This is a genomic window from Chryseobacterium sp. FR048, assembly GCF_056844665.1.
The window spans coordinates 318,704-376,374 of sequence record NZ_JBXDSE010000006.1; the positions used below are offsets into that span (position 1 = coordinate 318,704).

At 36.2% G+C, this 57,671-nt stretch carries 54 protein-coding genes and 1 tRNA gene (2 of these 55 running past the window's edge); 39 read left to right on the forward strand and 16 right to left on the reverse strand.

The window, feature by feature from the left end:
• The 4 genes from AC106K_RS18225 to AC106K_RS18240 form a co-directional block, all read right to left on the reverse strand.
• Positions 1-474: the 5' portion of a hypothetical protein gene (locus AC106K_RS18225; RefSeq protein ID WP_482446872.1), read on the reverse strand. It extends 219 nt beyond the left edge of the window; only the first 474 of its 693 coding nucleotides appear in the window; its start codon is at positions 472-474; its stop codon lies beyond the left edge, outside the window.
• A 99-nt stretch (positions 475-573) separates the two neighbouring features.
• A complete protein-coding gene (locus tag AC106K_RS18230; RefSeq protein ID WP_482446873.1) occupies positions 574-2,325 on the reverse strand; it encodes an alkaline phosphatase D family protein in 1,752 nt (583 codons plus the stop codon).
• 214 nt (positions 2,326-2,539) lie between these two features.
• Positions 2,540-3,304 (reverse strand): hypothetical protein, encoded by a 765-nt coding sequence (locus tag AC106K_RS18235; protein WP_482446874.1) that lies wholly within the window; start codon positions 3,302-3,304, stop codon positions 2,540-2,542.
• Positions 3,305-3,805: 501 nt separating this feature from the next.
• The gene (locus AC106K_RS18240) at positions 3,806-4,588 is read right to left on the reverse strand and encodes a DUF5694 domain-containing protein (RefSeq protein WP_482446875.1); all 783 of its coding nucleotides are present in this window, start codon (positions 4,586-4,588) and stop codon (positions 3,806-3,808) included.
• Between the two features lie 277 nt (positions 4,589-4,865).
• Between AC106K_RS18240 and AC106K_RS18245 the strand changes: the two genes are divergently transcribed.
• The gene (locus AC106K_RS18245; RefSeq protein ID WP_482446876.1) at positions 4,866-5,492 is read left to right on the forward strand and encodes a hypothetical protein; all 627 of its coding nucleotides are present in this window, start codon (positions 4,866-4,868) and stop codon (positions 5,490-5,492) included.
• Positions 5,493-5,570: 78 nt separating this feature from the next.
• Here AC106K_RS18245 and AC106K_RS18250 read toward each other — a convergent pair whose 3' ends face one another.
• The 5 genes from AC106K_RS18250 to mce form a co-directional block, all read right to left on the reverse strand.
• Positions 5,571-5,924: a DUF4280 domain-containing protein gene (locus tag AC106K_RS18250; protein WP_482446877.1), complete on the reverse strand. Its 354-nt coding sequence runs from the start codon at positions 5,922-5,924 to the stop codon at positions 5,571-5,573.
• A gap of 5 nt (positions 5,925-5,929) precedes the next feature.
• On the reverse strand, positions 5,930-6,637 hold the full coding sequence (locus tag AC106K_RS18255; protein ID WP_482446878.1) for a hypothetical protein: 708 nt from the start codon (positions 6,635-6,637) through the stop codon (positions 5,930-5,932).
• Positions 6,638-6,701: 64 nt separating this feature from the next.
• Positions 6,702-9,953, reverse strand: a complete 3,252-nt coding sequence (locus AC106K_RS18260) for a phage baseplate assembly protein V (RefSeq protein WP_482446879.1) — start codon at positions 9,951-9,953, stop codon at positions 6,702-6,704.
• A gap of 520 nt (positions 9,954-10,473) precedes the next feature.
• A tRNA-Ile gene (locus AC106K_RS18265) sits at positions 10,474-10,547 on the reverse strand.
• A 62-nt stretch (positions 10,548-10,609) separates the two neighbouring features.
• Positions 10,610-11,008: a methylmalonyl-CoA epimerase gene (gene mce, locus AC106K_RS18270; RefSeq protein ID WP_047095995.1), complete on the reverse strand. Its 399-nt coding sequence runs from the start codon at positions 11,006-11,008 to the stop codon at positions 10,610-10,612.
• Positions 11,009-11,103: 95 nt separating this feature from the next.
• Here mce and rbfA point away from each other — a divergent pair, with 95 nt between their 5' ends.
• The 9 genes from rbfA (at position 11,104) to AC106K_RS18315 (ending at position 19,480) form a co-directional block, all read left to right on the forward strand.
• Positions 11,104-11,463: a 30S ribosome-binding factor RbfA gene (gene rbfA / locus AC106K_RS18275; protein ID WP_047096027.1), complete on the forward strand. Its 360-nt coding sequence runs from the start codon at positions 11,104-11,106 to the stop codon at positions 11,461-11,463.
• A 3-nt stretch (positions 11,464-11,466) separates the two neighbouring features.
• Positions 11,467-12,672: an ABC transporter permease gene (locus AC106K_RS18280; protein WP_482446880.1), complete on the forward strand. Its 1,206-nt coding sequence runs from the start codon at positions 11,467-11,469 to the stop codon at positions 12,670-12,672.
• Positions 12,673-12,754: 82 nt separating this feature from the next.
• On the forward strand, positions 12,755-14,536 hold the full coding sequence (locus tag AC106K_RS18285) for an endonuclease (RefSeq protein ID WP_482446881.1): 1,782 nt from the start codon (positions 12,755-12,757) through the stop codon (positions 14,534-14,536).
• 63 nt (positions 14,537-14,599) lie between these two features.
• Positions 14,600-15,337 (forward strand): shikimate dehydrogenase family protein, encoded by a 738-nt coding sequence (locus AC106K_RS18290; protein ID WP_482446882.1) that lies wholly within the window; start codon positions 14,600-14,602, stop codon positions 15,335-15,337.
• 74 nt (positions 15,338-15,411) lie between these two features.
• Complete coding sequence (locus AC106K_RS18295) at positions 15,412-17,214, forward strand: DUF349 domain-containing protein (protein ID WP_482446883.1); 1,803 nt, start codon at positions 15,412-15,414, stop codon at positions 17,212-17,214.
• Positions 17,215-17,277: 63 nt separating this feature from the next.
• On the forward strand, positions 17,278-18,303 hold the full coding sequence (ribD, locus tag AC106K_RS18300; protein WP_482446884.1) for a bifunctional diaminohydroxyphosphoribosylaminopyrimidine deaminase/5-amino-6-(5-phosphoribosylamino)uracil reductase RibD: 1,026 nt from the start codon (positions 17,278-17,280) through the stop codon (positions 18,301-18,303).
• Positions 18,304-18,365: 62 nt separating this feature from the next.
• Positions 18,366-18,530, forward strand: coding sequence for a bacteriocin-like protein (locus AC106K_RS18305; RefSeq protein ID WP_185290417.1), 165 nt, complete (start codon positions 18,366-18,368; stop codon positions 18,528-18,530).
• Positions 18,531-18,577: 47 nt separating this feature from the next.
• Positions 18,578-18,760, forward strand: coding sequence for a bacteriocin-like protein (locus AC106K_RS18310; protein WP_482446885.1), 183 nt, complete (start codon positions 18,578-18,580; stop codon positions 18,758-18,760).
• A 114-nt stretch (positions 18,761-18,874) separates the two neighbouring features.
• Entirely contained in the window at positions 18,875-19,480 is a 606-nt protein-coding gene (locus tag AC106K_RS18315) for an IMPACT family protein (protein ID WP_482446886.1), read from the forward strand.
• Here AC106K_RS18315 and AC106K_RS18320 read toward each other — a convergent pair.
• Positions 19,477-20,187, reverse strand: coding sequence for a zinc metallopeptidase (locus tag AC106K_RS18320; RefSeq protein WP_047096003.1), 711 nt, complete (start codon positions 20,185-20,187; stop codon positions 19,477-19,479). The two genes, AC106K_RS18315 and AC106K_RS18320, sit on opposite strands and share 4 nt — an antisense overlap.
• A gap of 105 nt (positions 20,188-20,292) precedes the next feature.
• Between AC106K_RS18320 and AC106K_RS18325 the strand changes: the two genes are divergently transcribed.
• The 26 genes from AC106K_RS18325 (at position 20,293) to AC106K_RS18450 (ending at position 47,495) form a co-directional block, all read left to right on the forward strand.
• Positions 20,293-21,426 carry a GNAT family N-acetyltransferase gene (locus AC106K_RS18325; protein ID WP_482446887.1) on the forward strand — a complete coding sequence of 378 codons (1,134 nt, stop codon included), beginning with the start codon at positions 20,293-20,295 and terminating at the stop codon, positions 21,424-21,426.
• Positions 21,427-21,535: 109 nt separating this feature from the next.
• Complete coding sequence (locus tag AC106K_RS18330; protein ID WP_482446888.1) at positions 21,536-21,712, forward strand: hypothetical protein; 177 nt, start codon at positions 21,536-21,538, stop codon at positions 21,710-21,712.
• 122 nt (positions 21,713-21,834) lie between these two features.
• Positions 21,835-22,206 (forward strand): NADH-quinone oxidoreductase subunit A, encoded by a 372-nt coding sequence (locus tag AC106K_RS18335; RefSeq protein WP_047096005.1) that lies wholly within the window; start codon positions 21,835-21,837, stop codon positions 22,204-22,206.
• A gap of 79 nt (positions 22,207-22,285) precedes the next feature.
• Positions 22,286-22,846 (forward strand): NADH-quinone oxidoreductase subunit B, encoded by a 561-nt coding sequence (locus AC106K_RS18340; protein WP_002983540.1) that lies wholly within the window; start codon positions 22,286-22,288, stop codon positions 22,844-22,846.
• Positions 22,847-22,852: 6 nt separating this feature from the next.
• The gene (locus AC106K_RS18345) at positions 22,853-23,347 is read left to right on the forward strand and encodes an NADH-quinone oxidoreductase subunit C (protein ID WP_482446889.1); all 495 of its coding nucleotides are present in this window, start codon (positions 22,853-22,855) and stop codon (positions 23,345-23,347) included.
• A gap of 76 nt (positions 23,348-23,423) precedes the next feature.
• Complete coding sequence (nuoD, locus tag AC106K_RS18350) at positions 23,424-24,647, forward strand: NADH dehydrogenase (quinone) subunit D (RefSeq protein ID WP_047096007.1); 1,224 nt, start codon at positions 23,424-23,426, stop codon at positions 24,645-24,647.
• Positions 24,648-24,749: 102 nt separating this feature from the next.
• Entirely contained in the window at positions 24,750-25,259 is a 510-nt protein-coding gene (locus AC106K_RS18355) for an NADH-quinone oxidoreductase subunit NuoE family protein (protein ID WP_047096008.1), read from the forward strand.
• A 110-nt stretch (positions 25,260-25,369) separates the two neighbouring features.
• On the forward strand, positions 25,370-26,728 hold the full coding sequence (gene nuoF, locus AC106K_RS18360; protein ID WP_482446890.1) for an NADH-quinone oxidoreductase subunit NuoF: 1,359 nt from the start codon (positions 25,370-25,372) through the stop codon (positions 26,726-26,728).
• Positions 26,729-26,733: 5 nt separating this feature from the next.
• Positions 26,734-27,645, forward strand: coding sequence for a hypothetical protein (locus tag AC106K_RS18365; protein ID WP_482446892.1), 912 nt, complete (start codon positions 26,734-26,736; stop codon positions 27,643-27,645).
• A gap of 41 nt (positions 27,646-27,686) precedes the next feature.
• A complete protein-coding gene (locus AC106K_RS18370; protein WP_482446893.1) occupies positions 27,687-28,685 on the forward strand; it encodes an NADH-quinone oxidoreductase subunit G in 999 nt (332 codons plus the stop codon).
• 179 nt (positions 28,686-28,864) lie between these two features.
• The gene (gene nuoH / locus AC106K_RS18375) at positions 28,865-29,929 is read left to right on the forward strand and encodes an NADH-quinone oxidoreductase subunit NuoH (protein WP_482446894.1); all 1,065 of its coding nucleotides are present in this window, start codon (positions 28,865-28,867) and stop codon (positions 29,927-29,929) included.
• A gap of 123 nt (positions 29,930-30,052) precedes the next feature.
• Positions 30,053-30,610, forward strand: a complete 558-nt coding sequence (locus AC106K_RS18380) for a NuoI/complex I 23 kDa subunit family protein (protein ID WP_047096012.1) — start codon at positions 30,053-30,055, stop codon at positions 30,608-30,610.
• Positions 30,610-31,107 carry an NADH-quinone oxidoreductase subunit J family protein gene (locus AC106K_RS18385; protein WP_047096013.1) on the forward strand — a complete coding sequence of 166 codons (498 nt, stop codon included), beginning with the start codon at positions 30,610-30,612 and terminating at the stop codon, positions 31,105-31,107. The genes AC106K_RS18380 and AC106K_RS18385 overlap by 1 nt, the downstream gene beginning before the upstream one ends.
• A 4-nt stretch (positions 31,108-31,111) precedes the next feature.
• Positions 31,112-31,441, forward strand: a complete 330-nt coding sequence (gene nuoK, locus AC106K_RS18390) for an NADH-quinone oxidoreductase subunit NuoK (RefSeq protein WP_047096014.1) — start codon at positions 31,112-31,114, stop codon at positions 31,439-31,441.
• A 2-nt stretch (positions 31,442-31,443) separates the two neighbouring features.
• Entirely contained in the window at positions 31,444-33,357 is a 1,914-nt protein-coding gene (gene nuoL, locus AC106K_RS18395) for an NADH-quinone oxidoreductase subunit L (protein ID WP_482446896.1), read from the forward strand.
• 2 nt (positions 33,358-33,359) lie between these two features.
• A complete protein-coding gene (locus AC106K_RS18400) occupies positions 33,360-34,853 on the forward strand; it encodes a complex I subunit 4 family protein (protein ID WP_482446897.1) in 1,494 nt (497 codons plus the stop codon).
• A 16-nt stretch (positions 34,854-34,869) separates the two neighbouring features.
• Positions 34,870-36,249, forward strand: coding sequence for an NADH-quinone oxidoreductase subunit N (locus tag AC106K_RS18405; protein WP_482446898.1), 1,380 nt, complete (start codon positions 34,870-34,872; stop codon positions 36,247-36,249).
• 146 nt (positions 36,250-36,395) lie between these two features.
• Positions 36,396-37,475, forward strand: a complete 1,080-nt coding sequence (locus AC106K_RS18410) for a hypothetical protein (RefSeq protein WP_482446899.1) — start codon at positions 36,396-36,398, stop codon at positions 37,473-37,475.
• A gap of 39 nt (positions 37,476-37,514) precedes the next feature.
• Entirely contained in the window at positions 37,515-38,018 is a 504-nt protein-coding gene (locus tag AC106K_RS18415) for a DUF4280 domain-containing protein (protein ID WP_482446900.1), read from the forward strand.
• Positions 38,019-38,035: 17 nt separating this feature from the next.
• On the forward strand, positions 38,036-41,053 hold the full coding sequence (locus AC106K_RS18420; protein ID WP_482446901.1) for a peptidoglycan DD-metalloendopeptidase family protein: 3,018 nt from the start codon (positions 38,036-38,038) through the stop codon (positions 41,051-41,053).
• A complete protein-coding gene (locus tag AC106K_RS18425) occupies positions 41,053-42,081 on the forward strand; it encodes a hypothetical protein (protein ID WP_482446902.1) in 1,029 nt (342 codons plus the stop codon). The genes AC106K_RS18420 and AC106K_RS18425 overlap by 1 nt, the downstream gene beginning before the upstream one ends.
• Before the next feature lie 35 nt (positions 42,082-42,116).
• Positions 42,117-42,749, forward strand: a complete 633-nt coding sequence (locus AC106K_RS18430; protein WP_482446903.1) for a hypothetical protein — start codon at positions 42,117-42,119, stop codon at positions 42,747-42,749.
• Between the two features lie 106 nt (positions 42,750-42,855).
• Positions 42,856-43,761, forward strand: a complete 906-nt coding sequence (locus AC106K_RS18435) for a hypothetical protein (RefSeq protein WP_482446904.1) — start codon at positions 42,856-42,858, stop codon at positions 43,759-43,761.
• Between the two features lie 71 nt (positions 43,762-43,832).
• Positions 43,833-44,402, forward strand: coding sequence for a hypothetical protein (locus AC106K_RS18440; protein WP_482446905.1), 570 nt, complete (start codon positions 43,833-43,835; stop codon positions 44,400-44,402).
• A 311-nt stretch (positions 44,403-44,713) separates the two neighbouring features.
• A complete protein-coding gene (locus AC106K_RS18445) occupies positions 44,714-44,950 on the forward strand; it encodes a hypothetical protein (RefSeq protein ID WP_482446906.1) in 237 nt (78 codons plus the stop codon).
• 229 nt (positions 44,951-45,179) lie between these two features.
• Entirely contained in the window at positions 45,180-47,495 is a 2,316-nt protein-coding gene (locus AC106K_RS18450; RefSeq protein ID WP_482446907.1) for a GAF domain-containing protein, read from the forward strand.
• Between the two features lie 57 nt (positions 47,496-47,552).
• Here AC106K_RS18450 and AC106K_RS18455 read toward each other — a convergent pair whose 3' ends face one another.
• Positions 47,553-48,728: a Pycsar system effector family protein gene (locus AC106K_RS18455; protein ID WP_047098895.1), complete on the reverse strand. Its 1,176-nt coding sequence runs from the start codon at positions 48,726-48,728 to the stop codon at positions 47,553-47,555.
• A gap of 26 nt (positions 48,729-48,754) precedes the next feature.
• Here AC106K_RS18455 and AC106K_RS18460 point away from each other — a divergent pair, with 26 nt between their 5' ends.
• The 3 genes from AC106K_RS18460 to AC106K_RS18470 all read left to right on the forward strand — a co-directional run bounded on the left by AC106K_RS18460 (position 48,755) and on the right by AC106K_RS18470 (position 53,523).
• Positions 48,755-48,958, forward strand: a complete 204-nt coding sequence (locus AC106K_RS18460) for a hypothetical protein (protein ID WP_482446908.1) — start codon at positions 48,755-48,757, stop codon at positions 48,956-48,958.
• Positions 48,959-48,991: 33 nt separating this feature from the next.
• Positions 48,992-52,471 carry a metallophosphoesterase gene (locus AC106K_RS18465; RefSeq protein WP_482446978.1) on the forward strand — a complete coding sequence of 1,160 codons (3,480 nt, stop codon included), beginning with the start codon at positions 48,992-48,994 and terminating at the stop codon, positions 52,469-52,471.
• Positions 52,472-52,803: 332 nt separating this feature from the next.
• Positions 52,804-53,523, forward strand: a complete 720-nt coding sequence (locus AC106K_RS18470) for a hypothetical protein (RefSeq protein WP_482446909.1) — start codon at positions 52,804-52,806, stop codon at positions 53,521-53,523.
• Positions 53,524-53,598: 75 nt separating this feature from the next.
• Here the strand turns inward: AC106K_RS18470 and AC106K_RS18475 are convergent, their stop codons facing one another.
• The 5 genes from AC106K_RS18475 to def form a co-directional block, all read right to left on the reverse strand.
• A complete protein-coding gene (locus tag AC106K_RS18475; protein ID WP_482446910.1) occupies positions 53,599-54,414 on the reverse strand; it encodes a hypothetical protein in 816 nt (271 codons plus the stop codon).
• A 37-nt stretch (positions 54,415-54,451) separates the two neighbouring features.
• Positions 54,452-55,324: a hypothetical protein gene (locus AC106K_RS18480; RefSeq protein WP_482446912.1), complete on the reverse strand. Its 873-nt coding sequence runs from the start codon at positions 55,322-55,324 to the stop codon at positions 54,452-54,454.
• 53 nt (positions 55,325-55,377) lie between these two features.
• Positions 55,378-56,145, reverse strand: coding sequence for a nucleoside triphosphate pyrophosphohydrolase (gene mazG, locus AC106K_RS18485; protein ID WP_482446913.1), 768 nt, complete (start codon positions 56,143-56,145; stop codon positions 55,378-55,380).
• 356 nt (positions 56,146-56,501) lie between these two features.
• Positions 56,502-57,059 (reverse strand): DUF5606 family protein, encoded by a 558-nt coding sequence (locus AC106K_RS18490; protein ID WP_482446915.1) that lies wholly within the window; start codon positions 57,057-57,059, stop codon positions 56,502-56,504.
• A gap of 75 nt (positions 57,060-57,134) precedes the next feature.
• A protein-coding gene (gene def / locus AC106K_RS18495; protein ID WP_482446916.1) for a peptide deformylase crosses the window boundary here: on the reverse strand, positions 57,135-57,671 show its 3' portion. Its footprint extends 36 nt past the window's final position; 537 of the gene's 573 nt are visible here — the last part of the coding sequence; its start codon lies off the right edge, out of view; the stop codon is at positions 57,135-57,137.

The following is a 57,671-nucleotide window of genomic DNA, read 5'->3' on the forward strand; positions in this document are numbered from 1 at the left end:
ATTTTTTGTGTAATAGGAATATCCCGGATCTGTTTCGTTAAACAGAACTTTGTTTACCTGGCCATCTACTCCTACAGTGAGTACCCATGTCTTTCTTATTTGTGAGAGATGCACTTCATAATTGTCTGAAAGATATGACTTCCCTAACTGACTGTAAAGAATCTCCTTTCTATTTCCATCTAATTTGTCATAATGGAGACCTTGATCATCTACCGTAATTTTTATAATAGTTTCTTTTCTGCCCTTTTTCATAAAACGAAAAAAGTGATACATCGCGATAGCCCAAACGGGATAATACAGAATGCCAACTACTACCAATACTCTAAAATTTTCACTAACTAAGAAGGGAAAGACCGCAAGTATGATAAACATCAACAACAAAATTCCTATTCCGAAAACTCTGATCAGCCAGGTCATAATCCAGCCCGGTTGGGAAACCAATGGTAAAAACTCCTTTCTTATATTCTCTTGCATCTGTTCAAGATACGAAAAAAAAAGAATAATAAAAAAGAGCCGCAATGGCACCTGCAGCTCTTCATTCACAAAATTGAAAATAAGATATGTTAATTGAAACTATGAGATCGTATGTATTTTCTCAGTAGCAGTAGTATAGGTTTCGGAGATGACATTGTCTACAAACCTCCATTCTGCCACCGAATTTCCGGAAGTAAATTTCACATGCAGATAGCCTCTTTTGTAAAGATTAGCATAATCCAGATCATCGATCAAAGTTGAAAATGCCTGAGCAAGTTCTATTGCCTTGGCTGGATCTGATGTAATTCCCAGATAGCCTTCAAGTCCCGGTGAGGAAACTGAGCTACAAGCCAGTTCGGTTCCTATAAAATTTCCCTGAGCATTGGTAAGTTTTCCTAGCCAGGCATTGTGAGTATCACCCGCCAATACCACTACGTTTTTCCCAGCCAGCATTGCATACAGCTGTTCTCTTTCCATGAAATATCCGTCCCAGGCATCCAGATTATAAGGAAGCGTGGTGGTAATTCTTCCAATTTCCTGAGGGGTAAGCGTAGGGTCCTGCTGCTGATGTCTTTTTTTCAGAATGACCAACTGGATAAGTGTATTCTGGAGAGCCTGCATGGTTGCCGGCTGTGCGCTTCCAAGTTGTTTGATTTCTGCTAAAATCTGGTTCAGCAACATCAGTAATTCTGCCGGCACCATCATTTTGGTCATCAGAATCTGCTGGCCCAGTACTTTCCATTTTGCAGTATCTGCATTGATCTGTGAGCCCAACCATGACATCTGCTCGCTTCCGATCAGTTTTCTGTTTGTACTCAAAAAATCTGTTTTAAATTTCACCTGATTGAAGTTTCCACCGGCGTCCAGATAATCTGAATATTCCATCTGCTTATCTCTGGCGATCACTCGTGTATCCATCATATACAGAGAGACGATATTTCCGAAACTGAAGCTTCTATAGATTCTCAGATCTTTCCCGGTCTTCAGGGGAATATATTCGCTGTACGCCTGGAAAGCCGCCATTTTTCTTGCCTGGAAATCTCCTTCGTCAGACTGATGATTTTCAGCACCGGATTTATAGGTATCGTTGGCAAATTCATGATCATCCCACACACAGATAAAAGGTTTTTTCTGATGCAGAAGCTGAAGGTTTTTGTCACTTCTATACTGTCTGTATCTTTCTCTGTAATCGCTGAGGTTAAGAATTTCCTTAGCCGGCTTATGAGCTCTTCCCAACTGATTGGTGTAAGGATTGGTTCCATATTGCCCCGGAGCATATTCGTAGATATAGTCTCCCAGGTGTACCACTACATCTGCTTCTGATTTTGCAATAGCTCCATATACGTTAAAAAGACCTGCCGGAAAATTAGAACATGAGACCACCGCCATTTTCACTTCACTTACAGAATCTGTCTTGGAAGGTAATGTAAGCGTCTCTCCTGTTACGCTGACTTCTTTTGTTTTAACGTTGTAAAATCGGTAATAATATCTGGTATTGGAAGAAATATTCTGTACATCCACCGCTACTGTAAAATCATTGACTGCTGTAGCATTGGCCTGCCCCCTTCTTACAATTTCCGAAAAAGTATTGTTTTTGCTAATTTCCCAGGTAATTTCGGCATCGATACCTCCTGAATACCTTGTCCATAAAATCACTCCTCCTGCTGTAGGATCAAAACTCGCCACTCCGGATTCGAAACCTCCGTTTTTAAGGTCATCAGGGGCATTTCCGCTCTCGGTAAAGTCATCGCTGCAGCTTTCAATCAAAGGGGCAATGAAGATCCCTCCGGCTGCTAATAGTGTATTTTTAAGAAATCTTCTTCTGTTGAGTGGGTTGTTGTTTTCCATCATTACTTTTTTTGCAAAGCAACGGTATATGAAGAAGAAGGCTGTTAACTGTGTTTTAATTATTCTTTATGAATTAAACATATGTTTAACATAATATTTTGACTGATTTCAAATCTCTGAAAAAAAAAAAATTAATCATTACGCCGACCTAATCTGTGCGTTAGTAAATCCTGCATTGGTCAGCTTTAAAATCTCACAAATTTTAATTATATCAGCATTAAGAACTGAGATCAAATTCAAATCCTGTTTTATCTTTATAATTCTTAGAAACAAAAAAGCGTATCGTCTCTTTATCTTTTTCAGGAAAACGACCCACTTCTAATGTATTGGCTTTCACCAATCCGACTTTATACTTTTTAGAATTCTGATTATAAAATATAAAAACAAAATCCTGTTTAAATTTTGATTTTTTTATATCGAAATTCCATAGCTCATTAGATTCAGATATTTTTGAAAAAGTAAGTTGGGATGTTTTTAAATTGAGTTTCGCGGCAACTTCATTTTTTATTTTACCCATCAGCCTAGATGCAATAATTTCTTCAATAGCTTCATTTTCATTTTCCTCCAAATTTGTCAATTCTTCTTCGGTATAAGAATCCTCATCTATCGGTAACACGATTGGATATTCTTTTGCAATCCCATGCTTATTGTCATAAGCCAGATGATGTTCCTTACACAAGGGAATAATCACTTCATTTATCGGCGTATGAGCTTCAATAAACCTGGTTTTGAAATCTTCAAGATCCACTTTATAACGATTGGTATCCTCTGGTAACTGATATTCTGATAAAATATCTGCAATCAGAACAGTTCTTTCTTTTCCCTTTATGTGAGCGGCTTCCAGATTGGTTCTCTTGTTACAGCCATCATGTCTGCAGCTGGTATTCTTTTTTAATCTCCGTGATAGATTGCATACTATATTTCTGGTTAACGGACCAATGAAATCGGTAAATTCCCTGACAGTTCCTTCGAATATGGCCATAATTAATAGTTTTTTAATTTCTATAAAAATACAGAATCTAAGTTATCACGGCTTAATTATTTTTCTTTTGTTTGTGAGGTTAAATCATCAATGATTACTACTGTCATAACATTTATATACTTTTCATGATTTTAAAAGCCTTTTTTATTAATTCTATTCAATTTCTGAGACAAAAGCAGAGTATGCTTCGGAGAACGAATATTTTTTCAAGAAAATGGGGATTTTTAAAAGAGAGATTTCGTTAGATTAGCTTTAAAAACAAACCCATGAATAAACTAATACTTATTCTGTTACTGATAGTGGGATGGGGGGGAAAAATTCTTCCAAGCAACATTTTGAGTATTCCATATCTATCGGAGAACCTGCTTTCTTTCACTTTATGAAAAAAAATAAATTACAGAGAATTCTAAGAAATTAGTTATGGCTGTAAATAAAAAATCCGGAGGAAAGAAGCTAAAAATTCAGAAACTTTCCTACGGATTTTCTTTTCAGTGTAGAGATTTATTTCAAATAATCAAAAACATTTACCAGCTGATATTTTGGGCTTCGCTTCAAAAACTCACTGAAAAATGCAGCATGAGTTCCACCGGAAATAATAAGCACCTTATCATTTTCTGAAAGCGGAATCTGATTAAGATTAGAATACATTCTCAGGTTTCTTCTGTAATATTTAGCCGCTTCATCTGCTCCTTCAAAATTCTTAGCTGTGCTTACATAGGTCAAAATATCAGCATTACCAGCAATCAGATCCTGCAAAGTAGATTCTTTATTAAAGTCCATCAGTTTTTCTTTTACAGACATGCTTTCCTGCTTTTTAAACTTTTCCATAAGAGAAGGCATAAAGCGTTTATAGGTAACATTATCGACCTGGTTTTGCAGCTGCTCTCCAATTCTGTAATTGTAGTAACCTGTTTCCTGCTCATCAATCCCATATATTTTTTTCACATGAACTATTTTAGCGATCTGATAAGCCAGCAGACTTACTTCACCTTCATAAGACGTTTTATAATTCTTATCCTTTAAAAAATTCTGATAATCGTTCTGAATCTTCTCATTGTCTGCAGGAAGGAGCTCTACACAAATAACTGTTGGCTTAAATTCTGCCAGCAGTTTTGCAATTTCAAAAACTTCATTCTGGCTTTTCGCGCTCTTCGGATCAAAACTTACTTTCGCCGCATCCGATGTTTTTCCCATATGAAAGGTTGCAAAATTAAGCACTTCAATCTTTTGCGCTGAGAGCCACATACTCATCAGCATCCCACAAATAATACCTGTTCTTTTCATGATTTTAATTTACGGGCAAAAATAGGAAATGAAGGACATAAAATCATTTTTAATAAATGAAATTTTAAAGCATTCTTATCTCCTATCAACGCTTTTAGGGATATTTAATAATTCTGTACAATATGCTTTTCAGACTTGAAGAGAAATAATTCTTTTGTATAATCCTTTACACCTGCATTTTTACTGTTTTTATATATTTTCTTCAAAAAAATAAAGTACGCAAGAAGACTGCGTAATAATATTTTTACTTTGCTTCATAATCATATAATTAAAAAAAATGAAACCCATTGAAGCACATAATAATTTTCTCCCTGATCTTTATGATTTAGATAAATTCTGGGAACACGTTCACTATAAAGTTATTGATAAAGACTTTAATTTCATCACTTTGCTGAAAAAGAGTATTGGTGGACTTCTTTTCTTTAAAGGATTCCAATTTGAAGAAAATGATTTATTTGACTGGTATTTTGGAAGAGGTTTACTTCGTGATATAAATTTTACTGATTATTTTTTACTCTCAGAAACTGTTTTAAATGAATTTAGAACATGTAGTGTTTTTCCAGGTGAAATGATAGAAGTCGGTAAAGCTTCTCCTATTGATAAAAAGCCTGATTTCACTTATATTAATGGGCTCTGTCTTGATGGTTCTCTGGCTTCTTTTCTTTGCTATGGAGGTGCTTACCGATCAAAGTTTGAAAGTTCTGTCCTGGAAAGTAAAAGGCTTGCCCGTGAATTCTGTAAAGAACTTTTTGACGAAGAGTATGATCAGCAATCTTTGTTGTGTTGGAGTTCCAATACAGCCTGGAACAGCTGGTTCATAGATTTTATTATGGACGAAACCTTTCTGATCTTATGTAAGAAAACAAGAACCTTATGGATATTGGCGCATACAGACCAGCCCTGAAAAAAAACAAAGAGGCTGTCTCAAAAGGTAAACTAATGCTCTTGTAAGCTACCCAATTTTGTTACCATTCTAAATGATTCATCGTAAATCATGTTCTTCTTTATGCCCTTTGTTTTCTATACTTATTTTTCCTCCTGTACTACACATACAAAATGAATCTTCTGTAAGGATTTTGTAGCTGTTAATAGCATCTTTTTCTGCTGTTTTCTGCCAAGCCGTTGGTGCAGGAATACATGGTAAATATCCACCTGAAGTAGGTTTTAATTTACATTGCCCAAAGGGTTTAATATTGATACTCGCCTGCTTATCCTGTTCAGTAGCAATATATTTTCCTTCAGCTTTAGAAAAATTCTGACTGGTAACACTTAGATTACTTGGTGTTGTTCCTTGGTTACAAGATAATTGGGCGGTATCGGTGATTTTTTGTGCCATAATGATTATTTTTTCTCATACAACACTTCCGCAGAATCATTATGTTTTCCATTTATTGAGGTAACTTTTAATACGTTCCCACTATTACCATCTATAACAATTATTATTCTTGCCCCAAATTTTCCCTCATATTTTCCTCTATAATTAATTAGATAAAGTTTTTGAGAACCTTCATCGTAATTCTTATCTATATGAGTATAATCTGAGAATAGATCAATTTCATGTTTTTTACAATAATCAATAATATCATCTGCCGTTATAGTATATCCTTTATCCATATCAGTTTTCTTGATAAGTTTTCCAGAATCATCATATTCATATTTGATTCCTACTGGCCCACCACCATTTCTAAAATTCACCCATTTTTTAAGTATAATACCTTTATCATTAAATTCCTTATATATGGAAAATATTGAATTTTTAGGAGTAGAATTAGTTATAAACCAACCTCCTCCTTCACCTGAACTTTCTTCAATTTGAGCGCCTTTATCTTCGTAAGTTTTCCCTAAACCATCTGGATTATTTTCATAGTATTTTTTTATGTTAAAATGTTCAATTTTATCATTAATGAGATTGGCATAATTATTTTTTTGATTCATTGTATTATGTTTTATTGAGGTTGGGGTTTGGGTTGCTTTTGTGTCTTCCTTTTTATCCTGAGAATTACAGGATGACATAAATAATGCAAAGCAGATGTACATAAGTTTTTTCACTGTTTAATAATTTTTTCAGTTCAATATTTTCATTATCTAATTTATAAAAATACGAGATAGTATTCTATTCTTTTTCTGACCTGCTTTGTAAGATTGCCCACTGCCAATGATAGGTACTGACAACAGGTAATCCTTGTAAATCAGAATAATCCATTATATTATCAGTAATAAATTGTTCAAAAGTGAACTTGGAATCATTATCAAAACTATGATATAGTCCCATGGAATGAAATACTTCATGAGCAACAGTACTATCATTAAATCCAGCTTTAAAAACAAGTATAGTTTTTGCAGCAGGATCATTCATGGTTCTACCGATTCCTGCTATGTGCGGGTTCTCTTCATTTATGAAATATACTTTGTAGATATTCTGATATTTTTTCTTTCCATATTGTTTATAAAGTTCATCATTTAGGTAGTCAGATAAATTATCTCCTATTGAATTTTCAATCCATTTATCACTTCCCCCCTGTGGGTCATTAATTATATTGGCTATCCTATTAAAATTTTTCTTTTTATTATGTTTTCTTTTAGTTTTTGGATCAGTATCAGAACTTACATCCAGCGATAGTGTTTTTTCAAAATAAGGGGTAATTAACGCTTGATTCATATATTTTTTCAATTCGTTTTCTCTGCCTTTCGGTTGTCCTGTTCTTTTTCCATTTCCTATATCAGTTGAAACTTGTATAAATACTACCTTTGCTTTAAATCTTTTTTTGTTTTGAGCAACCCTAAGTTTTCCCGCTAGTGATTTTTCTTCTGTTCCTTTAGAGTCCTTATAAGTAGCTATAACTTTAATAGGCTGTTCGCTTTTAAGTTCTTTTAAACAAGTTACTGTTATTTCGATTTCATGTTTACCAACCGTAAGAGGTAGAGGTTTATTAACTACGTTGAGCAATTTATCATCATACTCAAACTCTAATTTTTCAGGTTTTTTTTGAATATTTATGATAGTTCTTAAAGTAGCTGTAGTGTTACTATAGGTTGATGTTAATCTTGTTGGAACAATTTTTCCATTAGGTTGTTTAATGTTCTTAACGATGGTTTTAGGGTAAAGAGTTATCCAGGGTACACAATAGTTTACCATCACTTTTTTCCCTTTTTTGTTTTTAACACTATATGCATGCGGATTAAAATTGGACATTAAAGAGATAAAGTCATTTTTATCATTGATGAAAAAACTTACAGGTGGTTTACCATCTTCATTTTCATAAACCTGAAATAATGCTCCACTTGAATCTCTATATTTTCCGACTTCTTTTCCATAATAAACATCTCCAGGAATCTTTGTATCACCGACTCTTACCCAGTCAAAACCGTATCCTTTTCCTCCCCAATCATTTTTTGGTCTAAAACTTACGAGACATCTTTCATCCACATAAACAGGAACGTATTTATAGTTTTGAGGTTTGTTAGTTTGATTATTTCCCTGTTTACCATGCATATCTACAATTCCCTTACTGTTTACAATTGTATTTTGATCAGAATGCATAAACAGTTTTTGGGTTCCGGCTACGTTGGTTTCCTTTGCTTCAATTTTGATCTCATTTTCAGAATTAAATACAGCTTTACCTGCTTGTGTATGGAAAAATTCTGTTATATTTTGCAATAAGGTCGGAGAGTTAACCATCATTTTTTGAAAAATGTTGAGCATTGCATTATTCACAACATTGAATGTCATATTGTTTCCAATATTCATATCCAAATTATTTCCAGCCTCAAGTATGATATTGTTAGGAGCATTTATTCTAATATTCCCTTCACCATCTAAATAAATAAAGTTGGTACTTCCATCCTCTGTTCGTATACTTCCCTGTCCTTCAGTATCATTAAAAAGAATCTTATTTCCGCTACGTGTCTGTATGGATTTAAGATGATTATCAGCACCTCCGCCTAAACCCACTTTACCATGAAACATACCACCCATCGCAAAAGGAAAATCTGGATTATGATATTCAAAACCTACCATTACCTGATCTCCAATTTCTGGAATAGCGACAAAACCTCTGTTTTGACTTACTCCATCTGTTCCACCTGCATCAGGACTCATCATTCGGATAAAATGAGTAGTATCATTTAGTTGCCAGTCAAACCTCACTTGTATTCGTCCCTGATTTAATGGATCAACATTAGATATAACCGTTGCAACTTGAGGCTCGGCTTTCGGCATTACAAAATCAGGCTTAGGCATGAAGCCCGTTCCTTCAGCTATTGCTTGAAAACTTCCTGTATAGTACCCTCTTGCATCAACTTCATAATGTACTTCAGTTATCATCAAAGTCGTAAAATGTGAAGTTTGATTACTCTCTGGCTTTCTCATCGCTAAATCAGCAACACAACCAATATACAAAAATGGAACTGTTGTTTTCCCTGAAACCGTAAAAACTTCTACTGCTTTACTTCCTCTTGCGCTTCTTTGAGAATCATCTATATCAAGGAACATATTAGGATGTAAAGGAGCAGGGGTAAGCGAGCGAGTTTTAAATATATTGTCGTTACGCTCATAAGTTTCTGATGACAGCTCTCCTAAATGTTTAATACGATTATCAATACCAAGCATTTTTGCATGACTACTGCTATTATAGCCAAAGTATTCAGTTTTGGTATGTACTGCATTAAGTTCTATCTGTACATCACTAACGTTACTTCCGTTAATAAGGTTAATAGATGTTTCATGAAACGGTAATTTACCAAAATGAAGTACTTCTCCATCATAATAAAACTGCTCTCCATAAGCTTCTGCAATTCTGGTAAGATAATTATAATGAGTTTCACAATATTGTGAACTGTAATTAATGTAACTATTGTTTTGCGAATCTATTCTAATATCAAAATCATTGGTACCCAATGCCTCTTTAATTACTCTATCAGCAATAATGGAAGTATTTACAGGTTGATTGCCTCCAAAGCTTTGAGTATGCGGTGCTGAATCCATTAGAATGGTAGGACTATTTCCTTTCAATACTATATTTCCCAGACTCATTTCTTCCTGACTAAATGCCACTTTCATAATAACCCCCACAAATGTTCTCTCAGGACTTTCGTTTTCAGGATCTTTGTATTTGAAAGTTACCGTCAGTCGTTTTCCAAAAAATTGTTTAGCTTGTTCTAAGTTATGATTTTGTGTTTTACCTAAAGAATCGTGCGCTAAGGTAAGTTCAAAGTAGTGGTGGGTTTTAGCGCTTTGTTGTAATCGGAAGTGCTTAAAGTGGCTGATAGGTTTTCCATCAATCACAATGTCAAGCTTCACAACACGGTTAATACCTGCAATATGGTTCTCTGAAATCTTTTCAGAATTGGAAACATTCTTTCTCATTAATATTGTGTCACTTGTGTTTATATCATCAAATATAGATAAATAGATACTACCACATTTACAAATTTTGAAAAACTTCAAAAAGTGTAGTAAAACTACGATTCAAATGAAGCTTATTTATACTTGTAGCTATGTATTATTAAAGAAAGTTCACGTTTAAAAGAGAACTTTTCCCTAAATATAAAATTTCATTTAATTTATTCAAAAGATAGCTTATGATTGCTAAAATTCAATCTCCCTTTTGTAGGAATTGTTGAATAGCACACATTATTCTCCCTAAATTTTTTTGGTAGGGCTAAGTAAAAATATTTGATGAAAACTAGAAAGATAATAAAGATTAACGAAAATGAAAATTTTCTCAATCTCTTTAGGCAAAGGCAACACAGATATAAAATAGAACCACATTCTTGCGAAATCAATCCAGCAAGGCTTTTCCAAGGAAGTTTAAGCGTATATTTCAGCGTTGTGATTTTTGGAAATAAAAAAGCCCCATAAATAGGGGCTTGTCGAGTTTTTGTAGTGGTCCCACCTGGGCTCGAACCAGGGACCACCTGATTATGAGTCAGGTGCTCTAACCAACTGAGCTATAGGACCTCAAAACTTGGTTAAATTTTGTGTTTGCAAAAATAGTAAAATTTCTTTCACTACAAAATTTTTTATTGCTTTTCTTGGCAAAGTTCTACCAGCACACCGTTTGTAGACTTCGGATGTAAGAAGACAACTAATTTATTATCAGCACCTTCTTTCGGTTCTTCGGAGATAAATTGAAATCCTTCTTTTTTCAGTCTTTTCACTTCCTCCAGGATATTTTCAACGCCAAATGCCAAGTGATGGATGCCTTCGCCCTTTTTTTCTATGAATTTGGAGATCGGACTTTCAGGATTGCTGGCTTCCAAAAGTTCGATTTTACTTTCTCCGGTTTCATAGAAAGAAGTGACTACCCCTTCCCTTTCTACAGTTTCCTGTTTATAGGATTCTTTTCCTAATAATTTGGCAAAAAGTTCATCAGAAACACCCAAAGACTTTACCGCAATACCGATATGTTCTAGCTTCATATAATAGTAATAAGTATAATTAATTCGTAAATTTGATACTGGAGCAGAATTTTCAAAGTATCAATTCAAACAAAAGTACTAAATTTGCAGAAATTATGGAAAGTAACAGACAAAGAAAAGTAGCACAGATCATTCAGGAGGACTTCGCAGAACTTTTCCGCAAGCAGGCTGCTGACAGCAAACAAAGTATATTGGTATCCGTTTCTGATGTAAAGGTAACGGCAGATTTGGGTATTGCTAAAATTTATTTAAGCATCTTCCCTCAGGAACACCGTGCCGCTGTGATGAAGGAGATTGAAGAAAACAAACCTCAATACAGAAACTTTATCGGTCAGAAGATGGCAAAGCAGGTGCGCATTATTCCACAACTGAACTTTTACTTAGATACAGCGCTAGATGATGTGGAAAAACTGGAAAGAGAATTAAGAGGCGAAGGCGACAATCCTGTACTATAGATCTTGAAGAATATTGCATTTTACATAGCATCCAGATACCTTTTGGCAAAAAAAGGCAGTACTGCCGTTACGTTTATCACGTGGCTGGCGGTAGGTGCCATGACGGTTGCTGTGGCTGCAATGTTCGTTATTATCTCCGTTTTTTCAGGACTTGAGAATCTGAACAAAGACCTTATTTCCAATCTTCATGCAGATCTGACACTGAAAAGTGCTTCAGGAAAAACCATTAAGGATCTGGACAAGGTCACTACTGTTTTAAGCAATAATAAAGACATCAACAGTTTCTCCCGTGTTATTGAAGAAAAGGTATACGTAAGCTTCAACGGGAAAGGAGATATTGCCTATTTAAGAGGTGTTGATTCCGCATATACTAAGGTTAATCCAATCAACAAAGAAGTATTTTATGGAACTTACCCTAGTTTCAGATACTCCAATGAAGTCTTGATGGAAAATAGTCTGGACAACAGATTATCCGTTCCTATAGACTCTTCCAATCATTATGCAACGGTCTTTATGCCCAAGCCGGGGACAGGGATCATCAATAAGGAAGAAGATATTTATAATAAAAGGGATATTCTTGTAACAGGTGTTTTTCCTGGAAAGGACCAACTGGACAATTATATCATCTCCCCTATTGAACTTACAGAAGAATTGCTAAGCCTTCCTAAAAAATCGGCTTACCAGATCGTTATTAAATTAAAAAATCCGGAAAATGCAGATGCTGTAAAACAAAATCTGCTTACTTCCCTTGGAAAAAATATTGAAATCAAAACCAAAGAAGAAGAAAATGCTGCCTTCTGGAAAATGATCAATACAGAAAAATTATTTATTTATCTGATTTTTGCACTCGTGATCTTTATTACGACCTTTAATCTTGCGGGAGCGATTATTATCCTACAGCTTGACAAAAAGGAACAGGCAAAATCTCTTATCTCACTAGGCTTTCCTATAAGCCATCTGAGAATGACCTATTTCTACACCGGAATTCTCATTGTCGTTTCGGGAGTCATTACCGGTTTGATCTTTGGAACGGCTCTTTGCTATTTCCAGCTCTATACGGAATTCTTCAGAGCCAACGAAGCACTTCCTTTCCCTGTAAAAATTGTAGGGAAAAATTATCTCATTGTGGCCCTTACTGCCTCTATATTCGGAATTGCCATTTCCTGGTTCTTTTCAAAAATCAGCAAAGAGTATATTACTAAAAGTTAATATATTAAGTTTACACATTTAACGAAAAAAAACTTTTTCGGATTCATTTTTTTGTACCTTTACGCCCCAATTTTTTTTAAAAATGAAACGAATTCTATCTTTTTTTCTATTAGGTGTAGCGATCATCAGTGCTTCCGCACAAGCTCCCGCCAATTATTACAATGGTACAGCTGGTTTGACAGGTGCTGCATTGAAAACCAAATTAAGCCAAATCATCACTACCCCAACGGTTCTTGGATATTCTGGTTTATGGTCAGCTTATTACACTACAGACAGAGATACTTACTATGAAGGAGACAATACTGTTCTGGACATTTACACTGAAGTACCTAACGGCCCGGATCATTATACCTTTATCATGGGAACCAATCAATGTGGACAAAATGGTCCGGAAGGAACTTGTTACAATAGAGAACACATTGTTCCTCAAAGTTTGTTCGGTTCACAAAATCCTATGTATTCTGATGTTCATTTTATAAGACCTACTGACAGTAAAGTAAATGGAATGAGATCAAATTATCCGTTCGGAAAAGTAGGAACTGCAACTTATACTTCATCTAACGGTTCTAAACTTGGAGCAAGTGTATCACCCGGTTATTCATCTACAGTATTTGAACCTATTGATGAGTTTAAAGGAGATATAGCAAGAATGATTTTTTATTTTGTAACAAGATATGAAGATAAACTTTCTGGCTTCCAAACCGGAAACATGCTTGGTACCAATACGTTTCCAGGCCTTCAGACATGGGAAAGAGACCAACTGTTAGAATGGCATTTACAAGATCCTGTATCCCCTACTGAAGTGGCAAGAAATAATGCAAGTTACACCCTACAGGGAAACAGAAATCCATACATTGATCACCCGGAATATGTAAATCTTGTTTGGGGAAATTCTGTTCCTGATACAGAAGCTCCAACAGTTCCTACGAACCTAGTGGCCAACAGCCCTACTTCCAACTCTATTGCTGTAAGCTGGACGGCTTCTACTGACAATGTTGGTGTAGCATCTTATCTTGTTTATGCAAACGGAACTTTAAAAGCTACAGTGAACGGAACGACTACTTCAACGGTAGTAACAGGATTATCTCCCCTTACATCATATACTTTCTATGTAATTGCTAAAGATGCTGCCGGAAACGCTTCTCAACAAAGTACAACTGCTACAGAAACTACTCTTGACGGACCTACAGGAAGCGGAAGCTGTGGTACTGAAGACTTCAGCACCATGCAGGATGGTTCAAGCCAGGCGACTTCATATGCTACCAGAACATGGACTAATAATAATATTACATGGACAGCAACCCTTGCAAGAACTGATGAAACAATTAATGGTAAAGCAGTTTGTACCCAAAAAGGTACTTTAACAAGTTCTGTGATTGCAGGAGGAGTTCAGTCTTTAACATTAACAACGCAACGTAAATATGGAGGAAACAATGGAAACTTAAATGTTTATGTGAATGATGCTCTTGTAGGTACAATTCCATACAATACTTCAGTCACTACTACAACGATTAATCCTGGAGTAAGCGGAGATGTTGTCATTAAAATTGTAAATCCAAACACCGACAGAGTGGCAATGGATGACCTAAGCTGGACATGTGCAACATTGGGAACTTCTGAAGTAAAGAAAGACAAATCAGAGTTTACCATCTACCCTAACCCGGTAAGAAACAACGAATTGTTTGTAAAAGGAGAAAACCTTAGCAAAATTTCAAAAGCTGACATTTATGATCTTTCCGGAAAATTAATTGAAACGATCACTAATCCTTTCAAGCATTCAAATAAGATCAACCTTAAAGGGATAACAAAAGGAACTTATATTCTGAAAACAGATAATTTCTCTACTAAATTTATCGTAGATTAATTATTAAAAAATAATTCAAATGAAAGGCCGGATTTTTCCGGTCTTTTTTTTATTTTTGATCATATGGATTCCAAAAAAAAATTAGGGCTGATAGGACGAAATATTTCCTATTCTTTCTCTAAAAAATTCTTCGAAAACAAGTTTCAAAAGCTTATGCTTAAAGACTTTTCTTACGATATATTTGACCTGAGCGAAATTGATGAAGTAGAAAACCTATTTTCTTCTCCCGAACTTTTAGGATTCAACGTTACGATTCCTTATAAAGAAAAAATCATTAGCTATCTTGATGAATTGAGTGATGAAGCAGAAAAAATAGGGGCTGTAAACTGCGTACTAATCAAAGAAGGTAAAAAAACAGGATACAACACCGATGCCTTTGGTTTTGAACAGACGCTTCTTTTACACAAAAAACCATCACAGGACAAAGCCTTGATTTTAGGAAACGGAGGTGCTGCCAAAGCAGTAAAATATGTTCTGGATAAACATAATATCCCATCACAAACCATTTCCAGAAGCACTGAAATCAACTTTGAAAATCTTGGAAAAGAAACCGTTGAGGAGCACAGAATCATTATTCAATGTACCCCGGTAGGCACCTTCCCAAATGTGGATGACTGCCTGGACTTCCCATTTGATGCACTGTCTTCAGAACACCTCGTGATCGATTTGATATACAACCCCAACTATACCCGGTTTATCATCAACGCCTCTGAAAAAGGAGCAAAAACAGTAAACGGTTATTATATGCTTGAGCAGCAAGCAGAAAAAGCTTGGGAAATTTGGAATTTTCAAAAAAAATAACATAAATTAGTACTTTAATTGGCCTTACAGCTATATTTGAAGGATATTAACGCCACTCACATAAAAGATTTGCTATGATTACAGAAAACAATCTTTCTGAAAACGAAGAAAATAAAATTCCTAACGAAGGATCTCAGGAGACATCGGAAAACACAGTTTCTCATGATGCATCCCCGCATGAAGATGACGCAGAGCATGTAGAGGAGCATGAAGAAGTAGAAATCTCTCTCGCTGATGCTTTAAAGGAGATGGAAAAAATCATCAACACGCCCAACGCAGGTGAGAATTTTAAAAGATTCAGCCAGCTGAAGGAAAAAGCAAGTCATTACATCCATGATGAAGTGGAAGATAAAAAGCACGAGTATGTAGAAGCTGGAAATCCTGCTGAAAATTTCAGCTATGAACATCCTTCACAAGCAAAATACTCTGCCCTGGTTAATATTTTCAAGGAAAAACATGACAACTTCCAGAAAGGACAGGAAGAAGAACAGAAAAAGAATCTGGAGCACCGTCAAAGTATCATTGAAAGACTTAAACATCTTTACACCAATTCTGAACCGGGAACCAATCTATTCAAATCTATCCGTGAGATCAAGGAAGAATGGTCCAAAGCAGGACAGGTTGCCAAATCTGAATTTAAAATTCTTAACAATAATTATTTCCATCACCTGAATCAGTTCTACCAGATGCTAGATCTGAACAAAGAATTTTTGGAGCAGGAATACAGCCACAATCTGGAAAAAAGAGAACATATCATCGCCCGTGCCAAAGAACTGGAAAATGAGCCGGTGATTCAGAAAGCATTGAATGAGCTTCAATATCTTCACAAATTATGGAAAGAAGAAGCTGAGCCTGTAGCTGAAGAGTTCCGTGAAAAAACATGGGAAGAATTCAAAGAGATCTCCAATAAAATTCACGAAAGAAAATCTGAACTTTCTGCTTCTATTGAAAAAGAGCAGGCAGCCAATCTTGAAAAGAAAAACCAGATTATCGCAGAAATCAAGAAACTTTCTGAACCTTCAGAAACACCTAACCACAATTACTGGCAAAACGCTATCAAAAGAGTGGAAGATCTGCGCTCTGATTTTTTAAAAACAGGAAGTGTACCGAGAAAACTTTCCAACCAAAACTGGAATGATTTCAAAACTACCCTTAGAGGTTTCAATACAACGAAAAATAATTATTATAAATCATTAAAAGGTTCCCAGCAGGCTAACCTGGAAGAAAAATTAAAGCTTATCCAGACTGCTCAGGACAATATGAACAACGAAGAATGGGATATTTCCGTTCCGTTATTCAAAAAACTGCAGGAAGACTGGAAAAAAGTTGGACACGTTCCAAAGAGCATGACCAATAAAATATGGGATGACTTCCGTGATGCGTGTAACGCTTTCTTTAACAATTACAGAGAAAAAAGCAATACTTCTACCGACAACTGGAAAGAAAACTACAAGAATAAAAAAGCAATTCTTGACGAGTTGAAAATGGTTTCTAATGAAGAAGGAAGCATTGAGAAAATTGAAGCGATCAAAACCGCATGGAATAATATCGGAAAAGTTCCAAGAGATAAAATTTCTATCAATACTGAATTCAACAAGACTTTAAGAGAGAAATTAAAGATCAACAAGATCAATGAGCTCGAACTGAAAGAAGAAGGATTGTCTGAAAACCAGCTTACCGATAAAGCCAGAAAGATCAAAAACCAAATCTCTGATCTTGAAGCAGAAATCGTTAAACTTGAAAACAACCTTTCTTTCTTCAACAAACCATCAAGAGAAAATCCTCTATTGAGAGATACCTACAATACCATTGATGAAAAGAAAGCCCATTTGGAAACATTAAAGCAGAATCTCCACAGCATCATTAGCGGAGAATAATTCTTAAAACAATAAATAAAGGCGGAGCAAAGCAATTTGTCTTCGCTTTTTCTTTTTACAGATATGAACAACGACGAATTTTATATTAAAAGATGTATTGAGCTGGCTCAGAAAGCATTGGGAAAAACATACCCCAACCCTCTTGTTGGAAGCGTAATTGTACACAACGGAAAGATCATTGGCGAAGGATACCATCATAAGGCAGGAGAAAACCATGCAGAGATCAATGCCATCAATTCCGTTGAAAACAAAGAACTGATCCCGGAATCAACGATTTATGTTTCTCTGGAACCATGTGCCCATTATGGAAAAACACCTCCCTGTGCTTTAAAAATTAAAGAACTGGGATTCAAAAAAGTAGTAATTGGTGCGATGGATTCCCATGATAAGGTGAATGGAAAAGGAAAAAAGATCATTCAGGATGCCGGAATTGAAGCGGTTTCCGGAATTCTGGAAAAGGAATGCATTGAATTGAATAAAAGGTTTTTCACCTATCATGAGAAGAAAAGACCCTACATTATTCTGAAATGGGCAGAATCCGGAGACGGATTTTTAGATAAAGATTTTAAGCCTACTGCTATCTCCAATACATTGGTCAATCAGCGGGTACATCAGCTAAGGGCTGACGAACATGCCATTTTAGTAGGAACGCAAACTGCTTTACATGACAATCCCAGCTTAACTGTAAGAAATATAGAAGGAAGCAATCCTGTCAGAATACTCATTGATTTTGACCTTAAAGTTCCTGAACATTTCAAAATCTATAATGATGAAGCAAAAACTTTAGTGATCAATTCTACAAAAGAAGAAACTGAAGGACACCTCCGATTCATTAAGATTAAAAAAGAAAATTTCCTTCCTGAATTAATGGAAGCCTTATATAAAGAACAGATACAATCCGTGATTATTGAAGGAGGCAGATTCACATTACAGCAATTCATTGATGCCGGTCTTTGGGATGAAGCAATGGTTATAAAAAATGAGGGATTATTGCTGAAAAACGGAACAAAAGCACCCGATTTTAATCACACAGCTACAAAAACAGAAACTTACAGAGACAACTTCATTTCATATTTTGAATCAAAATAGTCTCTTTTTGTCACTTGTAAATGAAATAATATATCTACATTAGTAATTACAAAAAAATTACTATGAAAAATTTAAAGAAAATCTCCAGACCAAAATTAAAAGAAGTAAAAGGAGGAATTGCTCCGGAATGCTGTTCTTTTTATCCGTCATCACTACAGCACTGCTGTGCCACCCCTTCAAGCATGAGCTGTCCACCACCATGGGCAGACGGATCATTCCCATGCTAATATTTCTAAATTCACATTTGTTATTAACCCAATAAAAAAATTGAATTATGAAAAATTTGAAAAAAGTATCCAGAAGCGGATTAAGAACGATCCAGGGAGGTGTTTTCGTAACATGCACGTTACCAAACGGAGAACCTACCAGATGCAGAGACAAGTGTCCTCAGGATTTTTGCGGGCCTACAAGCTATATGTGTCTGATTCCAATGGACCTTTGTGGATCAGGAATCTAAGAATTTATTTAAAAAACAATACAAAGCCGTCAAATTTTGACGGCTTAATTTATGATCATGATGCAGATTAATAAAGCATTTAATACTTTTGCATAAATAAAGCCGGAATACAGAATGACGTTTGAGTACAAAACCATAGAAAAACCCATAGAAAACACTTTATTAAAAGAAAAAGGAAGCAAGTTTATCGGATTTGCTTATCCCGTGAATAATGAAAGTGAACTGAAAAATGCACTGGAAAAAGTAAGGGAAGAGCACCCTAAAGCTACTCACCACTGCTATGCTTTCAGAATGGGACTGAATGGGGAAAACTATCGTGCCAATGACGACGGAGAACCTTCAGGCAGTGCCGGCTTACCCATCTATAATCAATTATTAGCCAACGAAATTACCAATGTCTTGGTTATCTCGGTACGTTATTACGGAGGAACTAAGCTCGGCGTATCAGGTCTTGTAAAAGCCTACAAAGAATCTGCAAAGATTACATTGGAAGAAGCTAATATCATCACAAGAGAACTGGAAACTGAAATTGAGATCCAATTTAATTTTAATCAACAGAATACGATTTTTACCTTACTTTCAAAATTCGATGCCAAAGTACTGAATTTTGACGCCAACGAGAACTGCGTTCTAACCGCTTCTTTAAAGCTCGTACAAAAAGAAAACATCTCGGAAAAACTCTCCGAGATGCAATATGTTTCATTTGAATTTAAAGATTAATCTCTTCTGCTGCCAAGCAGTAAAGATGCCCAGTAAAGCAACTGTGCCAGAGAACCTAACGCAGCTACCACATAAGTTCTAGCCGCCCAGGTAAGACTGTCTTTTACTCCAACAAATTCTTCTGCTGTCACCGTTCCTGTATCTTTCAGCCATTTCATTGCTCTGTTACTTGCATCATACTCTACAGGCAGCGTTACAAAAGCAAAAAGTGTTGTTACCGCAAACATGGCTACCCCAATCGCCAGAACCGTTGTATTTCCATTCGGATTTTCAATACTTCTGGAAGCTGCCATGATAGCAATACCTGCTATAAGGACAAACTGCATCAGATTAGAACTTATATTAACAATAGGAACCAGTTTTGAACGTAAATTCAACATTGAATATCCTACTGCATGTTGTACGGCATGCCCGCATTCATGAGCTGCTACAGCCGCTGCTGCGGCATTTCTCTGCATGTAAACCCCTTCTGAAAGGTTTACTGTTTTATCAGCCGGATTATAGTGGTCCGTCAGCTGCCCGGGAACAGATATTACCTGAACATCATTAATCCCGTTATCTCTCAACATTTTTTCCGCCACTTCTTTTCCCGAAAGACCATTTCGGAGGTGTACATTGGAATAATATTCAAATTTCGATTTTAACCTTGATGAAACCCACCAGCTCACCAGCATCGAAACAATAATTATAATATAATAAACCGCCATTTTATATAGATTTTGTGTTCATTTTTCACCCATAATCATATAAAAACTGTGCCAAAGTATACGATTTTATTATTTATATTTGTCATCAAATTACTCTCAAATCCCATGTCAACAGTTTCAATAATTGAAGTAAAAACAGCCAGTCAGCTCAAGCAATTCGTAAAGTTTCCGATGGAACTGTACAAAAATAATCCGTACTACGTCCCATCCTTTATCAATGACGAAATCAACATTTGGAATGCTGATGAAAATCCTGCGCTGCAATATTCTGAAGCAAAACAGTATCTGGCCTATAAAAATGACAGTATTGTAGGGAGAATTGCCGTGCTTATCAACCATAAAGAAGAAAAAGAATTAGGCATCAAAAAAGTACGTTTCGGGTGGATAGATTTTATTGATGACGAAGAAGTTTCCAAAGCATTGGTTCAAAAGGCTATCGACTATGCCCGGGAGAAAAACATTGATAAAATAGAAGGGCCAATGGGCTTCACCAACCTAGACAAGGCAGGAATGCTGGTAAAAGGTTTTGATCAGCTGGCTACCATGATTGGGATATACAACCATTCTTACTACCCTCAACATCTTGAAAAACTGGGACTGGTAAAAGAAAAAGAATGGGTTGAATTCGAAATTATTTTCCCTGAAGTTTTACCGGATAAAATTCACAAATTCAATGAACTTATTTCTCAGAAATATAAACTGAGAGTTTTAAAATTTAATACCAAAGAAGAAATCATTCAGTATGTAGATCCTATGTTTGATCTTTTGGATGAAACCTATAAACACCTTTCCACTTACACGCCTATTTCCGACGAACAGCGTAAAACATACAAGGAGAAATACTTCAAACTTATTGATAAAGACTTTATTGTTTGTATTGTTGATGAGAACAATCACCTTATTTCCTTTGCCATTACAATGCCTTCTTATTCCAAAGCTTTACAAAAATCAGGAGGAAAACTACTTCCATTCGGTTGGTGGCATTTTTTAAAGGCAGGCAGAAAAAATGACAGAGCTAATTTTTATCTGATTGGTATTCATCCTGATTATCAAAGAAGAGGAGTAACTTCCATTATCTTCAAAGAGATTTGGAAAATATTCAGAAAAAAAGGAGTTAAATATCTGGAGACCAACCCGGAACTAGAAGAAAACAAAAGTATTCAGCTTTTATGGCAGGATTACAATCCGGTAAATCATAAAAGAAGAAGAACTTATTCGATGACGATAAATGAGCAATAATGAGTAATGAGCAACGAATGGAATTACACTCCTTCCCCCTACTCTAAAACACTCTCACACTCAAACCCTCTAACTCCGAAATCCTCCCACCCTCAAACACTTTCACCTCATGAAACCACAGCTTATTATTTTTGCTATTTTAATCGCAGGATTTATCGCTTACAATCTGTTTTTTCCTTCTCAGGATGATAAGACCAATACAGCAGTGAACATTGTTTATGCCAGTATTCTTTTTGGATATATTTCATTTATGGCCTATTCTCTCCTTAAAAAAATAAAGAAATAATTCGTTATTTTTATTGATTCTAAATTGTAAGTTTTCCCTATTTTCATCCGACTTTTAAGCTGATAAATTTCATGCTTTCTTGTTTATTCGCTAAATTTGCAAATTGAGATAATAATGCAAAAATGAATTTACCTGAAAGTTATATTCCAATCCTTATCCAGGCTGGTGTAGCAGTAGGATTTGTAGCGGTTTCTTTGCTTGGGGCACATTTCTTGGGGCCACAGCAGAAAAAAGGAGACTCTGTAAAAAACCAAAGCTGGGAATGTGGAGTTCCTGTAGAAGGAAATGCAAGAACACCGTTTTCTATCAAGTACTTCCTGACTGCGGTATTGTTCGTACTATTCGATATTGAAATCGTATTTTTTTATCCCTATGCGGTAAACTTCAGAGAATTCGGAATGGAAGGATTCCTGGCGGTACTTACTTTCGTAGCCATTTTCTTCATGGCATTCTTCTATGTCTGGAAACGTGGTGCGCTCGATTGGGATAAATAAAAGTAATTGATGAATTTTGAATGATGGATTTTGAATCTAAAATCCAGAATTTATAATTCAAAATCTAAAATCAAAGAAAATGTCAGATAAAAAACCAGTAATAAGAACAGATGCACCTGCTCCCGAAGGCTATGAAGGAGAAGGGTTTTTCGCAACAAAACTGAGCAGTGTAATCGGGATGGCAAGAAAGTTTTCACTTTGGCCGTTGCCATTTGCAACCTCTTGTTGTGGTATCGAGTTTATGGCTACCCTGAACCCTACTTATGATGCTTCAAGATTTGGTATGGAAAGAAACTCTTTCTCTCCAAGACAGGCAGATATGCTGATGGTTTGCGGAACTATATCAAAAAAATTAGGACCAGTCCTTAAAGAAGTGTATACCCAGATGGCAGAGCCGAAATGGGTAGTGGCAGTTGGAGCTTGTGCTTCCAGCGGTGGTATTTTTGATACCTACTCTGTACTTCAGGGAATTGATAAAATTATTCCGGTAGACGTTTATGTTCCGGGATGTCCTCCAAGACCAGAACAGATCATTGAGGGCGTGATGCAGGTACAGGCTCTTGCAGAAAGCGAAAGCATCAGAAGAAGAGATATGCCTGAATACCAGAAATTATTAGATTCTTACAACATAAGCAACTAAACGGAAATGACAAACGAATTTGTATTAGAAGCAATCACCAGAGAATTTCCGGAATCTGTTATTTCAAGCTCAGAACCTTATGGAATGCTGACCGTTGAAGTAAAAAAAGAAGATATAAAAAAAATCATTCATTATCTTAAGGATTCATCATTGGAAATCAACTTCCTTACCGATGTTTGTGGGGTTCACTATCCTGAATTCCCGGAAAAGGAAATAGGCGTTGTATACCATTTACATAATATGATGACCAATTTCAGATTACGTCTGAAAATTTTCATGTCCAGAGAAAATATCGAGGTAGACTCTCTTACAGAGCTATATGCAGGCGCTAACTGGATGGAAAGAGAAACGTATGATTTCTATGGGATTAAATTTAAAGGTCACCCGGATCTCAGACCTATCCTGAATATGGAAGATCTTGGATACCACCCAATGTTGAAGGAATATCGACTTGAAGACGGTACAAGAACCGACAAGAACGATAGTATGTTTGGAAGATAAAAAAATAATGCAATAAGCAGTAAGCAGCAAGCAATAAGCTTAATGCCTAAAGCCTATAGCCTAAAGCATTTAAATTATGAAAGATAACTCATTATCTAATATACTCAACCAGTACGAAAGTAAGGAACAGATTGACGGGCAATTGTACACCCTGAATCTAGGACCTACCCACCCTGCTACGCACGGGATTTTCCAGAATATCTTAACGATGGACGGAGAAAGAATCCTTCACGCTGAGCAAACAGTAGGATATATCCACAGAGCATTTGAGAAGATTTCTGAAAGAAGAAACTATTCTCAGATCACTACCCTTACTGACCGTATGAATTACTGTTCTGCACCTATCAACAATTTAGGTTGGCACATGACAGTAGAAAAGCTGATCGGTGTTAAAGTTCCAAAGCGTGTAGACTATATGCGTGTGATTCTAATGGAACTTGCGAGAATCGGTGACCACCTGATCTGTAACGGGGTAACCGGGATGGACTCAGGAGCGATTACAGGTCTTACGTATATGTTCATCGAAAGAGAACGTATTTATGATATGTATGAGCAGATCTGTGGGGCAAGGATGACGACAAACATGGGAAGAATCGGAGGATTTGAAAGAGATTTCACCCCTAAATTCCATGAGTTATTGAAAGACTTCTTAAAGACTTTCCCGCCAAGATTCAAAGAATTCTGTACCCTATTGGAAAGAAACAGAATTTTCATGGACAGAACCATCGGTACAGGAGCTATTTCTGCCGAAAGAGCTTTAAGCTACGGATTCACTGGTCCAAACTTACGTGCAGCAGGAGTAGATTACGATGTAAGAGTTGCACAGCCTTATTCCTCATACGAAGATTTCGACTTTATTATTCCTGTAGGAACTTCAGGAGATACTTACGACCGTTTCATGGTTCGTCAACAGGAAATCTGGGAATCAATCAAAATTATCAAACAAGCATACGAAAACCTTCCGGAAGGACCATTCCACGCGGATGTTCCTGATTTCTATCTTCCTGAAAAGGCAGATGTATATCAGAAAATGGAAGCATTGATCTACCATTTCAAAATTGTAATGGGAGAAACTGATGTACCGAAAGGAGAAGTTTATCATGCTGTAGAAGGTGGAAACGGAGAATTAGGTTTCTATCTTGTGAGTGACGGAGGAAGAAGCCCTTACAGACTTCACTTCAGAAGACCATGTTTCATCTACTATCAGGCATATCCTGAAATGATTACAGGTTCTGTCATTTCAGATGCCATTGTAACGATGTGTAGTATGAATATTATTGCGGGAGAATTAGACGCATAAAATTGTAAAAAGTACAATGTAGAATGTACAATGTACTTGAAAATATAAATAGTTAATAAATACTTTGTACTTTGTACAATGTACATTTTACAACAAAATAAAATGAGCGAAACAATAGCTTTTAAACCGGAAAGTTTAGCACAGGTACACAAAATTATCGCAAGATACCCTGAAGGAAGACAGAAGTCTGCTCTTCTTCCTGTACTTCACCTGGCACAGAAAGAATTCGGAGGATGGTTAGATGTTCCTGTGATGGATTATGTTGCCGGACTATTAAGTATCAAACCGATCGAAGTATATGAAGTGGCTACTTTTTATACCATGTTCAACATGAAGCCGGTAGGTAAATATGTTTTGGAAGTTTGCAGAACAGGACCTTGCATGGTTTGTGGAAGCGAAAAAATCCTTGACCATATCAGAACGAAACTGAACATTAAGGATGGAGAAACTACTGAAGACGGTATGTTCACATTAAAGCCTGCTGAATGTCTTGGAGCATGCGGATATGCACCCATGATGCAGCTTGGTAAGTTCTTTCATGAAAATTTAACGATAGAAAAAGTAGACGAAATCCTTGAGCTTTGCAGACAGGGACAACTTGCTTTAGACTAATAAAGATTTTGAATCCAGGATTTTGAATGTTGGATTTAAATTCAGTTAATTTTTTTAATAATTATAAAAAGCTGGAAGCCAAAAGCCGATAGCGAAAAGCATAATAAACAATGAGTAAAAAACTTTTACTTAAAGACGCACATATAGAAGGTATTCGCTACTTTGAAACATACCGTAAACAGGGAGGTTACACAGCAGCTGAAAAAGCCTTGAAGATGACTCCTGACGAAATTCTTGAAGAAGTAAAAACTTCAGGACTGAGAGGTCGTGGTGGAGCTGGATTCCCAACAGGGATGAAATGGAGCTTTTTGGCAAAGCCAGAGGGCGTTCCAAGACACCTTGTCGTAAATGCGGATGAATCTGAGCCTGGAACATTCAAGGACAGGTATCTGATGGAATTCCTTCCTCACCTATTGATTGAAGGAATGCTAATTTCATCTTTCTGTTTAGGTTCTAATGTTTCTTATATCTACATCCGTGGAGAATATTCATGGATCCCGGATATTCTTGAAGAAGCGATTGAAGAAGCCAAAGCAGCAGGATTTTTAGGTAAAAATATTTTAGGAACAGGTTTCGATCTTGAAATCTATGTACAGAGAGGAGGTGGAGCATACATCTGTGGTGAAGAAACAGCATTGCTTGAATCCCTTGAAGGAAAAAGAGGGAACCCAAGATTAAAACCGCCATTCCCGGCTGTAAAAGGTCTTTGGGAGAGACCAACGGTGGTAAACAACGTTGAGTCTATTGCGGCAATCGTTCCCATCATTGATATTACAGGTGCTGAGTATGCAAAAATCGGGGTTGGGAGATCTACAGGTACGAAATTGATTTCTGCTTGTGGAAACATCAACAAACCGGGAGTATACGAAATCGATATGACCATCACTGTAGAAGAGTTCATCTACTCAGATGAATATTGCGGTGGTATTAAAGACGGAAAAAGATTAAAGGCTTGTATCCCTGGAGGAAGTTCTGTTCCAATTGTTCCTGCCAACTTATTGCTGAGAACTGTGAACGGAGAGCCAAGATATATGAACTATGAATCATTAGCTGACGGTGGTTTCGCTACCGGGACAATGATGGGTTCAGGAGGTTTCATCGTATTGGATGAAGACCAGTGTATTGTAGAGCATACGATGACATTGGCGAGATTCTATCACCATGAAAGTTGTGGACAATGTACTCCTTGTCGTGAAGGAACGGGATGGATGCATAAGATTTTAAAGAAAATCGAGAAAGGAGAAGGAAAAATGGAAGACATCGATCTACTTTGGGACATCCAGAGAAAGATCGAAGGAAATACGATTTGTCCGTTGGGTGATGCAGCAGCCTGGCCAGTTGCCGCAGCGATCCGTCACTTCAGAGATGAGTTTGAGTGGCACGTGAAAAACCCAGAGTTGTCTCAGACACAAAACTATGGATTGGCACATTATGCAGATCCTATCCCGGCCGTTGAAAAGAATGCGTAGGTAAGATGAAAAAATTATTGGTTGTCGGCTTAATGATGTCGAATTTTGTATTTGCACAGAATAAGAAAACTGATACTGCAAATTATAACAGATCTGTTGAAGAGGACTTGTCATATTTAGTGAGTGAGAAAGAGCAGATTAAAGCTGAAAAAAAGGAAAAACCTTTACCATTAAGCAAAAAAGGTCAGGTTTTCGTATTTTATGGATGGAACAGAGCTGCTTACAGTAATTCTGACATCCATTTTACAGGAAACGGATACGATTTTCAATTGAATAATGTAACCGCACAGGACAGACCTACAAAATTTGGAATCGTTTATTTTGATCCAAGCTGGTTTACTGTAACGCAGTATAATTTCAGAATAGGATATTTTATTAAAGATAATTTAGCCCTTGTTCTTGGAATTGACCATATGAAATATGTGATGGATCAAAACCAGACAGTGAATTTCAAAGGACATATTTCAGATCCTGAATATGCAGCAATGGTACAAAACGGGCAGGTAAACCTTGCAGATGAGAAGTTCCTTACTTTTGAACATACAGACGGACTTAATTATGAAAACTTAGGTCTTGAGAAATACAAAAATCTTATTCATAAGAAAAATATAGATTTAGTATGGTCTTATGGAGCCGGAATCGGATTTATGTTCCCGAAAAGTAATGTAAAACTTTTTGGAAATGAAAGAAGTGACCGTTTTCACGTGGCAGGTATGGGAACCGACATCAGATCCAGTCTTAACTTGGTATTCTGGAAAAACTGGATGCTGAGATTAGAAGGAAAAGCAGGTTATATCAATATGTGGGACATCAAAACCACGTTGAATAATAAACCGGACAAAGCACGTCAGGATTTTGTTTTCGGACAGATTCTGGGAGGAATTGGATATACATTTAATACAAAGAAATATAAATAACAAAGCCTATTGCTTAATGCATAAAGCTTAAAGCATACAATATGAGCGAAGAAGTTAAAAAATTCAAAATAACTATAGACGGACAGACTACCGAAGTGATGCCGGGTACTTCTATTCTGGAAGCAGCAAGACAAATCGGTGGAAAATCTGTACCTCCTGCGATGTGTTACTACAGCAAGCTGGAAACCAGTGGAGGGAGATGTAGAACATGTCTTGTGGAAGTTTCCAAAGGATCTGAAGCAGATCCTCGTCCTATGCCGAAGTTGGTAGCAAGCTGCAGAACGAATGTAATGGACGGAATGGAAGTAAAAAACCTTACTTCTGAGAAAGCTCAGGAAGGAAGAAAAGCAGTTACTGAGTTCCTATTGGTGAACCACCCGCTGGACTGCCCTATCTGTGATCAGGCTGGTGAATGCCACCTTCAGGATCTTGGATATGAGCATGGAAATCTTGAAACAAGAACAGAATTCGAAAGAAATACTTACGAAGCAGATGATCTTGGACCACACATCAAGCTGAACATGAACCGTTGTATTCTTTGTGCAAGATGTGTATTAGCAGCCAACCAATTAACAGGTGAAAGAGAGCATGGTATTCTTTTCAGAGGAGATCACGCTGAAATTTCTACTTACTTAAATAAAGCTTTAGACAATGACTTCATCGGAAACGTTATCGACGTTTGTCCTGTAGGAGCATTAACGGACAGAACTTCTCGTTTCGCCAGCAGAGTATGGTTTACAAAGCCAATGAATGCTACTTGCAAATGTGATAAGTGTTCAGGAAAAGCTGTAGTATGGATGAAAGGTGATGAGATTGTAAGAGTTACTGCAAGAAAAGACCAGTGGGGTGAAGTTGAAGAATTCATCTGTGATACCTGCCGTTTCGAAAGAAAAGCATTATCAGACTGGAACATCGAAGGTCCTAGACATATCGACAGACATTCTGTAATTTCATTGAACCACTACGAAAAGCCTAAAGATGAGCTAAGAGTTTTAGACAATCCTATGGCTAAGGAAATCAGTGAAAAAGACGAAAAATAGAATAGCTTGATGCCAGAAGCTGGAAGCTGGAAGTTTTTAATCACAAAAACTAGAGCCCACTTTTAATTTCAACTGTTTTAAAAAATATAAAAAATTTGGTAATGTGATGAAGAGTTGATGCCAAGACGTAATTAACTTCCAGCTTCCAGCTCCCATCTTCAAACATTTAAAAATAAAAAATGGATTTACTTACATTTAAACTTATACTTGTACTAGCACTTTTCCTGCTTTCGCTTACGATTGCAGCCTACTCTACCTGGGCAGAAAGAAAAGTTGCCTCTATCATGCAGGATAGAATTGGTCCGAACAGAGCTGGACCTTTCGGATTGCTGCAACCTCTTGCTGACGGTGGAAAATTCTTCTTCAAAGAAGACTTTACGCCTGCCAATGCTGAAAGATTCCTTTTCGTATTGGGACCGGCTTTAGTAATGTTTATTTCATTGATCACGGGAGCGGTAATTCCTTGGGGTAAAAGTTTAAATATTGCAGGTACTTCTTTTGATCTTCAGGTGGCTAATATTGACGTTGGTGTACTTTTCATCATCGGAATGGCTTCCATTGGGGTATACGGAATCATGATCGGAGGTTGGGCTTCGAACAACAAATATTCATTATTAGGTGCTATCCGTGCTTCTTCTCAGATGATTTCTTATGAATTGGCAATGGGACTGGCACTTCTTTCTATCATTATGATGTCTGGAAGTTTAGACTTAAAAGAGATCACTGAAAGTCAGACTGGTGGAAAATTATGGGGAGTTATTCCTTGGGGTTCCGGAATGAACTGGAATATTTTCTATCAGCCAATTGCTTTCCTTGTATTCTTTGTAGCCGCTTTAGCAGAAACCAACAGACACCCTTTCGATTTACCTGAGTGTGAATCTGAATTGGTAACAGGATACTCTACAGAATACTCTTCCATGAAGTTAGGTTTATATATGTTCGGGGAATACGTGAACATGTTTATCTCTAATGCTTTCATGGTGGTACTTTTCTTCGGAGGTTACAACTATCCTGGTATTGAATGGGTAACTCAGAACTGGGGAGAAAACACTGCCGGTATCTTAAGTATCGTAGCATTCCTTACGAAAACAGTAGTCGGAATTTTGATCTTCATGTGGATCAGATGGACACTTCCGAGATTCAGATATGACCAGTTAATGCACTTAGGATGGAAAACATTGATCCCAATGGCATTGGTAAACCTATTAGTTACAGGAGCTGTAATTTTAGCGTTTGGAAATTAAATTATCTAAACCTGACAAGTTGTAAAACCTGTTAGGTTTGTGTGAATATTGAACATTAAAAATTAAGATAACAGACAAGATTAGTCTAAAATCTGGTGTCTAACATCTAATATCTATAATTAAATGAAATTAACTAACAGATCAAAAGTTGTTTCCAACAAAGAAATGACCCTTGCTGAAAAAATCTACCTTCCTGCGATCTTTACAGGAATGGGGATTACATTTAAGCATGCTGTAAGAACCGTGATAAAGGGTGCTCCCGCAGTATATTCGTATCCGGAAGTACAGAAGCCAAGAACGACTATCTGGAGAGGTCAGCACGTTTTGAAAAGAGACGAGGAAGGCAGAGAAAGATGTACTGCCTGCGGACTTTGTGCGGTAGCTTGTCCTGCAGAAGCTATTACGATGACTTCTGCTGAAAGAACTAAAGAGGAAAAAAATCTTTACAGAGAAGAAAAATATGCTTCAGTATATGAAATCAATATGCTGAGATGTATCTTCTGCGGTATGTGTGAAGAGGCTTGTCCTAAATCTGCCATCTATCTTACCGACAGATTGGTGGATGTGGAAACCAACAGAGGTTCTTTCATTTACGGAAAAGATAAATTAGTTGAAAAAATAAATGAAAGGATTGACATCACAACAAGACAATCCGAGAAACAAAAAAATGCGGTAAAATAATGGATCAGTTTTTATTTTTCTTGGTGGCCTTTTTAGCAGTGGCAAGTGCAGTATATTTTGTATTTGCAAAAAATCCTTTATATGCTATTTTGTCATTGATTGTTACGATGTTTTCAATTGCCGGAATGTACATCCTTCTGAATGCACAGTTCCTTGCAATTATCCAGATTATAGTTTACGCAGGTGCCATCATGGTACTTTTCCTTTACATCCTGATGATGCTTAACCTTAATAAGGGAGACGAAAGTAAGAAAGGAAATACTTTAAAATTTGTTGGAGTATTTACGGCAGGTCTTCTTTTAGTAGGAGTATTAGGAGTATTCAGAGGAGTGAAAGACAACCATATTGTAGTGGAGAATGTAGACAGAGGGGTTGGTCTTACGAAAAACCTTGGTAGACTTTTGTTCAATGAATATGTTTTACCGTTTGAGCTTGCTTCCATCCTTATTTTGGCAGGTATTGTAGGTGCGGTATTAATCGGTAAAAAAGATTTATAAAATTATGGGAGAAGTAAATACATTTATACAAAGCATTCCTTTGGATTACTTCATTATCCTTTGTTCAGTATTGTTCTGCTTAGGAGTAATGGGCGTATTGCTTAGAAAAAATGCTATTGTAATGCTGGGCTGTGTAGAGCTTATGCTTAATTCTGTCAACCTTTTATTGGCTGCTTTTTCAGCATACAAAGGTAACGGAGACGGACAGCTTTTAGTGTTCTTCATTATGGTAGTGGCAGCTGCTGAAGTAGCGGTAGGTCTGGCAATTATTGCTATGCTGTATAGAAATACCCGTTCTGTAGATGTGAGTATATTTAATAAATTAAGAGGATAAGAATGGAGAATTTAGTATATGCAATAGTACTTTTACCACTTTTAGGGTTTCTTATTAACGGTTTATTCGGAAAAAATCTTCCAAAAATATTGGTAGGTTCTTTGGCTACGGCAATGGTTTTCGGATCATTCTGTATCGCTGTAAGTCTTTTCATGAATTTCAATTCTGAAAGCCAGCCTGTAATCGTAAAAGCTTTTGAATGGTTTAGAGTAAACGGAGTTCAGATCAATTTTGGATTCCAGATCGATCAGCTTTCTTTAATGATGGTAATGATCATCACGGGTATCGGTTCACTGATCCACTTATACTCTATCGGATATATGAGTCACGATAAAGGATTCTATAAGTTCTTTACTTACCTGAATCTTTTCATCTTCTCAATGTTACTTTTAGTAATGGGAAGCAACTACCTGATCCTATTCATCGGATGGGAAGGTGTAGGTCTTTGTTCTTACCTGTTGATCGGATTCTGGTATACCAACGAAGAATACGGTAAAGCAGCAAGAAAAGCTTTCATCATGAACAGAATTGGTGACCTTGCGTTATTGATCGGTATTTTCATGATTGCTTCTCAGACCAATGCTGTAGATTATCTTTCTGTAGCAGAAAACGCTTCAAAATTTGAATTGGACGGAACGGTGATCATCTTTATCACAGCGAGTTTATTCATCGGTGCTACCGGTAAATCTGCTCAGGTTCCTTTATATACATGGTTACCAGACGCGATGGCGGGACCAACTCCTGTTTCTGCGTTAATTCACGCGGCAACGATGGTAACAGCGGGTATCTATTTAGTAGTAAGATCTAACTTCTTATTTACTTTAGCACCAACGGTACAGGGAGGAATTTTATTCATCGGATTCTTAACGGCGGCTTTAGCAGGATTCTATGCATTACGTCAAAACGACATCAAAAAAGTATTGGCCTACTCTACTGTTTCACAGCTTGGATTTATGTTCATTGCTTTAGGTCTTGGAGCTTATACAACAGCTATGTTCCACGTAATGACACACGCTTTCTTTAAAGCTTTATTATTCTTAGGTGCTGGTTCTGTAATCCACGCTATGAGCAACGAGCAGGATATGCGTTTCATGGGAGGTCTTAAAAAATATATTCCTCTTACCCACGCTACATTCCTTATCGGGACATTAGCGATCTCAGGTTTCCCTTTACTATCAGGGATGATCTCTAAAGACGAAATTTTAGTAGCAGCTTTCGCTAAAAACCCTGTTTACTGGGTAATCTTATTTGTTTTAGCGGCAATGACTGCAACCTATATGTTCAGACTATACTATCTGACTTTCCACGGAGAGTTCAGAGGAACTGAAGAGCAAAAACACCACTTACACGAAAGCCCGTCTAATATGACATTACCATTGATCGTATTGGCTATACTTTCTGTAGTTGGAGGTTTCATCAACTTGCCACACTTCATTGGTCACGGACACTATGCTAAATTGATGGAATGGTTAAAGCCTGTTCTTACCGAACAAAGCTACAGCCAAATGGAAGCGACTCTTTCCGGAGTACCTTTCAATACTGAAATGATGTTATTGGCAGCTACAGTTCTTATGTTCTTCTCTGTATGGTTCATCGTAAGAAATACCTACGTGAAAAAGAAAAAAATGGCTGTGGCAGAAGAAAACTATACCGGATGGGAAAAGCTTTCTGCTAAGAAATTATATGTTGACGAACTTTACAACGCATTGATTGTAAAAACTGTTGAAGGATTAGGACGCGGAGGAAAGATGTTTGATAAGGGTATCTTAGACCGTTTTGTGAACTTTGTAGGTGATGGTGCTGAAGACAGCGGTAAAGCTATGAAGCGTGTACAAAACGGAAATGTAGAGACGTATATTCTTATCATGTCTTTAGCTGTGGGAATTATATTAATTGTTAACTTTTTATTACAATAATAATGTCTTGTTTATTATTAACATTATTACTATTACCTCTAGTAGGTTCGGGATTAGTTTTTGCGTGGAAGAGTAATTCCAGCAAATATTTGGCACTTGGGATCGCATTGGTACAGATGCTCCTTACGTTCTATGTACTTTCGGATTTTGATTTTACTCCGACAGTAGACAGCGTATTGCAGCACGAGATCAATTATCCGTGGTCACAGTTTATGAAGAGCTCTCTTCACTTCGGTATCGATGGAATGAGTATGCTTCTTTTATTGCTGACTAACATTTTAGCGCCTATCATCATTTTATCTTCTTTCAACGAAAGTGTAAACTACAGAAATACATTCTACGGATTGATTCTGTTGATGCAATTCGGTCTTGTAGGAGTATTTACTTCTCTAGACGGACTATTGTTCTACATTTTCTGGGAAGTAACTTTGATTCCAATTTGGTTTATTGCCGGACTTTGGGGACAAGAGAATAAAAGGTTTGAATTTACTACGAAGTTTTTCGTATATACATTCGTAGGATCTTTATTTATGTTAGCCGGATTGATCTATGTGTACAACCACTCTGCATCATTCGCTTTAACGGATCTATACAATGCACAACTGAACGAAACACAACAGACTGTGGTATTCTGGTTCATTTTCTTTGCTTTTGCAGTGAAATTACCGGTATTCCCTTTCCATACATGGCAGCCTGATACGTATACCTACTCTCCTACTCAGGGATCGATGTTGTTATCTGGTATCATGCTTAAAATGGCGGTGTACGGGGTAATGCGTTATTTACTTCCAATCACTCCGCTTCCGATTGCAGGAATTTCCGGACAAATTGTAATCATTCTTGCTATTGTGGGAATTGTACACGGAGCACTGATTGCGATCATCCAAACGGATATGAAGAGAATCATCGCTTATTCATCTTTCTCTCACGTAGGATTGATGGTAGCGGGTATCTTCGCTTCTGCAGTAGTTACTTTAAGAGGAACTTTCAATGTAGAAGGTGCTGAAGGAGCTTTGGTACAGACTTTCGCTCACGGTATCAACGTGGTGGGATTATTCTACTGTTGTGATATTTTATACAAGAGATTTAAATCAAGAGACATCAGACAAATGGGTGGATTGGCAAAAGTTGCTCCTAAGTTTGCGGTGTTATTCCTGATCATTATATTAGGTTCAATGGGAGTTCCATTGACCAATGGATTCATCGGAGAATTTATCCTGTTGAAGTCAGTATATGATTTTAACGGAACAGCAGCAATAATTGCTGGTCTTACGGTAATTCTTTGTGCAGTATACTTATTGAGATTCTACGGAAAAGCAATGTTTGGAGAAGGGAATGCAGAAGTATTAAGTACAGCAAAAGATTTATCAGGGGTAGAATTTTCTGTATTGGCAAGTTTAGCGGTTTTTGTGATCTTACTGGGTATTTTCCCACAACCGGTAATCGACATGGTGAGTAGTTCGGTGAAGTTTATCTACCAATCAATGGTAAGTTAATTTGATATTTTAAGAAATGAGTGTTTTAATTATTGTTTTCCTAACGGCAGTTATTGCGTTATTTTCGGGAGTTTTTGAACAAGGAAAATTCGCAAGATACATTGGGATTTTGGGATTAATCATCGCATTGTATGTAAGTTTCATGCCTGAATGTTCGTTCTTCGACCATTACAAGCATATGTATGAATACAGTGCCAATACCGCATTATTCACAAAAATATCAATCGTAACAACTTTATTGTTATTCTTTCTGGGAGGTTTTGCGTTCAGCAATCACAGAAGCCACCAGTCTGAATTATATGCACTGATGCTGTTTGCATTATGTGGTGGAATCGTTCTTTTCGGATACCAGAATATGGTTACCATGTTCCTAGGTATTGAGATTCTTTCTATTCCATTATATGTAATGGCAGGTGCCAACAAAACTGATCTGAGATCAAACGAAGCTTCTATCAAGTATTTCCTAATGGGTGCTTTCGCAACAGGTTTCTTACTGTTCGGTATTGCATTTATCTACGGAAGTGCAGGAAGTTTTGATCTATATAAAATCCATGACTTTGGAGTAGCGAATCCTGGAAACATAATGTTTATCCTTGGAGTATTGCTTATCCTTTGTGCATTGGCATTCAAAGTGGCATTAGCTCCTTTCCATATGTGGAGCCCTGATGTATATGCAGGTTCACCTTCATTGATTACGGCTTTCATGGCGAGTGTGGTAAAAATCTCAGGATTTTTCGCACTGTTCAGATTGATGACTATCGGATTTGCCGGAGTTACTCATGAATGGATCAATGTTTTAGGAGTATTCCTGATCATTACTTTACTTTTGGCAAACGTTATGGGTCTTGCTCAGACGAATGCAAAAAGAATGTTGGCTTACTCTTCAGTATCTCACGCCGGATACATCGGGTTGGTATTCTTCGGAATGACGAGCCTTTCTACTTATAACCTGGCATTCTATTTATTTGCCTATGCTTTATCTACAGTAGGAGTTTTCATGTGTCTGATCTGGGTAGAGAAATTAAAGAGAGAAACTTCTTTCGGAGCATTCAAAGGATTGGCAAAAACAGAACCTTTACTGGCAACAGCAGCAGCAATCTCTATGCTTTCAATGGCTGGAGTTCCGCTAACGGCTGGTTTCATGGGGAAATTTGCTTTATTCTCCCAGGCAATGAACGGAGCCGCTTTCTTAGTATTGGTAGCTGTTCTAGGGTCTGCCCTATCGATCGCTTACTATTTAAGGCTGATCATCGCGATGTTCTTCTTTAAAGAATCTACATTCAAATCATCAGAAAAAGTAACACTTACTTACAACATCATTGCAGTAGTAATTATTGCCGCAATTATCATCCTGGGGATCTTCCCGGATCTGTTTGCAAGAGTGTTCGGACTATAGAACGTATATTAAAGATATATTACAAAAAAACCTTTCAGTTATCTGAAAGGTTTTTTTTGTCAGATTTTTTATAAATTACACCGGAGAAACCAGATCTCCGTATTGAAAACGATAATCGTGATCATTAATTATTAAACACCTGCCACATGATTACCTACATGACACTTCCGGGCGATACTTTGGAAAAAATTGCGTCCGATCTGAAAGTAGAAAACCCTATATACCTCAAAGAATTTCACAATAAATATTGTGCTCTACAGAACCGGCTTGTAGAACCTATCCACCTGAAAACCGGAACTCTTCTCCACATTCCTTTCGGAGAGGAAATCAAAAAACTCAACCAGGAGATCAATGATAATGGTAATAGTTTATATTACCATCCGCCTCATGGGAAAATCCCCTATCCTATTTCCTTATTGGACGGAATATACACCATAAAGCATCAGAAATATCTCGATGGCAACATGCAGACCAGCTATCTCTACCAGACAGAAATAAAATATCTGAAAGCAGAAAAAGAAGATCATTTTTTCTCCATGCAGATTTTCGGATCCCGTAAAAATGGTGAAGAATCTGATTCTAAAATTTCCAGTCTTGCCAAAGCCTGTGCTGCAATCTTATTCCCTGTAGAAATCAAAATAGATAAAACAGGAAAACTGACAGATGCAAAATACTATCATCCGATAGCCACTGTTAAAAATGAACTGGAAGCCTTAAAAAAATATTTCACAGATGGCCTTTCTGCCTCTTATATTGACTTGTTGAAAAAAAGAGTCGAAAATCAGACTCATATCCTGAAAAGCATTCGTCATACGATGCCCGTACAATTTCTTTTCGGGTCTTTTTACAGGGCAAAATATAAAGACTGGACAGATTCTGAAACGTATCATGAATTTATTCCGTGGATAGCCAATGCCTCCCCTATTCGCTTCGAACTTTATAACCGGATCTCTCCAAAAGATCAACATAACGACAATGAGCTTCTGAAAATTTCACAAAATGGCAGCAGTTGTGATTATCGTAATCTCGATCAACTCTATGATAAAAGTTATCAATATCATGAACAAACACCGCTCAATAGCCGTTCAGTCATCTGTCGCCATGAAGCTGAATATACCTTCAACCGCTCAGAACTGCTAATCCGGGAAATTACCGCAAGCTTTGAACTCCAGATCGGAGACACGGTAGAAAAGGATATTTTCATGATGGAAAGGCAATTAAAATAAATTAGTATCTTTGAAACAACACCAAAAAAAACGCAAAATATGTCCGGATCCGCATCACCGCATGACGGAAAACATTTCGTCATACAAAAAGGAAAAGCTCAGTGTAACCAGGGAGACCTGTTTCCACAGTTTAAAGTAACTTCCCATCAGAAACATTATTGGAACAACGAAGAGGGGCAGGCAGATTATCTGGCTGTCACCGAGGATGACCTTCAGTTTAATCCTCAAGGTCCAAGTTTCGGAAAATGCAAACTCAAGCCAACACCGGGCGGATACCTACCCTGCGCTTATGCCCCGGCAGGAAAATGGCAGAAGACCTATGAAAAAGTAAAGGTAATGGGAAAGAGCTGTATCACTGAAATTTCAGAACTCATGTGCTCTACCGGTGGAAAGATCACCATCATGGAACACGGACAGACTGCAGCAATGAATCAACAGAATGTAAAAAATGCAGATCCTCAGGAACAGCATCATATCAATCCTTTTGTAGATTTTAAAGAATTTCAGAAGGAAACAGAAGGTGATGAAGCCGATGCCTATTAACCAAAAACTTTTCAACCATGTCAAAACAAGGAATTTATAAAATATCGGGAAATACAAAACCTAAGGTGGGTGAGCTGGTTACTTACAAAATTGACGAATGGTATCCTGCCACCCCAAGAGAAAAAAGAAATCCGGCACTCGTTACCTGGCATCTGTTCAAAAAGGTGAACGGAAAATTTGTTCCCACCAATATCAAAAAGAAAGGAATCAGCAGTTTTACCTTTAATTCTACAGCCTACAAAGATACTTTCAGAATTGAAGCCTACCTTCACAGTCCGGAAGGCAAAGCTCCTATGGCATTGGTCGTACAACCCCAACCCAGCGATGTCCCAAGAATCAATAAAGTTGAATTAAAATACATAGACAATAGTCCGGGAACTGTCTTCAGTTTTATGGAAAAACTGGTGGCAGAAGCCAAATGCATGAATCTGGAGGGACAATATCTGCAATTCACCCTTTGGGAAGATGATGCCAAAGATGCAGGTCATCATAATAAAAATCTACTGATCGATAGCAAAAAGGAAAAAGTAATCAACGGAACTGCCAGAGCAGAATTCACGCTGACACATGCGCTTATGAAAAAAGCGATGGAAGGTGAAACCAATCCACAGCAATTACAATTTTATGTAACCGTGGAATATTACTCCAATAAAAAACATGCAACCAATAATGTCAATATCAATACTCCTGAGGAATTGCGTACCCCACCCCGCCAACCTCAACCTCAACCTCAACAGCCTGCCCCAGCTCCTGAACAGCCAATAGAACCACAAACAGCTCATGGACAAGCTAATAATACCCAACCAGCGACACCGCCAATATCCGGAGGCGTTTCCCCTACCATTATTAATCCTGTAAAAACAGAGGACCTTCTGGACGCTTATTTTGCGAAAAAAGAATACACCAGACAAACCGGAGAAGAAGATGGTACCCATACGTATACTTTTGGAGGAAGTAAAAGCGGAAACAAAACAGCTACAGCTGAAGAGAAAAATAAAGTGGCCCAGACTATTCTTGGTAAAATTAAAGACAGCCTGAAATCTCAGAAAAAATATACTACCCTTGAAGTGATCGCCGCAGCATTAACTGCTGAAGCTTATGGTAAAGATACAGTCAATCAAAAAACTGTAACATTTAAAACCTTTAAATTAGGAGCAGACTTCAAAAAAGTAGATACTGCCCCATTGGATGACAAACTGTATCTGGTAGCCAGAACGATGCTTCTGGATGGAAAACAGGTCACCATTTCCATCAAAGAAAAAGATGGAATCATCAAAGGAACCGCAGATGCAGTCCTACCTGTTCTTGAAATTACCGAAGAACAGATGGCACAAAAAACACCTGCCGGACAAGCCGTTCCGGGAAGTGAAAAAACGGTATTCACAGGAACCGTGAAAGATAATATGGTCAAAATCCCGATTCATCTCCGTCCAAAATCTGAAGAAGAGCTGAAACAATGGAAAGATAAGATCAGCAAAGGAAAAGAAGACGGAACTTACACCTATACATTCGGAAGTGCTACCAACATAGACAATGAAACTAAAAAGACTTCTATAGCTAAAATTATCCTCGACAACGCCAAAAAAGGAAATGCCAAAAATCCTAAAATAGAAAACGGAAAGTCTTCCAGTGAAGAAGAAATAAAAAAAGCTTTAGCCATAAAAAACTACCAAGCCGGAGATGCCATTACCTTTAAACTCCTGAAAAAAGTTCCGGAATTCTTGTATCTTCACGCCAAAGCACAGGGAGAGAAGCAGTATGATAAAAAGTTCCTGAATAAGGAGGGGGCGTATTTCCAGATTGGTAAGAAATGTGAATGTGAGGAAAGGGTAAGAGCTTTCATGAGAGTAATCCGGATTGCAGAAGGGACAGGAGAATATGTTAAAGGGTCAAAAATCCCACGTAATCCTGAATTGGGTTATACAACTTGGTTTTCGGGAGGTGGAAATAATTTTTCAGATTTGACAACTCATCCCCAAACTATAAATTGTAATAGTACAAAAACACTATGCTCTTCAGCAGCAGGGGCTTATCAAATAATGGGTTGGAAGTTTGATGAACTTAATGGCTATTTAATACAAGAACATAACAATACTTATAAAACTGTAAAACCGCTTGTTTATACAGTAGATACAGATCTAGCTAAAAAATATAATGCAAAAGGATTTAGTAAAATATCACAAGATAGGTTATGTCTTATAATACTTATGAAAAAGAATATCATCCCAAGTATTCTAAAAGGAAATATTGAAGAGGCTATTGATAAGGCTAAAGGAATATGGGTTAGTCTTCCAGGAGCAACAGCAGGGCAACCAACAGCAAAAATGCAGGAAACATTAGACTATTATAATGAGTTTTTTGAAAAAGAAAACTCTAAAGAAAGTAATTTACATGTATTACCAGGATTTCTAAAAGAATTTGGCTATGAATGTCAATGTGAAGAAGAGGATACTTCAAGTTTATGGCACGATCCAATTGATAATCCTGAAATTACATTATATAATTTTTATGGTAATTACAATCCGGCAGGATCTTCATTTGGTCTAGTTCGAAATAATGGCACAAAAAATCATCAAGGTTTAGATATATTTGCACCAACGGGCACAGAAGTTAAGGCTTGCCTTGATGGAAAAGTTGTTATTGCAAATCAAAATGATGGAAATTGGGGTAAATTAGTTGTAATAGAAATTAAAAAAGAAGATTTAGATAATTCAAGAAGAGATTATAAATTACAATACGACGGAGAAATAGAAAAGGGAGCTAATTATGGAGCTTCAAATCACAGGTTTTTACGCTACGCCCATTTAAGTAAAATTTTAGTTTCTGATCAGCAACTTGTAAAAGCAGGAGATGTAATTGGATTAAGTGGTAAAACAGGAAATGCAGAGAATCAGCACATACGAGCAAGACATTTACATTTTGATATTGCAAATGTTAAAAATGCAGGAACTGGAACCGGACAAAGAGAAAACCCTGCATTTTACGTTCGGTTAGTTCCTCCAAATAATGATAGACAAAAAAACAATACAAATTAATGAAAAAGCTTATAACAATAGTGTTTACATTAACACTTTTATGTTCTTACAATTGCAAACAACATTCAAGTCATACTAAAGAAAATGAGAATAGAACTGCTAATGTAGATCCAGATCAATTCTCAACTAAGAATAAGAACGACTCATATTTTACGTATGAAAAATGGAGTACGATAAATAAACCACAAGAGATTTATCAAAAATCTGGATTAACCATACAATTAAAAAATTTTTTAGATGAATCTAAAAATATTGGAGGAAAAAAAATTTTTGTTAATAATAATGAAATTGATTTTATTGTAACTGATGCATATGTTTTTACTCCTTTTATATTTGTTGACGGCAATGAAAAAATACTTTTAATTCAGGAAGAAGATGAATCTGGAATTTATGGGTACAGATTATATTACTTCGATAAAGAAAAATTTATAAAAAAAGAATATTTAGAAATAGCACCTGAAAAAAAAGTTGAAATTGATAAGTTTATTAAATTTAAGAATCAGACTAAAAATATAGCAGCAATTATTCTTACCAATAAATATTATGATACAAAACTTGATAAGATTAAACCATCAACTGATAGTCTTATTATAAGTAAAATACCTATTCAAAAAAAGATTGAGATTTCTTCTCACGATAATACAAAAAATAATATAATTAAAATCAATGTTTTAGGAATATGGAGAACTAAATGTAATACTGATGATCATATAAGTAATATTTTATTTTATAATAAAAACGAAGGAGAATTAAGTATGTATAATAATGCAAAACTTGTTTCAAAAATGATGGTAGAAATTTCTCCAGATAACAAATTATTAAAATATGTAGGAACAAATATTATTGGAGAGGGAGTACATGTGAAAGAAATAACTGCACTTACAAAAGGAAATGTGATTGCAATGATTGAAGGTATTGATGAAAATAAAATATCAATACATTGGTTAGGCTTTGAAAAAGAAGAGTTATTTATTAAAAATCCTTTTGGCAAAGGAAATACTACTACATTAATAAAATGCAATGAATAATTTAAGCTTTCTTATAAAAAAATACTCGTAATTATATGATAAAAGCATCTCAGATTTTATCATTGATTACCATTATTCTTATTAGTTGTAATCAATCAACTCAAGAAAATAATGATTATAAGCCTATATCGAAGAATCAGAAAGTATTAAAATCAGAAAATATTAAACCAAAAGCTTCTTCAGAAGTTGATTTTGATATTATAAAACCATTTAAACATGTCGAAAATGAAAGCATGTTTGAAAGTGATGATATTAAACTAATTTCCAAAACGGATAATAGTTTTATGCTTACAAAAAAAGATTTTGCAATAGATGATATTGATTTGTCAGATTCAAATTATGAAGGACCAGGCTATAATATAACCTTATTTAAATCTAAACAAAATAAAGAACTCGAAATTGTTATCCTTGAAGCTACGGCAGATATTGGAACCGATTGGTATTATGTGATTATTCTAAATAATGAAAGTCTGGTAGATAAGTTTTATATAAAAGAACCAAGAGCAGACTCTGAAAATACAAATATTGGAGATTTTATAAAGATTTCCTTGAAAAAGGATATACTTAGTTTAAAATTCAGAAAAGATAAAGTTGCCAGATATTCTAAGAATACAGAAAATTTCAAAAGTGATGATCAGTATTTCTATTTAACACGGAAATTGAAATAATGAGACACAAAATATAAAATCATTATTAATTTATTTTTTCTCAGTGATTACAGTTCGAAAATAGCAATTAGATTAATCAATCCAATCTCATAAACCAGAGCTGATTATGAATAGTAAAAAAACACAGAAAAATACATTGTTCGTCTTACTTCTACTCGTCGTAGGCATTAATAATGCCTGTAAAAAAGAAGAGCAGAAAATAGATACTAAAAAGATACCTCTAATTTCCAATATTTATTCGGAAATTAAAGTTGAAAAGGTTAAAATAAAAGAAGACTCAAAAAATATCCTCTATGAACTAAGGACTTCAGGAATAAGAAATATCTTTCTCAACTTAGATTCAGAAAAAGAAATTGCAACTTTAGAAATTGATCATCAAAAAATTATTACTGATCTTAATTTTACCTATGACATTACAGCTAAAGATGCTATTGATGAAATTAAATTACTCATTAATGATAAAAATAATCTTATATTTTTATTTCCTGAAACTACTGAAGAATTTTTAACCTTTCAGGTATTAAAATATGATAAATTGAAAAAAACGTTTTCAGACAGTAATTTTTATTTTGAAACTCATGATAATATTCATAAGCTTTATATAGATTCCAAAGCAACCATATCCGAACAAAACAATTCATATATATTAAAAATTGGGGCTTATCAATTCAAAGGAAATTTTCAACCTAAAAATTTTGTTACTGATATATCAAATATAAATATTGATCCATTTATCGGGAATTATACCACTTGTATTGATAATAAAAGAGAAGATTCTATTAAATCTGAAACCTGTTACGAAATATCAATAAACTCCAATACGATTTCCATTGATGCAAATACCTCAACATGTAAAGGTAATTACAACATTAATAAAATCGAAAAAAATGAAATGAGTATGGAAAGCAAGTCTGATCCAGATTGTATACTTAAAATAAAAAGAGAAAATAATACTTATTTTATCAATATCAAGAATTCGAAAGATTGGTATCCTTTAAAGAGAGAGAGATGAAAAATTTAACTTTCCTTATTAATTTAAAGTGAAAAGACTAGAAAATTATATGAAAACAAAATTTGATAATAATGGAAATCCAATTAAATAAAATTTTATTAATAAGTATATTATTTCTTTTTTCATGCAAAGGAGATGCTCAAAAAAATAAGAAAACGTTCCAACAGCATGAACAGAAAACTCAACAAGAAATTAATTTTTTTGATAAAAAATATCATGCTAGTTTTTCTATGCTTGTTGACGAATCTACTATTGCAGATCATCCAATACAAACATTTCTAGACTGTACAGATAGTTATTTCACTATTCACTATATACCAAAATCTCAAAGTTTAAAAAACTTTTGGAAAAAGGAATATTTTGAAAAGAATAATATAGAAATGATAAACCAAAATAAAGAAAGTGGAAACATAGAAGCAATCGTAAAAAAAAATATAAATGATTATGACGTTTTTTGTTATTATGTTTCATCTAAATTCTTAAAGACAAATTCGCATTGTTCAACTGAAAGCGTATTTTTAGATGACAAAACCCGAGCACAGATATATAATTATAATGCAAAAGAAAATAAATGGAAGCTTATCAAAGAAATACAATCAAGTCAAATACCTCCAATATTAGATTCAAAGTATTTTATGTAACATCGAATGTTATAGAAGACTCCGAACAATATTATAATTCTGCAAGAATAAAAGGTAATACTCCTTATCAATTTTATAAATTCTCCCTAGAAGAAGATAAAGATAAAAGATGAAGCGGCTGATCCAAGAGCAATGGGGCAAATCAATTTGGAAATAAATGGAAAAATGGTAATGTTAAAAATTGATTCTTATGTTGAGAATGTTCAGAAAAGTTTGGAGGTTGTTACTGAGTATAAAGAGGAATTAAAACTGAAAGACCTTTCCACCAGAAAATTTCTTACAATATTTCAGAAGTCTAGGGTAAAATCATTATGAATGGAGAGTTAATGGAATCAATAGTTAAAACCTCTGATCAATATGAAATTAAAAAAAAACAAAATAAAAATCTTTTTATAATCGGAATATCAATATTATTTTCCTGCAAAGAAAAAAAACAGGAGACTATTCATTCTGATCCAACAATACCTTCTGAGACTTCAATAGCCTATTCAGCTCATGAAAAGGATAGCTTAAAAAAAGTAATGAACTTAAGAGATCAAAAAAAATGAAGAAAGTATTTCCTCGATAAAAAACAAATTTCAATTCCCTCGGGTGAATATTTTACGATCAATGAACAATTAGAAGATTATGGAATCTCTCTAAAAATAGAGAACAGTAATAATATACCTGTATGATATAAAATTGTGCAAAAACATCGGCTTATTATAGACAATAAAATAAAATTTCCGTACTACCCATGTTCCGCTTTTTTCATAACTTTACTCTAAATTTCAGCTCTTGACCAATCTTTACAAAAAAGACTCCCCCTTTCAGGTTTATATATCATTCAAAAAGTATTTGGATGTATTGGAACATATCCGTTATAATGACCGTCTGGAATACAGAGTCAACTATGCGGAATCCCTGATCGAGAGCACCAAAAATTTCAAAGAACTCCGGGAAGGCTTTCAGGACATCACCTTACTGGAAAAATACGAAGATCTTATCAGGGTACTTTTGGCAGACCTCTTTCCTACCGGTCTTACCAAAAATGAAATAAAAGCGGCAAGTATCCCACTTTCTAATATTACCTTTAACTATACCGAAAGGTTTAAAGATATTCTGAAAGATGCGGGAAAAGATTTTGAAATAGAACTCAGAAATATTACAGATAATGAATTTTATGTGTTCTGCTGCTGCCTGATCCTTCAGAGCTACTTCAAAAAAGATATAAAAAGTACCATCCCTTTCTATTATGATATTCCCAATAAACAGGGAATCATGAAGCACTATAAGATTACGGTAAACTCAGATTTTACAGAAATTATTCCTACGGAAACAGCCAAAATACCTGCTGATGATATTCTGGATATGCTTCTGGAAAATCTGGATGATTTTCAGCTGTGGAAGAAATATTTCCCTTCACAATCCTGGATTCTCAAAGGGTTTACCATCATCTCTCTGGTAGACTGTACCTCTGAGGTTGCCTTGTCTGACCTGAAATCAAGCATGATCGAAATTGATCCTGAAAATCTAAACCCGAATGAAAATCTGACCGAGATCTTCAAATCGTATTTTGATGTCCCAGACCTCAGCTTCGGATTGATGACTTTCAATAAAAAGGAACAGAAGCTCGACAAACTTCCCATCTATGAAAGTCTTCTGACCAATCATATCCTTGATTTCTGGATCAATACGTTTGATGAACAGACCCGTATCAATACGTTCAATAATTTAAATCATAATTCAAAGCCGGTTGTTGTTTCCAACGTTAATAATCTGGATGAAAATATCAAACAACTGCCTTCTTTCAATATCCTGAAAGATAATAATGTCAATAGTTTCATGGTCATCCCTATCATGAAAGACAATGAGCTTTTGGCCATTATGGAATTTACATCCCCTATTGCAGGCAGTTTCAATGGTTTAAAGCTCAAAAAAATGGAGTTTTTCACAGATATGATCCTTTTCTCACTCAGCAGGTTTTATTTTGAGAAAAATTATCAGATCGAGGCAATCATACAACGGGAATATACCACCATCCACGACAGTGTGATGTGGAAATTCAGAAATGAAGCTGAAAAATACTTTACGGCATCCCTTGGGAAAAAAATACATAGTTTAAAGGAAATATCGTTCAAGAACCTTACACCGTTATTTGGAGTATCAGACATCCGTTCTTCTTCAGAAAAACGGTTCAATCTGATGCTGCAGGACCTTAATCAACAGATTGAAAGGCTCAATGAGATCCTTACCCTTACCAATTCCGATTCGGAAAAATTTTTGCTGGCACTGGATGTTTTTGAAAATGAACTGAACAATGAGATCAAAGCGGATACAGAACAGCGCTTTCAAAGACTGTTGAGAGAAGAAATTCATCCTTTTTTACAGGGAAAACTTGAAGTAAAAACGTCCCGAGAAATTAAAGCAAAAATCAAGGACTATTTCTCACAGGTTATGGCCCAGACCGATCTTTTCTACAGCCACAGAAAAAATCTGGATGATTCGATAACGCTTCTCAACAGAAAACTGGCAGATATGCTGGATGAAAGCCAGATCAAAGCTCAGGAGATCTTTCCACACTATTATGAAAGATTTAAATCTGATGGTGTAGAGCATAATCTTTACATAGGACAGTCTATTTCTCCGGACCTGCATTATACATCTAAAGTAGTTCATAAGCTGAGATACTGGCAGCTGAAAACCATCTGTAAAATGGAACTGGAATTTCAGTCCTTTAAAAAGGATCTTCCTATCCAGCTGGACATTGCTTCTCTGATCTTTGTATATAACGAAAAAATAGACATCCGCTTCAGAATGGATGAAAAACGCTTCGATGTGGACGGCGCCTACAATTCCTATTATGAGATCATCAAAAAGCGCTTAGACAAGGCCCATATCAAAGATTCCCCAGAACGTATCACAGCTCCCGGAAAGATTACCATCGTTTACTTCGGAATGGAAAATCAGAAAGAATACCTGGAATATATTTACAAACTACAGAAAAAAGGCGTTCTGCAGCATGATATAGAGTTTTTGAAGGTGGAAGATCTTCAGGGAATTACAGGATTGCTGGCGTTGAGGGTTTCAATCAGTCAGCAAGATCATCTATAAAATAAATCAGCCGGACAATATTTCTTTGTTCGGCTGATTTATTTTATGTTATTTTATTTAAAGACTCAGAAAAGCAAATCCAAAAGACAGCACAGAAATAATAATCCCGGCCATAAAGATCTTATAAGTAATGGATAAAAGCTTATACTTCCGGTCAAGAACTTTTCCCAGATAATACAGGTCCTTCACCATAGAATCATAAATATAGTCTCTGTCCTTGATCAGGTCTTTCATCGCATTATGATAATCTTCAAACTGCATTTGCTGGAAGTTTCCAAAGAACAGCAGGTTCACCTTCCGGTTGATAATATCCTGAGATGAAAATGTCGTTTTGGTTACATTCGGCTTCGTAGAAAGGATCGCAAATATAATCGTCAGTACACTCGACAATAACAAGATAAAACTAGGAAGAATCAGATGCGAGTTTTTCGGAGCATCCAGTTTGGGTACCAATACGGAAAGACAAACAGAAATAATAATGGCGTTTACAGACAGCAGGATATTGGCTTTACTGTCGGCAATATCACTCAGTCTCGTATGATTATTTAAGGTAACTCTGAATAAGGTATCGACACTTCTGTCTGACTTTTCTTTCTCCTTTTTGCCTTCCGGACTATCCTTTTTGTTCTCTTTTTTATCCTCCTCTTTTTCCAGCTTCTTTTCGATTTTTTTAATATTCTTCTTTTTTAAAGGCTCCCAGTTTTCTTTGGCATAATCCGTATAAAAGGTATGCTTGTTTTTCAGCATATCCAGGTTTCCGGCGTTCCATTCATCATTAGAGAAGCATCTTACATTGGTAAGCTCCCATTCTTTTCTGAGAGCATCGGAAATATCATTATAATCATGACCTGCAAAATGACTGAAATCTGCATCTTTTACAATCTTCTCCAGCAAATTCTGAGGTTCATAATGAATCTTTGTCGCTAAGATCAGTTTTTCAACATCCGCAATATAATCTTCAGGATAATTTTCCTGGTGCAGAAAAGCTTTCATGATCTCAACGCTTCTCTCCTCATGATTCTGAGCACATTCTATGTAGCCCGTATCATGAAACCATAATGCCACGAGTACTTTTTCCTGATCGTCTTCCGAAACAGGAGTATTCCTCATAATTTCCTCTGCCTTATTGACAGTGTAGGCGGTATGAATAAAATTATGATAAAAATATACTGAAGATAACTTATCTTTGAATAAGATTTCAACATAATTTTTAGCTTTGTGTAGAATGCTCATTCCTGAATTTTTGTTAATGTAAATTTATGAATTTATCCTTTAAAAATCATCTAAAAAATACTTCTGTTGCTCTGAGGACAATAATGTCTGCCGGAGTCCTTTACTCCTGCGCTACATATAACGTACAAAAAGGCAAAAACTTATTTGAAGTAAAAAATTCTGACATAAAATCTGAAAATGATTTTAAACTTTTTCTGATCGGAGATGCCGGAAATGCAGATGAACCCTAGGCCCAAAAGACCTTAAATTTACTGAAATCCAAGCTGGATTCCGCAGACAGCAATTCGATGCTGATCTTTCTGGGGGATAATATCTATCCCAACGGCATGCCTAAGGAAAAGGAGAAAGGCTATGCTTCCGCCAAACAAAAACTGGAAGCCCAACTCGATATTACCAAAAACTTCAAAGGAAAAACATTGGTAATACCGGGAAATCACGACTGGTACAGCGGACTGGAAGGTCTTAATACGCAGGAAGGAGTAGTCAAAAAATATTTTGATGATAAGAAAGCTTTTCTGCCTAAAAACGGTTGCCCTATCGATGATATAAACATCACCAAGAATATCAAGCTGATCGCCATTGATACAGAATGGGTCATTACCAACTGGGATAATCACCCGGGCATTAATAAAAACTGTAATATCAAAACCCGTGAAGACTTCTTCACAGAGTTCAAAGACCTCATCATTAAAAATCAGGGCAAAAGAATTATTGTGGCCCTCCACCACCCTATTATCAGTAGTGGTACCCATGCCGGATTTACCTCTGCAAAATCCCATCTTTTCCCTTTCAACAGCAAAGTTCCCATTCCTGTTATCGCCAGTTTTCTGAATGTACTGAGAAGTTCTTCAGGAGCAAGCCCTGCGGATCTCAATAACCAGCATTACGCAGATCTGGCCAACAGACTGAAAAGTATTGTGCAGGATAAGGAAAATATTATTTTCGTTTCCGGACATGATCATAATTTACAATATCATGAGGATGGAAATTTAAGGCAGATCATCAGCGGCGCCGGATCTAAAGTGGATCCGTCTACCATTGTTGAAAAAACAGATTTCTCTTATGGTGGCAGCGGTTTTGCCGTTTTAAATATCAGAAAAGACCAAAGTACCGATATAGAATATTTTTCTACAAAAGAGGCACAGCTTCAAAAGCTGACGCATATCTCGGTCATTTCAAAACCGGATGTGTTTGTGAATAATTTTCCCAACACCTTTCCATCTACATTCTCTTCCACCATTTACCCGGTACAGCTTACCCAAAAAGGTAATTTTTACCGATGGTTATGGGGAGACCATTACCGAAAGTATTACGGAATTCCTATTGAAGCTCCTACAGCCAACCTTTCAGAGCTGAATGGCGGATATGTTCCTTTCAGAGAAGGAGGAGGAAACCAGTCCAACAGTTTACGATTAAAATCAACGGACGGGCAGGAGTTTGTAATGCGTGGAGTGAAAAAAAGTGCCATCCGTTTTCTGAACAATATGGCTTTCCAGAAAAGTACATTAGGTGAGGAACTGGCAGATACTTTTCCTGAAAAATTCCTGTTAGATTTTTACACCACCAATCACCCTTTCACTCCGTTTACGATTGGAAATATGTCTGATAAACTGAATATTCTCCACAGTAATCCGAAATTATACTACATTCCAAAACAACAGGCCTTAGGAAAGTATAATGAAAACTACGGTGATGAAATGTATATGATTGAAGAGCGTTTTTCTTCCGATCCGAAAACATTGGCCTATCTGGACAATGCAAAAGATATTCTTTCTACTGATGATGTCTTAAAAAACATCAATAAGAGTACTAAATATTCTGTTGACAAAGATTCTTACATCAGAGCCAGGCTATTCGATATGCTGATCGGCGACTGGGACAGACACTCTGATCAATGGAAATGGGCAGAATATGAAGCAGGAGATAAAATCATTTATAAACCGATTCCGAAAGACAGGGATCAGGCCTTCAGCAAATATGATGGTGCAGCGTTTAAGCTTATTATGAATGTTCCTGCTATCCGCCATATGAAAACCTTTACGGAAGATATAAGCAGTGTAAAATGGCTGGCTATGGAGCCTTATCCTATGGATCTGGTATTTTTAAAAGGTTCTACTCAGGAGGAATGGGAAACGCAGGCAAAATATATCCAGGAACATCTGACGGATACTGATATTGATGATGCATTCCATAATCTTCCGAAAGAAGTACAGGACGAAACCATTGACGACATCCAAAGGAAGTTGAAAATACGGAAAACGAAACTACAGGGATATGCCGCTCAGTATTATGATGTATTGCAGAAAAAAGTTCCTTTGGCAGGAACGGTAAATCCTGATAAATTCGTCATCACAAAAAATGACCATTCTGTACTGGTACAGCAATATAAACTGGGGAAGAATAAGGACAAAAATGAACTGGTTTTTGAAAAAACCTATCATGATTCCAAAACGAAAGAACTCTGGATCTATGGACTGGAAGATGATGATATTTATGATGTAGTGGGTACAGGAAGTCCTAAAATGACCATCAGATTGATCGGTGGATATAATCATGACACCTACAATGTAGCCGATGGAAGAAAGGTAAAGATCTACGACTTCAAATCTCAGAAAAACACGTATAACGCTGGTAATGCAACCAAAAATATTACCGATGATTACGACATTAACTCGTACAATTATAAGCATCCGAAATACAACGCTTTTGCCGGCTATCCCAATATCGATTATAACCCCGATGATGGGGTAATCATTGGTGCGCTTGCCAATTATACGGTGAATAATTTCATCCGTGATCCATTCACACAAAGGCATAGCCTGAAAGCCAATTTCTATACCGCAACAGCAGGATTCAGCTTAGAATATAAAGGTATTTTCAAAAAGGCCATTTCCGGCTGGGATCTCAACCTGGATGCATTCTATACCACGCCAAGGTTCTCTCAGAACTTCTTTGGTCTGTCTAATGATAGTCCCTATGACAAAGAAAATACGGAAAGAGAATACAACAGAGCACGAATTTCTAAATTCAGCTTTGCCCCGTCTATTGCTACAAAAAGCTGGATGAATCTCAGCCATCAGATTCAACTGACTTTTGAAGACAACAAAGTACAGAGAAAAGATGGCCGTTTCATCAATCAGTCACCGGATGTAAGACCTGATGTATTCAACAGCCAGCAGTTTGTGGGTGCTAATTATACATTTGGTTATAAAAATGCAGATAATGCTGCCTTTCCTACTCTTGGGCTGGAGTTTATGCTGAATGCTAACTGGAAGGCTACCCTTTCGGATTTCAACAGAAATTTCCTGACCCTGAACGGTAAATTGGCCATTGATCACAGAATTGATAAAAAAGGAAATTTCGTATTTGCCAATTCCAGCAATGCCATGTGGATCAACAATAATCATTTCGAGTTTTATCAGGCCGCTGCTATTGGGGGCAACAATGGGATGCGGGCCTTCAGGAATGAAAGATTCTCCGGAAGATCATACTTTATCAATAACTCGGAAATACGATGGGATTTCGGAAGAATAAGAAACAATATTGTACCGGCCAACCTGGGAATTCTTATCGGCTATGACATTGGCCGTGTATGGAATGACAATGAATATTCCAAAAAATGGCATCAGTCTGTAGGAGCAGGAGTATGGCTCAGCATTGTAGAGATGATGTCTGCAAGGCTGAACTATTTCTATGGGGCAGATGGAGGAAGAATCTCTGCGGGAGTAGGCATGAAATTCTAAATACCCCATTGAAAAAAAACAATAATAACTCTAATTTTTAAATTAAGAATTATTCACAAAATCTTACATACAACCTGTTAATAAACAGATTTTTAAAATACAAAAACAGTAGACTATTAAAAAAAAATAAATTAATTTAAATTTAATAATTCCACTTTTTGGTTTATATTTTTCATCAATAAAACAAATATGGCTTTTGTTTAAAGGCCATATTTTCTTAGCTATCATTCATCTTTATAAAATGTCGAATATGTTTGTCAATTTCCTAAAAAATAGACATTTAAAAAACATTTTATATTTGTTTCAACAAACAAAACAAAATCAACAATTCGATGAAAAAAAAGCTGTTATATATGGCATTATTTGTCATATCTATAAGTCTAAATGCTCAAGTAGGGATCAAAACTCCAACTCCTCAAAATACACTTCATGTGAATGGCTCTCTTCAGGTAGTAAAAGATATTAATGTAGGCGGAGACGCTCAGACCAAAGGGAACTCAGGGAATAAAGGTGAATTTTTAATGTCAAACGGAACCGGAAATGCCCCGGTCTGGAAAAGCATTGAATCTGAAAACTTCTTAAAAGTGATCTATGTGGGAAACAAAAATAATATCAGCCCGGCCAGCGGAAGCTACACCGGCACTCACAACACCCCGGTAAATACCCATGAGAATTACTCACAAACCTATATTTTTAATGTAAGCAACAAAATTGATACGGCTTATTTAACCTATAACTCTTCTACAGGACTTTTTACCGTAGTAAAGCCCGGATTTTATAATATTGTTCCGTATGTTACCTATGATCTGAATTTGAATCCCAACGGACAAACCGCAGGAACCGCAAACTCTTATATCCAAAGAGTTTCTCCTACGCTCACTACCCTCGCCGGGATCTCTACAGGGCACGGAGAGCGTACAACGGGGCTCAATCATAATCTGTCATCGATCAATTTCTTTAATGCGGGAGATACATTCAGGATACGTTGCCGCTATACACAGGATTTCAGACTGTCAAGCGGTAATATTCATATCTCTTATCTTACCCCTTAATAAAAAATACTGTAATCATTTTCATTTCTACTCTATTATTAAAGAAATCCACAGATATTCTCTGTGGATTTTGATTTATTCAATTTTCTTAAGTGGAAAATATAACAGCACCTGGCCATTGGAATCGTAGTTGTAAGTCCATTCGCTATTGGCATAGCCCGGTGGATAAGTCATATTACCATTTGCCGGAGTTGGCAGATACTGACTGGTTGTTTTTTTGGCTCTGAAATTATTTGCAGATAAACCTTTTTCATAAAAATCTTCATTGACCAGATACAATTTTCTGAAAGGGTTTTTAGCAGTATCATAGTCAGAATAAATAGTTGTGGTTACTTTATTATCGACACCTCCGGTTTTCTCCAACGTTTCACTCTTAATAAGATTTTTCTGATTATTGAAGTAGTAGAATGTATAAAGTTCCCAGCCTCCTCTTTTTTCGTAAGTCGTTATCTTATCCTGTTCATAAGTATAGCTTTTTGATCTTTCCAGATAAGACGGATACCCAGGATAATTCTGATACTGCTCAAACTTTATCGGCCTGTTATGATCCATTAGATAAGTCACCGTTTTATAGCCTGCAACTCCTTCAGCCTCCAAATAATCTATCTGTACTTTATTTTGAGTATAGGTAAGTTGTGTAAGTACATTAGCATTAAAATATCCTATCCCTGAATAGGAAGGATAATACCTGCCCAATATATTTTTTAAGCGTCCGTTTTCATAAGTAAACTGGTAATATAGTTCGGGGCTTTTTAAAGGAAAGCGCTGGTCCATCTCAAAAACATATCCTCTATCCAGTTCCGGATCTGTCTGAGTATTCTCTACTGAGTCATCATTTGTACTGCACGAAAATAAACTTAGGGTCAATACAATATAAAATAATTTTTTCATAGTCATTTAATCGACCGCGAAAATAAACATTTAATGCTTAAAAGGAAAAAGTATACACATTTCCACCTTCATTTTTAGCTTTCTCGTCAGCAATCATTAAGGTCTTGTCATCATGAAAAACAATGGCTTCTTTTTGTGAATTATGATTTAAAGGAATTTTTTGAATTTTAGCAGTGCTGAAATCATTGGCTGTAAAACCTGTAAGAACATGAATGTTTTTATGGGTAAGCAGAACGATTTTATCTTTTGTACTGTTGATCGTAGCTGAAGTAATAGCAGCATCATTATAGCCTCCCTGAAGCTGTAACTTCCCAATCAGCTTCGCTTCAAAATCCCCTTCCTTATTAGGCACCTGAAATACCAGGAAAGTTCCGTCAAAACCTTTGCTTCTGTTCTTTGTAAAAAGGTAAAAGTTCCCGTTCATTTCTACAAATGCCTCACAGTCGTATAATAAGTTGGATTTTTTAGGAGGAAAATCGGTCTGTCCCTGATAATGGAATTTTGTGGTCTGAATAATTTTTGTTGTCGTCTGGTTAACATCCTTCAGATCTGTTTTCAAAATAGCAAGATCCTTACGGTCATTATCATTATTCCCGAAATCTCCAATGTAGATATTCCCCTTCGCATCTGATATAATGTCTTCCCAATCCGTATTTTCGCTATTTTCAACCGGAATTTTAGCCACCATCTGCCCATCTTCCTTAAGTCCATAGACCGCATTTTTGTTGCCTCTGTCTTCTATTACCCAGATGGTTTTCTTATCCTTAGACAAAGTAATTCCTGAAACTTCTTTCAGCTTTTTAGGGAGAGCAAACTCTATCTTCAATTCATCATTTTTAACTGGTGAATTCTGTGCTTTTGGATTGCAGCTCAACAAAAACAATGCAGGTAATATAAGAAAGCGTAACATATTGATTTATTTTTTTAACTGAACATAAGAAGCATTAATCATTCCAGAAAATATTACTGAAGCTGTTTGGCCTTTTCCCAAAGAGCATCCATCTCTTCCAGAGACATGTCAGCGAGCTTCAATTCCTGCTCTTCAGCAAGTTCTTCCATTTTTTGAAATCTTGAAATAAATTTCAGATTGGTTCTTTCTAAAGCAGAATCAGGATTGATTCCGGAAATACGAGCATAGTTGATCAGTGAGAAAAACACATCGCCCAGTTCCTGTTCTTTTTTATCCAGGTCTGTCTCTGCATGAAACTCCTGAATTTCTTCATCCACTTTTTTCCAGGCATCTTCTGCATCATGAAATTCAAAACCGATACCTTTTACTTTATCCTGAATCCGGTAAGCCTTTACCAGGCTGGGCAGGCTTTTGGGAACTCCCCCTAAGATCGATTTATTCCCTTCTTTTAATTTCAGCTTTTCCCAGTTCTGTTTTACTTCTTCTTCATCTTTTACCTCCGTATCTCCATAAATATGCGGGTGACGGAAAATAAGCTTTTCATTGAGAGAATTGATAACATCTGCAATATCGAAGCTGCCTTCCTCTGATCCGATTTTTGAATAAAAAACCAAATGAAGCAGCACATCTCCCAGTTCCTTCTTTATTTCCTGCAGATCTTCCTGCAAAATAGCATCAGAAAGCTCATAGGTCTCCTCAAGGGTAAGATGGCGAAGGGACTGTAAAGTCTGTTTCTGATCCCATGGACATTTCTCACGCAAATCATCCATAATATCCAATAATCTTCCGAAAGCTTCTAGCTTCTCCTGTTTCGTATTCATAAGTAATAGAGAATTCAATCTTATACAAATGTAAGGGTTATTTTGCGTCTGTGGTAGTGGTGAGGAGTGAAAGTTTTGGAGGGCGGGATTAGGTTTGATGTTTAATGTTTAATGTTTAATGATAAATCACTGTTGAGAAAATATCAACAAGGATCTGTATCAACTTTAAACCTGATAGGTTTTTATAAAAACGCCCAACTCCGAATTTATCATCCTTTCTCTTGCTCCTGATTCTTGTCTATTATCTATTGATCTATCATCTTTTGTCTATTAGGAAAACTCAATCTTCGCACCAAAAAAAAATCCCTGTCAAGAAAAATCTCAACAGGGATCTGTATTTTCAATTCAGGAATGAATTATCCTTTTTTAGTATGTGTGCTTTTAGGAGCTGCTTTTGCCGCTGAAGTCGCTTTTACTTTTGGTGCAGCAGGCTTTTCAGCTTTAGGAGCTGCTTTTTTAGCTTCTTTCTCGATGCTTACTTCTTCTGCAGGCTCACCTTCCAAAGTTTCAGGCTCTGCTTTCACAAAGCTTTCCGGAGTGATGTATCCAGCCTTCTGAAGGATGTTATACCATTGTGCCAATTTCTTGATGTCAGAAGCATATACTCTTTCTGTATCATAGTTTGGAAGTGAAGTCAACATGAAATCTTTAAGATCTGCATCAGAAGATTTGTGAGAAATGGTTTCCTTATAATCGGAGTTTTTAGCAATATTTTCAAAAACTTCGAACAAAGGAACTTCTTTATCAAATGTAAACATAGCGATATTATCCAATAAGCTTACCTGGCTTGAGTTTCCGATGCTTACTTTCTTTTTGTTGGTTACATCTTCAATGATGAATCCGTTTCTTAATTGAGAAACTAATTTGTAAAGTCCTGGTTTTCCAGAAATTGAAATTATTTTTTCTAACAGCATAATTTTATTTTTTGTAAATTCTGCAATCAGCACTAGCTTTTTGCCTTTTATTATTTCTTTTTATCCTTGTTTATATTATTTGGGAAATCTCATTTTGTAACCGATGCTCACGTCACCCTGAGAGATTTTTGTAAGTTTTCCTTTTACCAGCTTTTTCTTCAAAGCACTCAGATGGTCGGTAAACAGAACCCCCTCAATGTGGTCGTATTCATGCTGAATTACGCGGGCCCTAATATCGGAAAAAGTTTCTGTATGTTTCACAAAATTTTCGTCATAATATTCAATCACGATAGTGCCCTTTCTTTTCACATCTTCTCTTACATCCGGAATAGACAGACAACCTTCGTTGAATTTCCACTCTTCACCGGATTCTTCAAGAATTCTGGCATTGATGAATACTTTTTTGAACTCTGCCAGCTCATCTTTAATATCCTCATAATCCTCATCTTCTGCAAGAGGAGTCACATCTATTACAAACAGACGAATATCCAGACCAATCTGCGGCGCCGCCAGACCAATGCCGTTTGCGCTGTACATTGTTTCAAACATATTGCCTATCAGTTCCTGTAGTTCAGGATAGTCTTTGTCTATATCTTTTCCTACTTTTCTCAA

What these genes read in the sequence shown, in the direction of transcription:
- AC106K_RS18410 (WP_482446899.1), top strand. Translation starts at nt 36,396, where the DNA reads ATGATTACCTACATGACACTTCCGGGCGATACTTTGGAAAAAATTGCG.
- AC106K_RS18305 (WP_185290417.1), top strand. Translation starts at nt 18,366, where the DNA reads ATGAAAAATTTAAAGAAAATCTCCAGACCAAAATTAAAAGAAGTAAAA.
- AC106K_RS18345 (WP_482446889.1), top strand. Translation starts at nt 22,853, where the DNA reads ATGACAAACGAATTTGTATTAGAAGCAATCACCAGAGAATTTCCGGAA.
- rbfA (WP_047096027.1), top strand. Translation starts at nt 11,104, where the DNA reads ATGGAAAGTAACAGACAAAGAAAAGTAGCACAGATCATTCAGGAGGAC.
- AC106K_RS18475 (WP_482446910.1), bottom strand. Translation starts at nt 54,414, where the DNA reads ATGAAAAAATTATTTTATATTGTATTGACCCTAAGTTTATTTTCGTGC.
- AC106K_RS18385 (WP_047096013.1), top strand. Translation starts at nt 30,610, where the DNA reads ATGGATCAGTTTTTATTTTTCTTGGTGGCCTTTTTAGCAGTGGCAAGT.
- nuoD (WP_047096007.1), top strand. Translation starts at nt 23,424, where the DNA reads ATGAAAGATAACTCATTATCTAATATACTCAACCAGTACGAAAGTAAG.
- AC106K_RS18245 (WP_482446876.1), top strand. Translation starts at nt 4,866, where the DNA reads ATGAAACCCATTGAAGCACATAATAATTTTCTCCCTGATCTTTATGAT.
- AC106K_RS18325 (WP_482446887.1), top strand. Translation starts at nt 20,293, where the DNA reads ATGTCAACAGTTTCAATAATTGAAGTAAAAACAGCCAGTCAGCTCAAG.
- mce (WP_047095995.1), bottom strand. Translation starts at nt 11,008, where the DNA reads ATGAAGCTAGAACATATCGGTATTGCGGTAAAGTCTTTGGGTGTTTCT.
- AC106K_RS18455 (WP_047098895.1), bottom strand. Translation starts at nt 48,728, where the DNA reads ATGAGCATTCTACACAAAGCTAAAAATTATGTTGAAATCTTATTCAAA.
- AC106K_RS18415 (WP_482446900.1), top strand. Translation starts at nt 37,515, where the DNA reads ATGTCCGGATCCGCATCACCGCATGACGGAAAACATTTCGTCATACAA.
- AC106K_RS18315 (WP_482446886.1), top strand. Translation starts at nt 18,875, where the DNA reads ATGACGTTTGAGTACAAAACCATAGAAAAACCCATAGAAAACACTTTA.
- AC106K_RS18365 (WP_482446892.1), top strand. Translation starts at nt 26,734, where the DNA reads ATGAAAAAATTATTGGTTGTCGGCTTAATGATGTCGAATTTTGTATTT.
- AC106K_RS18425 (WP_482446902.1), top strand. Translation starts at nt 41,053, where the DNA reads ATGAAAAAGCTTATAACAATAGTGTTTACATTAACACTTTTATGTTCT.
- AC106K_RS18370 (WP_482446893.1), top strand. Translation starts at nt 27,687, where the DNA reads ATGAGCGAAGAAGTTAAAAAATTCAAAATAACTATAGACGGACAGACT.
- AC106K_RS18340 (WP_002983540.1), top strand. Translation starts at nt 22,286, where the DNA reads ATGTCAGATAAAAAACCAGTAATAAGAACAGATGCACCTGCTCCCGAA.
- AC106K_RS18320 (WP_047096003.1), bottom strand. Translation starts at nt 20,187, where the DNA reads ATGGCGGTTTATTATATTATAATTATTGTTTCGATGCTGGTGAGCTGG.
- AC106K_RS18400 (WP_482446897.1), top strand. Translation starts at nt 33,360, where the DNA reads ATGTCTTGTTTATTATTAACATTATTACTATTACCTCTAGTAGGTTCG.
- AC106K_RS18445 (WP_482446906.1), top strand. Translation starts at nt 44,714, where the DNA reads ATGAATGGAGAGTTAATGGAATCAATAGTTAAAACCTCTGATCAATAT.
- AC106K_RS18295 (WP_482446883.1), top strand. Translation starts at nt 15,412, where the DNA reads ATGATTACAGAAAACAATCTTTCTGAAAACGAAGAAAATAAAATTCCT.
- nuoF (WP_482446890.1), top strand. Translation starts at nt 25,370, where the DNA reads ATGAGTAAAAAACTTTTACTTAAAGACGCACATATAGAAGGTATTCGC.
- AC106K_RS18380 (WP_047096012.1), top strand. Translation starts at nt 30,053, where the DNA reads ATGAAATTAACTAACAGATCAAAAGTTGTTTCCAACAAAGAAATGACC.
- AC106K_RS18240 (WP_482446875.1), bottom strand. Translation starts at nt 4,588, where the DNA reads ATGAAAAGAACAGGTATTATTTGTGGGATGCTGATGAGTATGTGGCTC.
- AC106K_RS18460 (WP_482446908.1), top strand. Translation starts at nt 48,755, where the DNA reads ATGAATTTATCCTTTAAAAATCATCTAAAAAATACTTCTGTTGCTCTG.
- AC106K_RS18260 (WP_482446879.1), bottom strand. Translation starts at nt 9,953, where the DNA reads ATGAGAAAGAATGTTTCCAATTCTGAAAAGATTTCAGAGAACCATATT.
- AC106K_RS18405 (WP_482446898.1), top strand. Translation starts at nt 34,870, where the DNA reads ATGAGTGTTTTAATTATTGTTTTCCTAACGGCAGTTATTGCGTTATTT.
- AC106K_RS18480 (WP_482446912.1), bottom strand. Translation starts at nt 55,324, where the DNA reads ATGTTACGCTTTCTTATATTACCTGCATTGTTTTTGTTGAGCTGCAAT.
- nuoK (WP_047096014.1), top strand. Translation starts at nt 31,112, where the DNA reads ATGGGAGAAGTAAATACATTTATACAAAGCATTCCTTTGGATTACTTC.
- AC106K_RS18440 (WP_482446905.1), top strand. Translation starts at nt 43,833, where the DNA reads ATGGAAATCCAATTAAATAAAATTTTATTAATAAGTATATTATTTCTT.
- AC106K_RS18250 (WP_482446877.1), bottom strand. Translation starts at nt 5,924, where the DNA reads ATGGCACAAAAAATCACCGATACCGCCCAATTATCTTGTAACCAAGGA.
- AC106K_RS18335 (WP_047096005.1), top strand. Translation starts at nt 21,835, where the DNA reads ATGAATTTACCTGAAAGTTATATTCCAATCCTTATCCAGGCTGGTGTA.
- ribD (WP_482446884.1), top strand. Translation starts at nt 17,278, where the DNA reads ATGAACAACGACGAATTTTATATTAAAAGATGTATTGAGCTGGCTCAG.
- AC106K_RS18420 (WP_482446901.1), top strand. Translation starts at nt 38,036, where the DNA reads ATGTCAAAACAAGGAATTTATAAAATATCGGGAAATACAAAACCTAAG.
- AC106K_RS18285 (WP_482446881.1), top strand. Translation starts at nt 12,755, where the DNA reads ATGAAACGAATTCTATCTTTTTTTCTATTAGGTGTAGCGATCATCAGT.
- AC106K_RS18490 (WP_482446915.1), bottom strand. Translation starts at nt 57,059, where the DNA reads ATGCTGTTAGAAAAAATAATTTCAATTTCTGGAAAACCAGGACTTTAC.
- AC106K_RS18355 (WP_047096008.1), top strand. Translation starts at nt 24,750, where the DNA reads ATGAGCGAAACAATAGCTTTTAAACCGGAAAGTTTAGCACAGGTACAC.
- AC106K_RS18435 (WP_482446904.1), top strand. Translation starts at nt 42,856, where the DNA reads ATGAATAGTAAAAAAACACAGAAAAATACATTGTTCGTCTTACTTCTA.
- AC106K_RS18430 (WP_482446903.1), top strand. Translation starts at nt 42,117, where the DNA reads ATGATAAAAGCATCTCAGATTTTATCATTGATTACCATTATTCTTATT.
- AC106K_RS18235 (WP_482446874.1), bottom strand. Translation starts at nt 3,304, where the DNA reads ATGGCCATATTCGAAGGAACTGTCAGGGAATTTACCGATTTCATTGGT.
- AC106K_RS18470 (WP_482446909.1), top strand. Translation starts at nt 52,804, where the DNA reads ATGAAAAAAAAGCTGTTATATATGGCATTATTTGTCATATCTATAAGT.
- nuoH (WP_482446894.1), top strand. Translation starts at nt 28,865, where the DNA reads ATGGATTTACTTACATTTAAACTTATACTTGTACTAGCACTTTTCCTG.
- AC106K_RS18290 (WP_482446882.1), top strand. Translation starts at nt 14,600, where the DNA reads ATGGATTCCAAAAAAAAATTAGGGCTGATAGGACGAAATATTTCCTAT.
- AC106K_RS18330 (WP_482446888.1), top strand. Translation starts at nt 21,536, where the DNA reads ATGAAACCACAGCTTATTATTTTTGCTATTTTAATCGCAGGATTTATC.
- AC106K_RS18230 (WP_482446873.1), bottom strand. Translation starts at nt 2,325, where the DNA reads ATGATGGAAAACAACAACCCACTCAACAGAAGAAGATTTCTTAAAAAT.
- mazG (WP_482446913.1), bottom strand. Translation starts at nt 56,145, where the DNA reads ATGAATACGAAACAGGAGAAGCTAGAAGCTTTCGGAAGATTATTGGAT.
- nuoL (WP_482446896.1), top strand. Translation starts at nt 31,444, where the DNA reads ATGGAGAATTTAGTATATGCAATAGTACTTTTACCACTTTTAGGGTTT.
- AC106K_RS18310 (WP_482446885.1), top strand. Translation starts at nt 18,578, where the DNA reads ATGAAAAATTTGAAAAAAGTATCCAGAAGCGGATTAAGAACGATCCAG.